General features: G+C 66.9%; 58 protein-coding genes, 2 tRNA genes and 2 pseudogenes (2 of these 62 cut by a window edge). 35 read left to right on the forward strand and 27 right to left on the reverse strand.

Annotated elements, in window-relative coordinates:
* The 3 genes from mutL to IL252_RS05980 form a co-directional block, all read left to right on the forward strand.
* A protein-coding gene (mutL, locus tag IL252_RS05970) for a DNA mismatch repair endonuclease MutL (protein ID WP_208627249.1) crosses the window boundary here: on the forward strand, positions 1 to 1165 show its 3' portion. Its footprint begins 983 nt before the window's first position; only the last 1165 of its 2148 coding nucleotides appear in the window; its start codon lies beyond the left edge, outside the window; it ends in the stop codon at positions 1163 to 1165.
* Between the two features lie 123 nt (positions 1166 to 1288).
* Positions 1289 to 2248 (forward strand): sugar kinase, encoded by a 960-nt coding sequence (locus IL252_RS05975; RefSeq protein ID WP_208627250.1) that lies wholly within the window; start codon positions 1289 to 1291, stop codon positions 2246 to 2248.
* A 105-nt stretch (positions 2249 to 2353) separates the two neighbouring features.
* The gene (locus IL252_RS05980; protein WP_208627251.1) at positions 2354 to 3103 is read left to right on the forward strand and encodes a hypothetical protein; all 750 of its coding nucleotides are present in this window, start codon (positions 2354 to 2356) and stop codon (positions 3101 to 3103) included.
* Positions 3104 to 3120: 17 nt separating this feature from the next.
* Here the strand turns inward: IL252_RS05980 and IL252_RS05985 are convergent, their stop codons facing one another.
* On the reverse strand, positions 3121 to 3660 hold the full coding sequence (locus tag IL252_RS05985) for a hypothetical protein (protein WP_208627252.1): 540 nt from the start codon (positions 3658 to 3660) through the stop codon (positions 3121 to 3123).
* A gap of 4 nt (positions 3661 to 3664) precedes the next feature.
* Complete coding sequence (locus IL252_RS05990; RefSeq protein ID WP_208627253.1) at positions 3665 to 8557, reverse strand: NEW3 domain-containing protein; 4893 nt, start codon at positions 8555 to 8557, stop codon at positions 3665 to 3667.
* Between the two features lie 183 nt (positions 8558 to 8740).
* Here IL252_RS05990 and IL252_RS05995 point away from each other — a divergent pair, with 183 nt between their 5' ends.
* From IL252_RS05995 to IL252_RS06015, 5 genes are all read left to right on the forward strand, one after another.
* Positions 8741 to 9976: an MBL fold metallo-hydrolase gene (locus tag IL252_RS05995; protein ID WP_208627254.1), complete on the forward strand. Its 1236-nt coding sequence runs from the start codon at positions 8741 to 8743 to the stop codon at positions 9974 to 9976.
* 81 nt (positions 9977 to 10057) lie between these two features.
* On the forward strand, positions 10058 to 10678 hold the full coding sequence (locus IL252_RS06000; RefSeq protein ID WP_208627255.1) for a hypothetical protein: 621 nt from the start codon (positions 10058 to 10060) through the stop codon (positions 10676 to 10678).
* Complete coding sequence (locus IL252_RS06005; protein ID WP_208627256.1) at positions 10675 to 11976, forward strand: hypothetical protein; 1302 nt, start codon at positions 10675 to 10677, stop codon at positions 11974 to 11976. The genes IL252_RS06000 and IL252_RS06005 overlap by 4 nt, the downstream gene beginning before the upstream one ends.
* Before the next feature lie 46 nt (positions 11977 to 12022).
* Positions 12023 to 12334 (forward strand): cupin domain-containing protein, encoded by a 312-nt coding sequence (locus IL252_RS06010; protein ID WP_208627257.1) that lies wholly within the window; start codon positions 12023 to 12025, stop codon positions 12332 to 12334.
* Between the two features lie 61 nt (positions 12335 to 12395).
* Entirely contained in the window at positions 12396 to 13838 is a 1443-nt protein-coding gene (locus IL252_RS06015) for an FAD-dependent oxidoreductase (protein WP_208627258.1), read from the forward strand.
* Here the strand turns inward: IL252_RS06015 and IL252_RS06020 are convergent.
* On the reverse strand, positions 13832 to 14350 hold the full coding sequence (locus tag IL252_RS06020; RefSeq protein WP_208627259.1) for a Rieske 2Fe-2S domain-containing protein: 519 nt from the start codon (positions 14348 to 14350) through the stop codon (positions 13832 to 13834). The genes IL252_RS06015 and IL252_RS06020 overlap by 7 nt on opposite strands.
* 88 nt (positions 14351 to 14438) lie before the next feature.
* On the opposite strand from IL252_RS06020, the gene IL252_RS06025 reads away from it, so the two are divergent.
* A complete protein-coding gene (locus IL252_RS06025) occupies positions 14439 to 14603 on the forward strand; it encodes a hypothetical protein (protein ID WP_170092654.1) in 165 nt (54 codons plus the stop codon).
* Positions 14604 to 14680: 77 nt separating this feature from the next.
* Here the strand turns inward: IL252_RS06025 and IL252_RS06030 are convergent, their stop codons facing one another.
* From IL252_RS06030 to IL252_RS06045, 4 genes are all read right to left on the reverse strand, one after another.
* A complete protein-coding gene (locus IL252_RS06030) occupies positions 14681 to 15058 on the reverse strand; it encodes a metal-dependent transcriptional regulator (protein WP_153554522.1) in 378 nt (125 codons plus the stop codon).
* Positions 15059 to 15063: 5 nt separating this feature from the next.
* Entirely contained in the window at positions 15064 to 15225 is a 162-nt protein-coding gene (locus IL252_RS06035) for a hypothetical protein (RefSeq protein ID WP_170092655.1), read from the reverse strand.
* 128 nt (positions 15226 to 15353) lie between these two features.
* Positions 15354 to 15902, reverse strand: a complete 549-nt coding sequence (gene dpsA / locus IL252_RS06040; protein WP_208627260.1) for a DNA starvation/stationary phase protection protein DpsA — start codon at positions 15900 to 15902, stop codon at positions 15354 to 15356.
* Positions 15903 to 15992: 90 nt separating this feature from the next.
* Positions 15993 to 16154 carry a ribbon-helix-helix protein, CopG family gene (locus IL252_RS06045; protein WP_170092657.1) on the reverse strand — a complete coding sequence of 54 codons (162 nt, stop codon included), beginning with the start codon at positions 16152 to 16154 and terminating at the stop codon, positions 15993 to 15995.
* 137 nt (positions 16155 to 16291) lie between these two features.
* Here IL252_RS06045 and IL252_RS06050 point away from each other — a divergent pair, with 137 nt between their 5' ends.
* Positions 16292 to 16699 (forward strand): hypothetical protein, encoded by a 408-nt coding sequence (locus IL252_RS06050; RefSeq protein WP_208627261.1) that lies wholly within the window; start codon positions 16292 to 16294, stop codon positions 16697 to 16699.
* A gap of 11 nt (positions 16700 to 16710) precedes the next feature.
* On the opposite strand, the gene IL252_RS06055 is transcribed toward IL252_RS06050, so the two are convergent.
* Entirely contained in the window at positions 16711 to 17439 is a 729-nt protein-coding gene (locus IL252_RS06055) for an NAD(P)/FAD-dependent oxidoreductase (protein WP_208627262.1), read from the reverse strand.
* 76 nt (positions 17440 to 17515) lie between these two features.
* Positions 17516 to 18733 (reverse strand): ABC transporter substrate-binding protein, encoded by a 1218-nt coding sequence (locus tag IL252_RS06060; protein WP_208627263.1) that lies wholly within the window; start codon positions 18731 to 18733, stop codon positions 17516 to 17518.
* A 101-nt stretch (positions 18734 to 18834) separates the two neighbouring features.
* Here IL252_RS06060 and IL252_RS06065 point away from each other — a divergent pair, with 101 nt between their 5' ends.
* From IL252_RS06065 to IL252_RS06075, 3 genes are all read left to right on the forward strand, one after another.
* The gene (locus tag IL252_RS06065; protein WP_153554527.1) at positions 18835 to 19944 is read left to right on the forward strand and encodes an iron ABC transporter permease; all 1110 of its coding nucleotides are present in this window, start codon (positions 18835 to 18837) and stop codon (positions 19942 to 19944) included.
* Positions 19944 to 20798 carry an ABC transporter ATP-binding protein gene (locus IL252_RS06070; protein WP_208627264.1) on the forward strand — a complete coding sequence of 285 codons (855 nt, stop codon included), beginning with the start codon at positions 19944 to 19946 and terminating at the stop codon, positions 20796 to 20798. The genes IL252_RS06065 and IL252_RS06070 overlap by 1 nt, the downstream gene beginning before the upstream one ends.
* A 129-nt stretch (positions 20799 to 20927) precedes the next feature.
* On the forward strand, positions 20928 to 22127 hold the full coding sequence (locus tag IL252_RS06075) for an ABC transporter substrate-binding protein (protein ID WP_208627265.1): 1200 nt from the start codon (positions 20928 to 20930) through the stop codon (positions 22125 to 22127).
* 16 nt (positions 22128 to 22143) lie between these two features.
* Here the strand turns inward: IL252_RS06075 and IL252_RS06080 are convergent, their stop codons facing one another.
* Positions 22144 to 23091 (reverse strand): oxidoreductase, encoded by a 948-nt coding sequence (locus IL252_RS06080; RefSeq protein ID WP_208627266.1) that lies wholly within the window; start codon positions 23089 to 23091, stop codon positions 22144 to 22146.
* A gap of 131 nt (positions 23092 to 23222) precedes the next feature.
* Between IL252_RS06080 and IL252_RS06085 the strand changes: the two genes are divergently transcribed.
* On the forward strand, positions 23223 to 23507 hold the full coding sequence (locus IL252_RS06085) for a translation initiation factor eIF-1A (RefSeq protein WP_153554531.1): 285 nt from the start codon (positions 23223 to 23225) through the stop codon (positions 23505 to 23507).
* Positions 23508 to 23982: 475 nt separating this feature from the next.
* On the opposite strand, the gene IL252_RS06090 is transcribed toward IL252_RS06085, so the two are convergent.
* Positions 23983 to 25920: an ABC transporter ATP-binding protein gene (locus IL252_RS06090; RefSeq protein WP_208627267.1), complete on the reverse strand. Its 1938-nt coding sequence runs from the start codon at positions 25918 to 25920 to the stop codon at positions 23983 to 23985.
* A gap of 114 nt (positions 25921 to 26034) precedes the next feature.
* Complete coding sequence (gene thiE / locus IL252_RS06095; protein ID WP_208627268.1) at positions 26035 to 26670, reverse strand: thiamine phosphate synthase; 636 nt, start codon at positions 26668 to 26670, stop codon at positions 26035 to 26037.
* 109 nt (positions 26671 to 26779) lie between these two features.
* Here thiE and IL252_RS06100 point away from each other — a divergent pair, with 109 nt between their 5' ends.
* From IL252_RS06100 to IL252_RS06110, 3 genes are all read left to right on the forward strand, one after another.
* Positions 26780 to 27721, forward strand: a complete 942-nt coding sequence (locus IL252_RS06100) for an AEC family transporter (RefSeq protein ID WP_170092667.1) — start codon at positions 26780 to 26782, stop codon at positions 27719 to 27721.
* 97 nt (positions 27722 to 27818) lie between these two features.
* Positions 27819 to 28199: a hypothetical protein gene (locus IL252_RS06105; protein ID WP_208627269.1), complete on the forward strand. Its 381-nt coding sequence runs from the start codon at positions 27819 to 27821 to the stop codon at positions 28197 to 28199.
* Positions 28200 to 28274: 75 nt separating this feature from the next.
* The gene (locus IL252_RS06110) at positions 28275 to 29417 is read left to right on the forward strand and encodes a site-2 protease family protein (protein WP_208627270.1); all 1143 of its coding nucleotides are present in this window, start codon (positions 28275 to 28277) and stop codon (positions 29415 to 29417) included.
* Positions 29418 to 29438: 21 nt separating this feature from the next.
* Here the strand turns inward: IL252_RS06110 and IL252_RS06115 are convergent, their stop codons facing one another.
* Positions 29439 to 30773: an aryl-sulfate sulfotransferase gene (locus IL252_RS06115; RefSeq protein ID WP_208627271.1), complete on the reverse strand. Its 1335-nt coding sequence runs from the start codon at positions 30771 to 30773 to the stop codon at positions 29439 to 29441.
* An 83-nt stretch (positions 30774 to 30856) separates the two neighbouring features.
* Here IL252_RS06115 and IL252_RS06120 point away from each other — a divergent pair, with 83 nt between their 5' ends.
* The 3 genes from IL252_RS06120 to IL252_RS06130 all read left to right on the forward strand — a co-directional run bounded on the left by IL252_RS06120 (position 30857) and on the right by IL252_RS06130 (position 33047).
* Complete coding sequence (locus IL252_RS06120; RefSeq protein WP_208627272.1) at positions 30857 to 31693, forward strand: ZIP family metal transporter; 837 nt, start codon at positions 30857 to 30859, stop codon at positions 31691 to 31693.
* Between the two features lie 98 nt (positions 31694 to 31791).
* Positions 31792 to 31965 carry a DUF5786 family protein gene (locus tag IL252_RS06125; protein ID WP_012807936.1) on the forward strand — a complete coding sequence of 58 codons (174 nt, stop codon included), beginning with the start codon at positions 31792 to 31794 and terminating at the stop codon, positions 31963 to 31965.
* 167 nt (positions 31966 to 32132) lie between these two features.
* The gene (locus IL252_RS06130) at positions 32133 to 33047 is read left to right on the forward strand and encodes a decarboxylating 6-phosphogluconate dehydrogenase (protein ID WP_208627273.1); all 915 of its coding nucleotides are present in this window, start codon (positions 32133 to 32135) and stop codon (positions 33045 to 33047) included.
* Positions 33048 to 33086: 39 nt separating this feature from the next.
* On the opposite strand, the gene IL252_RS06135 is transcribed toward IL252_RS06130, so the two are convergent.
* The 3 genes from IL252_RS06135 to IL252_RS06145 form a co-directional block, all read right to left on the reverse strand.
* The gene (locus IL252_RS06135) at positions 33087 to 33551 is read right to left on the reverse strand and encodes a type IV pilin N-terminal domain-containing protein (RefSeq protein ID WP_208627274.1); all 465 of its coding nucleotides are present in this window, start codon (positions 33549 to 33551) and stop codon (positions 33087 to 33089) included.
* Between the two features lie 200 nt (positions 33552 to 33751).
* On the reverse strand, positions 33752 to 33889 hold the full coding sequence (locus IL252_RS06140; RefSeq protein WP_208627275.1) for a hypothetical protein: 138 nt from the start codon (positions 33887 to 33889) through the stop codon (positions 33752 to 33754).
* 94 nt (positions 33890 to 33983) lie between these two features.
* On the reverse strand, positions 33984 to 34796 hold the full coding sequence (locus tag IL252_RS06145) for a hypothetical protein (protein ID WP_208627276.1): 813 nt from the start codon (positions 34794 to 34796) through the stop codon (positions 33984 to 33986).
* A 432-nt stretch (positions 34797 to 35228) separates the two neighbouring features.
* Here IL252_RS06145 and IL252_RS06150 point away from each other — a divergent pair, with 432 nt between their 5' ends.
* Entirely contained in the window at positions 35229 to 35810 is a 582-nt protein-coding gene (locus IL252_RS06150; protein ID WP_208627277.1) for a 2Fe-2S iron-sulfur cluster-binding protein, read from the forward strand.
* Positions 35811 to 35873: 63 nt separating this feature from the next.
* Positions 35874 to 35946, forward strand: a tRNA-Arg gene (locus IL252_RS06155).
* A gap of 208 nt (positions 35947 to 36154) precedes the next feature.
* Here IL252_RS06155 and IL252_RS06160 read toward each other — a convergent pair.
* Positions 36155 to 36670: a DUF302 domain-containing protein gene (locus IL252_RS06160; RefSeq protein WP_208627278.1), complete on the reverse strand. Its 516-nt coding sequence runs from the start codon at positions 36668 to 36670 to the stop codon at positions 36155 to 36157.
* A gap of 151 nt (positions 36671 to 36821) precedes the next feature.
* On the opposite strand from IL252_RS06160, the gene IL252_RS06165 reads away from it, so the two are divergent.
* The 5 genes from IL252_RS06165 (at position 36822) to IL252_RS17570 (ending at position 40600) form a co-directional block, all read left to right on the forward strand.
* The gene (locus tag IL252_RS06165) at positions 36822 to 38144 is read left to right on the forward strand and encodes a M28 family peptidase (RefSeq protein ID WP_208627383.1); all 1323 of its coding nucleotides are present in this window, start codon (positions 36822 to 36824) and stop codon (positions 38142 to 38144) included.
* 138 nt (positions 38145 to 38282) lie between these two features.
* Entirely contained in the window at positions 38283 to 38657 is a 375-nt protein-coding gene (locus IL252_RS06170) for a hypothetical protein (protein ID WP_208627279.1), read from the forward strand.
* Between the two features lie 356 nt (positions 38658 to 39013).
* Entirely contained in the window at positions 39014 to 39388 is a 375-nt protein-coding gene (locus IL252_RS06175) for a hypothetical protein (RefSeq protein WP_170092675.1), read from the forward strand.
* 354 nt (positions 39389 to 39742) lie between these two features.
* Positions 39743 to 40117, forward strand: a complete 375-nt coding sequence (locus IL252_RS06180; protein WP_208627280.1) for a hypothetical protein — start codon at positions 39743 to 39745, stop codon at positions 40115 to 40117.
* A 339-nt stretch (positions 40118 to 40456) separates the two neighbouring features.
* Positions 40457 to 40600, forward strand: a complete 144-nt coding sequence (locus IL252_RS17570) for a hypothetical protein (RefSeq protein WP_244256865.1) — start codon at positions 40457 to 40459, stop codon at positions 40598 to 40600.
* Positions 40601 to 41186: 586 nt separating this feature from the next.
* Here IL252_RS17570 and IL252_RS06190 read toward each other — a convergent pair.
* The 3 genes and pseudogenes from IL252_RS06190 to IL252_RS17825 form a co-directional block, all read right to left on the reverse strand.
* Entirely contained in the window at positions 41187 to 43136 is a 1950-nt protein-coding gene (locus IL252_RS06190) for an ABC transporter ATP-binding protein (protein WP_208627281.1), read from the reverse strand.
* Positions 43137 to 43203: 67 nt separating this feature from the next.
* Positions 43204 to 43527: pseudogene (locus IL252_RS17820) on the reverse strand (DUF192 domain-containing protein); the annotation flags it as partial.
* Positions 43528 to 43698: 171 nt separating this feature from the next.
* Positions 43699 to 44184 (reverse strand): annotated as a pseudogene (locus IL252_RS17825) (DUF192 domain-containing protein); the annotation flags it as partial.
* 86 nt (positions 44185 to 44270) lie between these two features.
* Here IL252_RS17825 and IL252_RS06200 point away from each other — a divergent pair.
* Positions 44271 to 44343, forward strand: a tRNA-Val gene (locus IL252_RS06200).
* A gap of 255 nt (positions 44344 to 44598) precedes the next feature.
* Here IL252_RS06200 and IL252_RS06205 read toward each other — a convergent pair.
* Positions 44599 to 44766: a hypothetical protein gene (locus tag IL252_RS06205; RefSeq protein WP_012807947.1), complete on the reverse strand. Its 168-nt coding sequence runs from the start codon at positions 44764 to 44766 to the stop codon at positions 44599 to 44601.
* Positions 44766 to 44951, reverse strand: coding sequence for a hypothetical protein (locus IL252_RS06210; RefSeq protein WP_153554548.1), 186 nt, complete (start codon positions 44949 to 44951; stop codon positions 44766 to 44768). The genes IL252_RS06205 and IL252_RS06210 overlap by 1 nt, the downstream gene beginning before the upstream one ends.
* Before the next feature lie 168 nt (positions 44952 to 45119).
* Between IL252_RS06210 and IL252_RS06215 the strand changes: the two genes are divergently transcribed.
* A complete protein-coding gene (locus tag IL252_RS06215) occupies positions 45120 to 46082 on the forward strand; it encodes a hypothetical protein (RefSeq protein WP_208627283.1) in 963 nt (320 codons plus the stop codon).
* 67 nt (positions 46083 to 46149) lie between these two features.
* Entirely contained in the window at positions 46150 to 46794 is a 645-nt protein-coding gene (locus IL252_RS06220) for an HVO_2922 family protein (RefSeq protein ID WP_208627284.1), read from the forward strand.
* A gap of 7 nt (positions 46795 to 46801) precedes the next feature.
* On the opposite strand, the gene IL252_RS06225 is transcribed toward IL252_RS06220, so the two are convergent.
* The 3 genes from IL252_RS06225 to IL252_RS06235 all read right to left on the reverse strand — a co-directional run bounded on the left by IL252_RS06225 (position 46802) and on the right by IL252_RS06235 (position 50025).
* The gene (locus tag IL252_RS06225) at positions 46802 to 48262 is read right to left on the reverse strand and encodes an aryl-sulfate sulfotransferase (protein ID WP_208627285.1); all 1461 of its coding nucleotides are present in this window, start codon (positions 48260 to 48262) and stop codon (positions 46802 to 46804) included.
* Between the two features lie 72 nt (positions 48263 to 48334).
* Positions 48335 to 49066: a sugar phosphate isomerase/epimerase gene (locus IL252_RS06230; RefSeq protein ID WP_208627286.1), complete on the reverse strand. Its 732-nt coding sequence runs from the start codon at positions 49064 to 49066 to the stop codon at positions 48335 to 48337.
* 68 nt (positions 49067 to 49134) lie between these two features.
* Positions 49135 to 50025, reverse strand: coding sequence for a winged helix-turn-helix domain-containing protein (locus IL252_RS06235; RefSeq protein WP_208627287.1), 891 nt, complete (start codon positions 50023 to 50025; stop codon positions 49135 to 49137).
* Between the two features lie 158 nt (positions 50026 to 50183).
* Here IL252_RS06235 and IL252_RS06240 point away from each other — a divergent pair, with 158 nt between their 5' ends.
* The 5 genes from IL252_RS06240 (at position 50184) to fer (ending at position 52730) form a co-directional block, all read left to right on the forward strand.
* Positions 50184 to 50663 (forward strand): RNA-binding protein, encoded by a 480-nt coding sequence (locus tag IL252_RS06240; RefSeq protein ID WP_153554554.1) that lies wholly within the window; start codon positions 50184 to 50186, stop codon positions 50661 to 50663.
* A gap of 263 nt (positions 50664 to 50926) precedes the next feature.
* Complete coding sequence (locus IL252_RS06245; protein ID WP_208627288.1) at positions 50927 to 51145, forward strand: hypothetical protein; 219 nt, start codon at positions 50927 to 50929, stop codon at positions 51143 to 51145.
* 171 nt (positions 51146 to 51316) lie between these two features.
* Positions 51317 to 51754, forward strand: coding sequence for a hypothetical protein (locus IL252_RS06250; protein WP_208627289.1), 438 nt, complete (start codon positions 51317 to 51319; stop codon positions 51752 to 51754).
* A 13-nt stretch (positions 51755 to 51767) separates the two neighbouring features.
* The gene (locus IL252_RS06255; RefSeq protein ID WP_153554557.1) at positions 51768 to 51977 is read left to right on the forward strand and encodes a helix-turn-helix transcriptional regulator; all 210 of its coding nucleotides are present in this window, start codon (positions 51768 to 51770) and stop codon (positions 51975 to 51977) included.
* A gap of 102 nt (positions 51978 to 52079) precedes the next feature.
* Positions 52080 to 52730: a ferredoxin Fer gene (gene fer, locus IL252_RS06260; protein ID WP_208627290.1), complete on the forward strand. Its 651-nt coding sequence runs from the start codon at positions 52080 to 52082 to the stop codon at positions 52728 to 52730.
* 230 nt (positions 52731 to 52960) lie between these two features.
* Here the strand turns inward: fer and IL252_RS06265 are convergent, their stop codons facing one another.
* Together IL252_RS06265 and IL252_RS06270 are read right to left on the reverse strand one after the other, a co-directional pair.
* Positions 52961 to 53629, reverse strand: coding sequence for a hypothetical protein (locus tag IL252_RS06265; RefSeq protein ID WP_153554559.1), 669 nt, complete (start codon positions 53627 to 53629; stop codon positions 52961 to 52963).
* 80 nt (positions 53630 to 53709) lie between these two features.
* Positions 53710 to 53771, reverse strand: the final stretch of a protein-coding gene (locus IL252_RS06270) for a hypothetical protein (RefSeq protein WP_170092686.1). Its footprint extends 88 nt past the window's final position; 62 of the gene's 150 nt are visible here — the last part of the coding sequence; its start codon lies off the right edge, out of view; it ends in the stop codon at positions 53710 to 53712.

Here is a 53771-nt window from a genome sequence, read left to right on the forward strand (position 1 = left end):
GGTCGAGCACGCGGTCCAGTCGGCGCTGCTCTCCGAGGGGCTCGTCCGCTCCAGCGCACCGCGGGGCCGCTCGGCCGCCGAGCAGACCGAGATCACGCCCGAATCCGGACGAGTGGACGACGAGACCGACGCCGCCGGGGCCGACGAGGAGGCCGGCGAGGAGCAGGCCGGCGACGACACGGCTGGCGAGACGAGCCGTCCAGACACCTCGGTTTCGGGTCGAACCGCCGACGGCGCGAGTGGCGCGTCCGCTGGCGAAAGTGGCGACCGCAGACAGCCCGACGCGACGAGGGCGACGGGCGTGACGGACGACGATGGGACGGGCGACAGCGCGGCGGACACCGCCTCGTCGCGGAGTCGGTCGAGCGCGTCCAGCGGACGGGATGAGCCATCGACGAGCGCGCAGTCGAGCCAGACGAGCGGACCGACTCGGACGAGCGACGCCGACCGCGGACGTGCCCGCTCCGGGCGCGACACGGACCCAGAGCGGAAGTTCCGCGGCGACGACCGGCAGGCCCGGCTGGGCGGCGAGGAACCGACCCAGTCGCTGGACTCGCTGCCGGCCCTGCGGATCCTCGGGCAGCTCCACGAGACCTACGTCGTCGCGGAGACAGACGACGGACTGGTCGTGATCGATCAGCACGCGGCCGACGAGCGGATCAACTACGAACGGCTGAAAGATGCCTTCGAGGGCGAGACGACGACGCAAGCGCTCGCCGAGCCGGTCGAACTCGAACTGACGGCGGGGGAGGCCGCAGTGTTCGAGGACCGCGTCGAGGCGCTCGCGCGGCTGGGTTTTCACGCCGACCGAACCGGAGATCGGACCGTCGAGGTGCGGACGGTCCCCGGCGTGATCGCCGACGCCGCCGGCCCCGAACTCGTCCAGGACGTGCTGGCGGCGTTCGTCGCGGGCGAGCACGAGGCCGCCGACACGGTGGAGGCGGCCGCCGACGAGCTGCTGGCGGATCTCGCCTGTTACCCCTCGATCACGGGCAACACCTCGCTGACCGAGGGGTCGATCCGGGAGTTGCTCGCCGCGCTCGACGACTGCGGGAACCCCTACGCCTGTCCGCACGGTCGACCGGTCGTCGTCGAGATCGACCGCGGCGAGCTCGAAGACCGGTTCGAGCGGGACTATCCGGGCCACAGCGGTCGTCGGACCTAACGGCTCCCGCCGAGGGGCGTCCCTCGCCGTGTCGCGGACCGCCGGAAGACGCCGCTGCGATCGATCGAAATCGCCGGCCGAAACGCCCACCGCAACTAAGCCCCCGGCCGCCGACTGGTGGGTATGAGCAGACTCGTCACGTTCGGAGAGACCGCGTTGCGACTGAGCCCGCCGGACCACGAGCGCCTGGAGACGGCGACAGACGTATCGCTACACGCGGACGGCACCGAGAGTTCGGCCGCCGTCGCGGCCACGCGACTCGGTGCGCCGGCCGTCTGGCTGTCGAAGCTTCCCGATACGGTGCTCGGTCGGCGCGTCGTCGCCGAACTGGAACAGCAGGGCGACGGGCTCCAGACGCAGGTGGTCTGGGACGAGGACGGCCGGCAGGGCCTGCAGTTCGTCGAACGCGGGAGCCCACCCAGAGACGACGTGAGCGTCCAGGACCGGGGCGACACCGCGCTGGCCACGGTGTCGACCGAGGACGTGCGGATGGCGATGGTCCAGAACGCCGACGTGTTCTTCGTCAGCGGCTCGACGCCCGCGCTCTCGCCGACGGCCCGACGGACCACGGAGGCGCTCTATCGGGCCTGCGAAGGGACCTGCGTGTTCGATCTGGACTACCAGTCCGGCCTCTGGTCGCTGGCGGACGCCCGCGAGGCGCTCCTCTCTCTGCAAGACGCCATCGACGTACTCGTCGCGGACGAAGAGGACGCACAGGCGGTGTTCGACCGCTCTGGCAAGGCCCGGCAGCTGGCCCACTCGCTCGCCGCCGAGGGCGACTTCGAGCAGGTCGTGATCACCCGCAGCGGGCGCGGTGCGGTCGCCTGGGACGACAACGTCGTCCACGAACAGGACGCCATCGATACCGACGTGATCGACGCCAGCGGCACGCACGCCGGCTTCCTCGGCGGCTACCTCCACCAGCTGTACGAGGACGCCCCGACGGAGCAGGCGCTGGCCTACGGGACCGCCGCCGCCGCGCTGACCCGGACCGTCCCCGGCCCGCTGCCGACGGTCTCGGCGAGCGAGGTCGAGGCCCTCGTCGAGACCGAACAGGAGCGCACCGGCGAGCGGAGTATCTGACCCGGCGAGCGAGCCGATAGAATCGACGCCGGTGAGCGTGGTCACGCACGGGCGAGCCCGGGCGACAGTCGCCATGTTTTAGCCGACATGTCCGTATGCACCCGTATGCGGATCGTCACGCTGCTGGTCGTGCTGTTGGTGCTGTCGGGGTGTAGTCAGCTGGGCGGACAGCCTCCGACGGCGACAGAGACGGAGACGCCCGACATCGATCGGTCCGACCAGACCCTCACGGCCACTGCTCCCCAGGACGGGGCGAGTTCGACCGCGAGTACCCCGGCGACGGCGACCGACGCGCCCGCGTCCTCCGGGCCGGGCGTCGAGGAGACGTCGACGGGGCCAGCCCCCACAGAGTCAACCGGGACCGCACGTCCGGCGGCGAACGTCGACACCGAGACGATACAGCTCACGCTCTCGGAACTCCCCGACGGGTTCTCCATCGCCGGTGACACCGTCCAGCACCGCGATCAGGCGACCGGTGAGACGTACACACAGATGGTAGATCGGGGCGTTCAGGTACTCCACGAGCGGGCCTTCTCCGCCGAAGACGGGAGCCAGCAGACGTACGTCTTCGCCTCGGTGGCGGTGTACGACACCGGGGCGGACGCGAGCGGCTGGCTCGACAGCCACCTCGGGCAGATCGAGAACAGCGGCGGCACGGTGAGCGAGCGAGACGTGGCCCAGTCGGCGACTGCCACGGCCGCACGGTTCCAGAACGACCAGGGGCTGCGGACCGTCGGTCTCTACCAGCGCCAGCAAAACGTCGTGTTCTACGTCGCAGTCTCGGGCGACGAGTACGACGACGAGACCGCCGAGGAGCTGTTCGTGGCGATGCTGGACGACTTCGGGAACACGTAGTATCCACCAGACGGAGCTCAGGCGCGCCGATCGTATCCGAGAAGGTCCGTCCGGCTGGCGGTGCATCGAAGGTACTCGCCGGATTCTACGTCGACGGCGACGTCGGCGAGATCGAGTAACACGGCGCCGATTCCCACGTCGACGACCGCGGATGGCTCGTCTTCGAACGGTGTCGGATCGAGTCCGACGCCCGGGCTGTCTCGGTCGGTGTCGTCGAACAGCCGTACCGATTCGAGAACGGTGGCGGTGTTCTCCAGGACATCGACGACCTGGCCCCAAAACAGGTGATCTTCCCATCCAGTCGGCTGCTCGCTGCTAGCCTCGATCGTTTGTCCGGCTGTCTCGACGGGCTCGACTGCAACCTCCATCGTCGCCCGCACCACCGGACGGACCTGTGTGTCGTCCATCCACGGGGCGGTCGCGATGCGCATGACGCCGTCTGCGCCCTGCTTGTACCCGTCGAACACGCCGAATTCGGTGCCGTCGGCCTCGAAGACGACGGTCCGATGACCGTTTTTTCGACCGACGTCCGAAATTCGCACAGTGGGCGGTTGCACGGCGCTATCCTCCGACCTGCTGTGGGTACGCCGACTGCACGAAGCCGTTCGAGCCGACGACCACTGTGAGCGGTTTCTCGCCCTCGGAGACCCTGTACACGAAGACGGCCTTCCCGTCCGAGGTGAGCATCGTTCGGTCCGGATTTTTGAGGGCCTGGTTGACGAGGGCTTCGACCTCTCCGGTGTCGTCGACGCCGTCGTATTTGCCGGTGATGTCGCTCTCGTGCTTGTCGATTATGTGCTGGTACCCCGTCCCGTCGTCCCCTGGGACGCCCTCTTCGAGCCAGACGATCTCGTCGTCCAGCCCCTCGACGCTTTGATCCGCTCTGACCGCCCACCGCGTTTCGCTGAGGTCGCCGTTACTCTCCGCAACGTCGAGGAGATCGTCACTGTCGAGATCGCGGTCCAGCAGCGGATCGTCGGCTTTCGTCTCCAGCAGCCCGAGCAGCCGCTGGTAGTCGGCCTGGTCCATGTCGCCGGCGTCGAGCAGTCGGTTCGTCCGCCGGATGGCGTCGCTGTCGAGTCGGCCGGCGTTGTACTGGCGTATCGTCCGGCTCGCGGTCGGCCCGTCGAGGCGGTTCAGCAGTTTCGCGCCCTGCTGACCGGTCGCGGTGAGGAAGCTCCCGAGCGCCCCGCTCTGGCGGAGGCTCTGGAGTTGCTCGCGGGTGTCCGGATCGAGGTCGTCCAGTGCGTCGGGCGCACCGCCGGTGTCACCGCGATCGTCGCCCCGGCGGCGGAACCGGTCGATCTTCTTCGACTTCGTCAGTCCCTTGGCCTTGCTCGCGACCTTGTTGAACTTCGAGGTCGTCGAGAGCGCCTTGGAGGTCGCGCCCGCGCTGCCACCGGAGGCGACGCTCGAGATCAGGAGGAAAGAGCCGTAGCCGCCGTACCAGCCGTTGGCGAACGTCTCGTTTTCCGGTGTGCCGGACTCGTAGGGGTTGTCCTGTTGTTGCTGGCCAACGACCTGCCCCGGGAGCGCCGCGATGAGTTCCTCGATCAGCCCCAGGTCGCGCACGATCTGCATCGCCAGCGAGAACAGCTGGCCGAGGTACTCGATCGGTTTGAGCAGTTGCTTGAACCCCTCGATGGTCTCCTCGCCGCCGGTGACGAATCCGGAGACGATCCCCTCGTTGAGAGCGCGGCTTGTCGACTCGGTGCCGCCCGTCGTCACCTTCGAGGCGGCACACTGTTCCTCCGAGTTGTACCAGGCACACGGCCCAGAGGTGTAGTAGCTGCCGTCATCGGTGACGTAGTGCTCCGAGGAGCCACCCTGGGGCAGCGTCATGTCGGACTCGGTGACGTCACCGTAGATCTCGTCGCGGACGGCGGCCGTCTGGTCGTCCGAGATCGCCTGCGAGACGACGCTGCTGACGTAGTTGTCGAGCCCGGTCGCCGATTCGTACCGAGAGTGCGGGACCTCGAGGTGGAGGTTCGTGTACCCCGTCTCGATCTGCTTGACGGTGTTCAGGACGACCGCGTCGTTCTTCTTGACGCGAATGTAGTAACTCCCCGGTGAGAGCCCCTCGTCGATCGTGAAGCGCCCGTTGGACTGGACGAACGCCGACTGTTCGCCGACGAACACCTGGACGTCGGTGAGGCGCTCCCCATCGGTGGTGACGCGTCCGCCGACCTGCGATCGGGAGGGGAGGTCGACCGTGGTTCGCGTCGTGGTGCCACGGCGCACTTCGACTTGCTGGAAGTTGTCGACACCGTACTCCTCGGCCTCGTAGCTGACGATCGTCGTCCAGCTATCGGCCGGCTCGTCCGCGTCGCCGAACGTCGTGGTCGGCGTCGTCAGCGGGAGCGTCGCCACGCCCGCTTCGTTCGTCGTGTGCGTCTTCGGCCCGTCGAGCCCGGTTCCGACCGCGACGCCGGGGACTGGCTCGCCGTCGCTGTCGGTGACGGTCACCTGGACCAGCGTCGGCGTCTCCGAGAGTTCGACCGCCCGCTCGTCGACCACCGTCCCGTCCTCGCTCCGGAGTTCGACCCCGACGTCGGGAGACCCATCTGCCGTCTGGGGGACCACCTCCCGAGAGACGCGCTCGGTCTCCCCGGCCGGAACGGTAATCGGTCGGACTTCGGCCGTCCGGGGTTCCGACCCCGTCAGATCGAGCGTAAAGGTCGCCGTCGACTCGCCGTCGTTCCGGACAGTCACGGCGACGGAAATTGGCTCCCCGGGCGTGTAGGTTGGCGGCGCGTCGACGTCAGTGATGGCTCCCGCCGAACCGGTCCGTATCTCGATCGAGCGATCGCCCCCGCGTTCGAGCCGCACCGAGCGGGTCCGCCTCACGTCGCCCGCGACGGCGGTGATGTCGATCTGCCCTGCCGGGAGATCCGTCGCGCGGAACCGGCCGTCCCGGTCGACCTCGAACGCTCGGCCGTCGATTTCGACGATCGCGTCGGTGACCGGGTCGCCGTCGGCATCGAGGACTCGCCCGGAGAGCGTCGCGTTCGCGGCGGTACCCAGCGTGCGGCTGCGTGTGACCGTGCGACCGTCCGCGGGCTCGGCCGTCACGGTCAGTTCCGGCTCAGGCTCGTCGGGGACCGTCACTCCGAGTTCGATGGTTTCCGTCCCCGACGCCGGAACCGCGACGGTCCGGGAGCTGCGCTGGTCGCCCAGCCCGACCTGGACCGTCGCGTCCGCGCCCCCCGCTATCGCAGCGGAGAGCGTCACCGTGACCGTCGCGCGTTCGCCGACGCCGGGTCGCTCCGGCGTCACGTCGACCGATTCGATCGTGACGACCTCCGAGGCGACCGTGATCTCGTCGCGTGCCCGGTCCGAATCGACCCGCTCGACGTCGCCGCTCTCGTCGACCGTCCCGAGCGTGAATGCAGCGTCGTACGCGCCCACGGTGGCGCTTTCGGGGACGCTTCCCTCGACCGCGATCGTCCGCCGCTCGCCCGGCTGGAGTCGGATCCCACGCCGATCCAATTCCCACTCGTCGGTTGTCAGGGTCTGGACACCCTCCACGGAGAAGCCGAGGGCGATCGTCGCGGCTCCGGTCCCGTCGTTCTCGACGGTCACGTCCGCCGGAACCGTGTCCCCGGCCCGGTAGGTCTCCCCGGGAACGTCGGCGTCGACGATGGCCACGTCGGGGCGGCCCGCGACGGAGAACGCCCCGTCGATCGTCGTCTGGGCGACGGCGTCGTCTTTGGTTGCCGAACGGTAGACCGCAGCGCCGGCGTCGTAGCTCCCCACGGTGGCGTCGTCCGACAGCGCCACGTCGAGCGTCAGCGTCCGCTCGTCACCGGCAGACAGTTCGACCGTCCGTCCCTCGCCGGTGCGCCAGTTTTCGCCGGGCGGTCGCAGACTCGCGTCGGCGTAGAACGTCCCCGTCGCCTCGCCGTCGTTCGCGACGGTCACCTCCACCGGAACGGTCTCGCCGGGTGAGAACTCCTCGCCCGCCACGCGCCGGTCGACGATGGCCACGTCGGCCGTCGGCGCCTCGACGACGAACGCGTCGCGCTCCTGTGCGCCGCCGAGGCCGTCGTCTTTGGCGCTCGAACGGAACACGCCGGCTCCGACGTCGTAGCTGCCGTCCCTCGCGGTGTCGGGCACCCGAACGTCGAGCGTGAGCGAGCGCCGCTCGCCCGGTTGGAGACGAACGCTCGTGCCCTCGCCCGTGACCCAGTTACCGTTGGGTCGCTGGAGGCTCGCGTCGGCGTAGAACTCGTGGGTCGTCTCACCCGTGTTCTCGACGGTCAGGTCCACCGGCACACTCTCACCGGGCGCGTGGGGACCGCCGTCTGCGTCGATCCTGCTGATGGCCGCGTCGGTCGACAGTTCCTCGACGGTGACGGTCCAGGAGACGAGCGAACTGTAGGCCCGCTCGCCGTCGAAGACCGCGCCCTCGACGGTGTAGGTTCCCGGTTCGTCGAACGTCCGCGAGAACTCGGCCGTATCCGACGAGCCGTCGATCCACTGCGTCTCGTCGGCCAGTTCGCCGTCGACGTACCACTCCGTCCCCGCCAGGTTCCCGTCCGGGTCGTCCGCGTCGACCGCGAACGTGACTGTCGCTCCCTGGTCGATCGTCACGTCTCGACTCGGTCCGTCCCGGCTCGCCGACGGGGCGCTGTTCGAGGCTTCGACCGTGACAGCGTCACGGTCCAGGCCGTACTCGTACTGATCGTCCTTGGCGCTGCTGTAGAAGACACCCGAACCGACGCTGTAGCTCCCTTCGCTGGCGTCGTCCGGCACCCGGGCGTCGAGGGTGAGAGACCGCTGTTCACCCGGTCGCAGGTCGACGGTTGTACCCTCTCCCGTGACCCAGGCGCCGTTGGGCCGCTGGAGGCTCGCGTCGACGTAGAACTCGTGGGTCGTATCGCCCGTGTTCTCGACGGTCACGTCCACCGGGACGGCGTCTCCCGGTTCGTACGTCCCGGAGGCGCTGGTTCCCGTGATAGCCGCGCTGGTCGTCGGCTCCGCGACGGAGAGGGCCTGTCGCCACCCCGAGGTGTCGAACATCTCCGCGTCGTTGCCCGTCCAGACGTCGACGGTGATCTCGTAGTCGCCCTCCTGTGCGTCGCTGGGAATCTCGGTGGCGTACTCGAGCTCGACGCGTTCTCCGATGGCGATGTCGTAGGCCTCGTCACCGCTGGGGTAGTGTTTGCTCCCGTCCGGTCGTCGGACGCCGAGGTAGCTGTTGATCGAACCGGTCTTCGATCCCTGGTTCTCGACGACCGCGTGGACCGTCACCGACTCGCCGGGTGCCACGTCGTCCTGCTCGGACCAGACGTCGACGATACAGTACTTGTGACCGTTGATCTCCCGACAGGAGTAGGTCGCGGAGCCGCTCGCGAGACTGACCGGTGCCGTCGCGGTCGCTAGCACCACCAGCACGGCCACGACGGCCGGAACGACCCTCGTCCGAACCCCGCCCGACATCCCGGATACCATATACTATCTGGTTATTAGCCAACCATTTAGTTCACACGGAGCCCGCCACTTTGACGGTCGGTAAACACCCCTCGAAGCCGGAAGGGCTCGAACCCACGACAGGAGTGTTACGTATCTTAGATAGGAGGGGCACTGGTGGGTCGACCGATGGGGTCAAACGGGCCGACACCGTAGCCGGCGACGATGGACGTCGAGTTCCTGGGCGGGGCGGGCGAGATCGGTCGCAGCGCCGTGTTGATCGACGACTCGCTACTGATCGACTACGGCATGGCCAGCGAGTCGCCCCCGCAGTACCCCGTCGGCGACGTGGACCCGGACGCCGTCGTCGTCTCACACGGCCACCTCGACCACGTCGGCGCGGTGCCGGCGCTGCTCTCGGGGACCGAACAGCCCCCCGTCCACTGGACGCCACCGACCCGAGAGCTCGCGCTGACGCTGGCCGAAGACACGCTCAAGCTACACGGCGGGAGCCCGCGGTGCCCCTTCACCGAGAACGACGTGCGCCGGATCGGCGAGGTCTCGGAAACCCACGGCTACCGCGAGCCGTTCGAGGCGGCCGGTTACGAGGTGACGTTCTACGACGCCGGCCACATCCCGGGGAGCGCGCACGTCCTCGTTTCCGACGGCGACACCCGCCTCCTCTACACGGGCGACTTCCACACGGACGAGCAGCGCCTCGTCTCGGCGACGACCGACCGCCCCGACGCCGACGCCGTGATCTGTGAGTCCACGTACTCGGACGTGAGCCACGAGGATCGGGGCGACGTGGAAGCGTCCTTCGTCGAGACGCTGCGCACGACCGTCTGGCAGGGCGGGACCGTCGTCGTCCCTGCCTTCGCCATCGGCCGCACACAGGAGATCATGCTCGTCTGTGCGGCCCACGACATCGACTGCTACGTCGACGGGATGGGCCAGCGTGTCATCGAGCAGTTGCGCCACCACACCGCGTTCCTCCGGGACGCCGACGCCTTCCGCGGCGCGGTCTCGAACGCCCGGTTCGTCGACGGCCGCGACGGCCAGCGCCGACGGATCGCCGACCAGAACGCCGTCGTCGTCACCACGAGCGGGATGCTCTCGGGCGGGCCGGCGATGACCTACGTCCCGGCGATCGCCGACCAGCCGGTCAACACGATCGCGATGACCGGCTACCAGGTCGAGGGGACGCCGGGCAGGGACCTCCTCGAAACCGGCAGCGCCGAGATCGACGGCCGCGTGATGCCCGTCAGCGCGCAGGTCGAGGCGTACGACTTCTCCGCCCACGCCGACCGCGAGGGGCTCCAGTCGTTCCTCGACGCGTACCGAGACAGCCGACTGCTGATCAACCACGGGGACCGCTGTGAGTCGTTCGCCCGAGAGCTGCGAGCCGAGGGCTACGACGCCAGTGCGCCGACGCTGGGCGAGACGGTGACGCTGTCCTGACAGCGCCGGTGAGGCGACGGCCAGCGCAGTCCGGAGTGGGCGTCCCCAAGACGTTTGTGAGGTGTGGTCGGAGGAGAGAACATGGTCGAGCCCTCCCGCCGCGAGTGTCTCGCGGCGATCGCAGGCGGTACTGTCGCGGCGCTGGCTGGCTGCCAGTGGAACGCGGAGACGAGCGACGAACAGCCCGGCGACGGCCGAGAGCGAGTGACGGAGTACGAGGTGGCGTCGGTTCGCAATCCGGACGGGAAAGCGCTGTTCACCGAAGGCGAGACGCTCCCGACGCCGAGAGAGACCGACGATCGGCCGCCGGTGTACAGGCACACCTATCTCACCAGCGGCGACGATCTCGACGACGTGACGTTCGCGAAGACGAGCGAGGCACGTACGCTGGCATCGTTCGCCGAGGCGACGGCACTGGACGGCGAGGAGTCGGTGTACCTCTTCACGACGGCGATTCGAGCGTGCTCCGAGGTCCGTCTCCAGTGGGTCGAAGTCGACGCCAGCGGGCCGTCGGCGCAGTTCTGCCGGGCGCTGCGACCCGCCGACGTGGAGTGTCGGGCCACGGCCTACGAGACGACGGGGTTCGCGATCAGGTTCCCGTTTGCCGGCGAGCGGTTCTCCGGTCACGGCGCGGGCACGAGCAGCAGTTGCGGCCGGCCACCGCGTCCGGAGCCGTTCGATCCCACGGAGGGATCGCCATGAGCCGGCTCAGTCGCCGGCGGTTCCTGACAGCGATCGGGGTCGGAACAAGCGCGCTGGCGGGCTGCTCGGCGCTCCCGTCGAACGGGGACGACGAACCGGAGATCGACGACGACGCGATCGCGCGGGCGATTCGAGAACGCGAAGCGCCGTGGGTGCCGGCCACGAATCCGCTGTCTGTCCCGAGCAGTGCGATCGAGCACCACCGGACCGCGGCGCGTGAGACGCTGGAGCGCGTGCCGCCGGAGCTGTCCGTGCCCAACGGCGCGATAACCGAGAAGCTGCGCGAGCAGCGAGCGCGAGTCGCGACGGAGCTGGATTCGTCGGCCGAGGGAGCGCCCCGAAGGCGCCTGGCGACGTGGCGCGACCGCCGTGGGGACGCCGTCAACGTCCGGCGAGCGTACGAAGCGGCGAGCGGCGACGCCGACCGCGGGGCGTATCGCGATCGGTACGACGAGGTCCGGGCCGAGCGTGCGGCCGTCGAAGCGAGTCTCGACTATCGAGCCCCGGACCCCGTCGCTGCGACGGTTGGGTTCGCGACCGTCGAGTCGCTGCTCGACACGGCACGCGAGCGGCTCGGCCCGCGCTCGCCGTTCCCCGACCAGCCCGAGGCCGCCGTCTTCGCCGTCGGTGACAGCTGGGAGGCCATCGAGACGGCCGGGATCGAGACCGCCGACGCGCGTCGGCTACGAGACGCCTTCGTCGACGCCACCGACGGCACCGCCTGGCGGTCCCACCTGGCGGCGGCGAGCCGGCGGCTCGACCACTCGTTTCGGGCGACCCGGGATCGGGTCGCGGAGTACGTCGACGCCGAGGCGTCGGTACTGGACGCCGACGCCGCCACAGAGCCGCCGACCCGGCATCTGTTTCGGCAGGCGTCCGACGCCGTCGACTGGCGCACGGAGCACGCGGCTCAGGCCCGCGATCGCCACGACTACGCGACCGCCGTGATCGAGTCGGGGCGCGGGCTGGTCGCAGCAGAGGCGCTGGACCAGGTCGTCACGGAGATCGAGAGCGGCGAGTACCGGACGGCGGTGACCGAGGAGACGGTCCAGTCGGCCCACGCGTCGGCCGTGAGTGCCGTCGAGGACGCCGTCGCCGCGACGCCGCGGCCGCTTGCCGTCGCACTGGCGACGCCCGCCATCGAGGTGCTCTCTGGCGTCCGGCGGCGGCTCGACCGGTCGCCGTCCAGAGTCGCGCCCGAGCGGCTGCAGCCGAGACTGGACAGCGTCGTCCGGTACGCTCGTGTCGTACCCGACGCGACGGCGTTCGTCGCGGGGCGACTCGCAGTCGAGGGGTGACCGACGGGACGAAACGAATTTCCGGCGGCCGGGTCGACGGGCGGACATGCGACAGGCCCACCTCGACTTCGAGCAGTACTTCTCGATCGCGATGGAGACCGAGGAGGCCCAGGCCGCCGAGATGACCGTCGAGCCGGGCCGAGCCGTCGGTGGCCCGGAGAACGTCCACGCCGACAGCGACCAGTGGTGCTACGTCGTCGCGGGCACGGGTGTCGCGACCGTCGACGGCGCGGACAATCGGATCGAGGCCGGCGACCTGCTCCTGATCGAGGCCGGCGAGGCCCACGCGATCGAAAACGGCGGCGACGAGCCGCTGCGGACGGTCAACGTCTACACGCCGCCCCGATCCGATCGGTGAGTCCACAGGAGTTGCTCGACCGCACCCCGTTGCTAAGGTGGTGGCCGTCGAACCCCGAACCATGCCAGATCCGTTCGTCGCGATCGGTGGCGACGCAGCCGGCCTGAGCGCCGCCAGCAAGTGCAAGCGCGAGCAGCCAGAGCGGGACGTGATCGTCTTCGAGAAGGGGTCGTGGGTGTCCTATTCGCACTGCGGGATGCCCTACTTCGTGAAAGGCGAGGTCGAACGGCTGGACGAGCTGCTGTCGCTGTCGCCCGCGGAGATCCGGGAGCGCGGGATCGACCTCCGACGAGGGCACGAGGTCGTGGCGATCGACAGCGACGAACGCGTCCTCACCGTCGAGACGAGCGCGGGCGACCGTCTCGAACAGCCCTACGGCGACCTCCTGATCGGGACCGGCGCGCGTGCGGTCACGACGCCGATCGAGGGGAGCGGTCGCGACGGCGTCCACACGATGCACGGGCTGGACTCGGCCGCGGCCGTCCGCGCGCACCTGCTCGATCCGGCGGTCGACGCCGTCGCCGACGTGGGCGGCGAGGAGTTCGTCGACCGGGAACTGGTCGAGCGCTACGCCGCATTCGAGCCCCCCGAGACCGTGGCGATCGTCGGCGGGGGCTACGTCGGCATCGAGATGGCGGAGGCGTTCAGCGCCCACGGGCTGGACGTTCACCTCTTCCAGCGTGGCGAGCACGTCCTCGCGCCCTTCGGGGAAGCGGTCGCCGAGGTCGTCGAGGCGGAACTCGCCGCCGAGGGCGTCACGCTCCACCTCGGCGAGGAGGTCCAGCGCCTCGACGGCGACGACGGCCGAGTCGAGCACCTCGTCTGTGCAGGCGGCGCGTCGCTGGCGGTCGATCTGGCGCTCGTTGGCATCGGGATCCGGCCCAACACGGATCTCCTCGCCGACACGCCGATCGAGACCGGCGTCGCCGACGCCGTCGCGGTCGACGACTACGGCCGGACGAACGTCGGCGGCGTCTACTCGGCGGGCGACTGTGCGACGATGCGCCACGCGGTCACCGGCGAGTCCGACTGGGTGCCGCTGGGCCTGACTGCGAACCGGGCCGGGCGAGCGATCGGCGCGACCGTCGCAGGCGACCCGACGCCGGTGGGCGACATCGCGGGGACCGCCGTCGTCAAGGCCTTCGAGCAGGAGTGTGGCCGGACCGGTCTCGTCGATCGCGAGGCGGCCAGCGACGCCGGCTTCGATCCGGTCAGCGAGACGATCACCGCCGGCTCGCGGTCGGGCTACTACCCCGGCAGAGCCGAGACGACGGTGACGCTGGTCGCCGACCGGGACAGCGGCCGTCTGCTGGGCGGGACCATCGTCGGCACCGACCGCGCGGCGATCCGGATCGACATCGTCGCGATGGCGCTGGAACAGGACGCGACCGTGGGAGAACTGGAGCGGTCCGATCTGGCCTACGCGCCGCCGTTCTCGCCCGTCTGGGACCCCGTCCTGACGGCCGCGAAGGTGCTCGGCTCGTCGGTCGAAGAGCGTTACTGACCGAGCACGCGGGCCGACTCGAACCGATCGTCGGTCAGGTAAACCGCGTCGTCGTCGACCGCGACGGCGACCGCGTCGAGCGCGTCGCCGGCACAGGGACCGTGCGTACACGTCCCCTCGCCGCCGGAGAACTGCGCACCGTGTTTGTGACAGACGAGATCGTCGCCGCGGACGATCGCGCCGGTCCCCGGATCGAGCGGGACCTCCGGTCGGTGGGGACAGGAGTTGCGCCAGGCGACGACCGCGTCGTCGATCCGGCGCAAGATGCAGTCGACGCCGTGGGACGGGCCGCGGGCCTCGAACCGAATGGTCGAGTCCGTCGGGACCGCGTCGAGATCGACGATCCGCCTGGGGTCGTCTCCGGCCACCGGGCCGTCGTCGTCGGACGCGCTCTCACCGAGGTCGAACCGGACGGTCGCGTCGCCGGCCGAGAGCGCGCACTCGCCGTCCGAGAACAGCGCCGTCTCGGTCTCGTCGTCGTGTTCGACCGTCACGCGGAACCGGTCACTCATCGCCCACACTCGATTCGGCGGGCCTAAAAGATTGCCGATCGGCGGGAGCGCCGTAACGATGTAGTGTCGTCGGGTCGAGTGACTACGTATGGACTCCGAAGACGTCGCCGTCGACGTGGAAGTCGAGGTAGAACTGGACACGGCCGAACTCGAAGCCGAGATCGAGGACGCGACCGAGTACGAGGCGACCCTCGAAGGCGACGGCATCGAGATCGAACTGGAGGCAGCAGTCGAGTTCACCGGCGAGGACTGATTGGCGAGGCGAGACCGTCGCTCGCACCGTCTGCGTCGGGCTGACAAACGGTAATTGCGGCAGCACTCGCCGCCGTGTCACTGGGCCGGGACGCTCTCGTCGCCGTCCAGCAGGAGGTCGTCGAGTCGGTCGGCGACGATGGGACTGACCGTGTCGACGACCTCGCGGGCCTCTCGTTCCGGAGCGTCCAGTTCGAGCACCTCCTCGAAGAACGCCGACAGCGTCCGGTAGGTGTCGTACAGCTCGGTCGCCCGCTCGCGCCCGCGATCGGTCAGCGTGACGCCCTCGTACGGTTCGTAGTCGACGAGTCCGTCGTCTGCGAGGCGCTGGAGCATCTCCGTGGTCGCCGACGGAGAGCGACCCATCGCCCGTGCCACGCTGCCCGGCTCGACCGGCGATCCGTCGGTCCGTTCTCGATCGTAGACGACGACCAGGTACTGAGCGACGCGCTCCATCGGGCTCAGCGGCGCACGTCGACGACGAGGTCCGTCGCGATCCACCCCTCCGTGTTGTCCGACTCGATGAAGGTGCGCGTCCCGGGGCAGGTCTCGCACACGTCGATCGACGGGCGATCTGTCGCCGGCTCGCCCGCGCTGTCGTCGGGCGCAGTCGTCGTTGCCATACCCGTATTTTAGGTACACCTAAAATTAAAGCTTCGGGTGATCGCGGCCGCCGAGAGGCGAGAATCCCGTCGCTGTTCGACGTTTGTTTAGCCGCGCCTAAAAGTGTGGGGTGTCGGTCGCCGAACGCTTACTGCATCGCGCTCTCGGTGACGAGCGTGTCGTCTTCGAGGTAGTGTTCGATGTGGTGGACCGCGTCCTCCAGCTCGACCAGCTGCTCGCGGAGCATCTGTGCGCTGGCGTGGTCGCCGAGGCCCTCGGTGAGCTCGATGTGGCTCCGGGCGGCCTCGATGATCTCGCCGTACACGTCCACGTCGTTGGCCAGCGAGGTGCGGATGTCGTACACGTCCTCGTCCTCGGGCTCGACGGTCGCCTCGGATTCGAGCGTCGCGGCGCTCGCGTGCGGGACACCGCCAAGCGCCTGGACGCGCTCTGCGAGTTCGTCGGCGGCCTCCTCGGCCTCTTCTGCGGCCTCGCCGAGGAACAGGTGGAGATCGCGGAACTCGGCACCCTCGACGTTCCAGTGGTGCTTTCGGAGCTGGTGGTACAGCACGTAGACGTTCGCGAGGTCGGCGTTGAGCGCGTCGACGATCTGCTCGACTTTCTCCTGTTCGAGTCGGAGTGCTTCGCTGGCTTCGACGGTACCGGCCTGCTTCAGGGTCGACTGTTTCTGACTCATACTCAGTGGTTCGTCCCCGACCCACTTCAAACTTTTCAAAATTTTTATATTTTTTCGCACCGCCTAAACCGGGCGACGCGTCCGGCGGCGTCACTCCCCGTCGCGCTCTTTGAGCCACTCGTCCAGGAGGTCGCGGATCGCCGCCTCGCGGTTGTCGCGGTGCTCGGCGAAGGCCTTCTCGTCGATCGCGTCGAGCAGCTCCTCGTCCAGTTCGAGCTCCACGGCTTCCAGATCCAGGTACGCCTCGTCCATCGGGTGGGAGCGACGAACCCCGCGGATAAATAGCCTCGTCAGACGACCGTCTGGCGTTCGTGTGACGCCCACCACGCGGCGAGATCGGGTCCTCGACGGGCGGAACGGTTTCGGCACCGGAGTACGTACGGTAACATATGTCACACAGTGTCGACCGCTCCGAGCTGACAGACACCGAACGGGCGGCCTTGCACCGGCTGCAGTTGGGTGTCGAACACGTCTACCGAGGGTACGGGTCGCTGTTGGCCTGTCACCACAGCATCGGCCACGGGATGGACCACTTCGAGGCCGCCCGCGAGTTGCTCGCTGAGGCGGGTCACGAGGCGTACGCCGAGGCGTTGCGAGAGGACATCCTCCCGGCGGGACTCGTCGACGACCGGTGGACCTACGAGCTCGTCGACGCGGCCCGGACGGGGTTCGTCGACGACGTAGCGACGCTCGAAGCGGCGATTCGGGCGGACCTCGCCGACGGCGAACGACACGTCAGCGAGCGACGGTTACAGCGCCGCTGGCGCAGGCGAGCCGAGGAGAGAGACCGAAAGTAGCGACGACGGCGTCACTCGGTGAGGGTCGGGTGCGTCTCCGGTGGCTCCGGGTGGGGGTCGGCGAGCGTCTCGCGCAGTCGCGCCCGAGCCCGTTCTTCCCGCCGATGGCGTTCGTCGGCGTCGATCTCCTCACACCCCGGCGGCAGGTCGCGACCGCGGTCGGTGAAGTAGCCTTCGGGGACGACCCAGTCGTGGTAGAACGGCGCGTCGTCGTCGGTCAGCAGCGTCACGGCCACCTCGGCCCCGTGGCCGGCACAGACGACGGCCTGGTGGGGTTTCTCGGCCAGCCGACCGGCCGCGTAGAGGCCCTCGACGCCGGTGCGTCCGTGCTCGTCCGTGTCGACGAAGGTCTTGCCCCGGTCGATCAGACCGACGCCGTCGATCTCGCTCAGGTAGCTCGTCTCGTTTTTCGTCGCCGCGATCACGTAGTCGCTCGTGTACCGCTCTCCGGCGTCGGTCTCGACGGTGAAGCCGTCCGACGAGTGGGTGACGGTCTCGACGGTCGCCAGCCGCCGCTGGGCTCCCGCCCGCTGGGCCTGTTCGCCCAGCAGATCGAGGAACTGGCGGGCGTCGATCCCGGCCGGGAAACCGGGGACGTTCTCCAAGTGGGCGTTGCGCCGGAGGATCGAGCCGCCAGCGTCGAGCACGAGCGTCTCGAAGTCGGCGCGGGCGGTGAAGACGCCGGCCGACAGGCCAGCGACGCCGCCGCCGGCGATCAGTACGTCGTAGCGTTCGGGCATGTGTCTGGGTCGTGTTCGGCGTGAGTATAGCAGCGTCGAATCGTTCGGTCGGCTGTGGAACGTCTCGGTCGATACGTCAGCGCGTGACGATCTCGGCGACTCGCTGGCGGTCGAAGAGCCGTTCGCCCTCGGGGATCTCCGGGTAGTGGTCGCCGTCGGTGTAGGCCGGCCACTCGCCGAAGATCTCGGGATAGAGCTGTTTGGCACCCATCTCCAGCTGGAAGAGATTCATGATCGGCCCCTGGTAGCGCATCCCCGCCGGGTAGACGCGATCGTTCTCGACCGCCGAGAGCTGGCTGCCGGAGGCGCTGTCTTCGAGTCGCGTGCGCGTGTCGGTGATGCTGTAGTCGGGCGTCATCCCCCAGAGGTGGAGGAACACGTCCGGATCGGCTTCCAGCATCGTCTCGTAGTCGACCGTCCCCCAGAGGCCGCCCCAGTCCTGATCGGCGAAAGCGTCGTTCGCACCGAGCGGGCGCGTGTCGGCCAGCCAGTAGCCGGGTTCGTTGAGGTGGTACGTCCAGAAGGTCTCGCCGTCACCCGAGAGGGTCGCACGCACCGCGGTCGGCCGGTCCTCGACGGGCGGGAGCTGCGACTGGATTCGCTCGACGAGATCGGCGTGGACGGCGGCCAGCGCCTCGTAGCGTTCGCGCTCTCGAAACACGTCGGCGACCGCGCCGAACAGCTCCCAGAGGTCGTAGTACTGGTAGTCGTCGTACCCTTCGGGCGGCTGGCCGTGGGTCCCGCTGTAGAAGTTCCCGAACCACGGACCCAGCTGGGTCGCGACCTCCTCGACGTCGTCTGTGTCCCAGTTGTCCTGTGTCGTGACCCACGCCGGATCGGTCAGGTGGACATCGGCGTCGTGGGTGTACAGCCGTTCTTTCGAGAAGCCGTCGGCGAGCGGGTCCGACAGCCGCTCCCAGTCGAGCGAGACGCCGTCGAGGTGGTGGTAGTAGTGGTTCATCGTCGTCCCGGACATCTCGGGGACGTAGACGCTCTGGACCGCGTCGCCGTGGCCCAGCGCGACGGCCATATCGAGGTACTGGGGGTAGACGGTAAACACCGTCTCGGGAACGGCGTCGAACGACACCGTACCGGCCGGCGACAGCGTCGCGGTGTGACCGGCGTCGGTCGTCGTCTCCGTCCGAGTCCGAGGCTGGGCCGTGTCGTCGGGGGTCGATCCGTCGCTGCCGTCTGGCTCCGTCGCGTCGCTGCCCGTACAGCCCGCCAGAGCCGTCCCGGCGGCGATCGAACTCGCGACGAACCGTCGGCGTGTCGAGGAGTGATCGTCTGCCATTGCTTTTCGGCTTGCCTAAAACGATAAATGCCTTGCGATTTTTAGGCCCGCCGAATAAACCGGAACTGATACAAGTGATGTTAGGGACACCTAAAATATACATGGCCGGGACCCACCCAACCGACACGCCCACCGAGGCGGGCCACCAGCGCAGTTGGCTCACCGGCCGTCTCGCGGCCTTCTGTCTCGCCAGCGCGGCGGTCACACTGTTCGCGGGACTGCTACAGGTGAGCTTCGGCTCGTACTCGATGACGATCGCGACGGCCTGGCGCTCCGTGTTCGACCCCTCGATCGTCTTCGACCCCGCCGTCTGGAACGCCCTCCTGCTGGGCGGAGCGTTGCCCGAGATGACAAACGAATCGCTGATCGTCTGGAACATTCGCCTCCCGCGAGTGCTCGTCGCCGTCGTCACCGGCGCGACGCTCGGCGTCTCGGGTGCCATCTTCCAGGCGGTGACCCGCAACGAACTCGCCAGCCCCTACATCCTAGGCGTCAGCTCCGGCGCGGGGCTGGCCGTCCTGCTGACGCTGGTCGTGTTCAGCGGCCTCGCGCCGTTCCTGCCGCTGATCGCGGCGGCCGGCGGGACCGTCGCGTTCGCGCTCGTCTACGCGATCGCCTGGAAGGGCGGGACCAGTCCGGTCCGGCTGGTGCTTGCCGGCGTCATCGTCGGCACCGTCTTCCAGTCGCTCCAGACCGGCCTGTTCTTCTTCGCGGACGACCTCGGGGTCGTCCAGTCGGCGATCGCCTGGACGACCGGCTCGCTGACCGGCACCGACTGGGAGCAGGTGCGGCTGTCGATCGTTCCGGCGACGTTCGCGATCGTGCTCGCGCTGGCCGGCGCGCGACAGCTCAACGTCCTCCTGCTCGGCGAACGCACCGCTCAGTCGCTCGGCATGCGAGTCGAGCGGGTGCGCTTCCTGCTGTCCGGCGTCGCGATTCTCGCGGCCAGTACGGCCATCGCCGTCGCCGGCATCGTCGGCTTCGTCGGGCTGATCGTCCCCCACATCGTGCGCAACGTCGTCGGGGGCGACTACCGCCGGCTGATGATCGGTTGCCTGTTCGCCGGACCCGCGCTGATGGTCGTCGCCGACGTGGGCGCACGCCTCGCACTGAGTCCAGTACAGGTCCCGGTCGGCGTGGTGACGGGACTGATCGGTGGCCCGTACTTCCTGTACCTGATGCGCAAACAGCAACAGATGGGTGAGATCTGATGGCGGAACTGGACGACCAGCCCGGGACGGTCCGGGAGTGGGCTACCGACGCCGACGGGGTGCCGATCGAGAGTGCGATCGTCGCCGAGGACCTCGACTTGCGCTATCCGACCAGCGAGGAAGCCGTCGTCGACTGTGCCCGCCTCGACGTGCCGGAAGGCGAGGTGACGGCACTGGTCGGCCCCAACGGGAGCGGGAAGTCGACGCTGCTGAAGGCGCTGGCCAACCACCTCGAACCCGAGGCCGGGACGGTCCGACTCCACGGCGAGGACATCCAGACGTTCCAGCAGTCCCAGCTGGCGCGGGAACTGGGCGTGCTCTCCCAAGAGAACGAGTCGCCCGATTCGATCACCGTCGAAGACCTGGCCTACCACGGTCGCTACCCTCACCGAGGCTTTTTCGACGCCGTCGGCCCGGAGGACCGCCAGGCCGTCGAGCAAGCCCTGGAGCAGGCGGGCGTCGAACACCTGCGAGACACCGAGCTGGGGCAGCTCTCGGGCGGCCAGAAACAGCTGGCCTGGATCGCGATGGTGCTGGCCCAGCAGACCGACGTGCTCTTGCTCGACGAGCCGACGACGTTCCTCGACCTGCACCACCAGTTTCGGGTGCTGGAGACGGTCCGACAGCTCAACGAGCGAGAGGACGTGACCGTCGCCGTCGTCCTCCACGACATCGCGCAGGCCGCCCGCTTCGCCGACAACCTCGTCGCGATGCGAGACGGCCAGCTGTACGACTGGGGGCCGCCCCGCGAGGTCGTCACCGAGCAGCTCCTCGCCGACGTGTTCGGCGTCGAGGCCCGCATCCAGCACGAACCGGAGCTGCAGATCCTCCCCCAGCGGGCTCTCTCGGAATGATTGTTTTCTGATAGTAGACCAGAAAAATTCCAGAAATCGGGTCTACACTGCTGAACGGTTCTATCTCCGGCAGCACGACACCAGTTAGGTTCGGAACCCTTTAGTATTTTTAGGTAAGCCTAAAATTTGATGACGGACGAATCACGCCGATCGCGGACGCGGCGAACCGTACTGAAAACCGGAGCGACACTGGGCGCGGCCGCGCTCGCTGGCTGTGCCGAAACGACCGGCGGTGGAGACACGAGCGATAGCACGTCGACCGAGACGAACACGCCAGTCGACACCACAGACGCGGGCTCCGAGGCGACCGACACGCCCACGGAGACGGCCGCCGACACGGGCTACTCGGTCTCCATGGAGCCGATCGGGACCGTCGAGTTCGACGCGGTCCCCGAGACCTGGGTCGCCAACAACGGCAGCTGGGCCGACATGGGGATCGCACTGGGCCAGCAGCCACCCGAAGGCGTCTGGCTGCCCGGCCGCTATCACACCCACTACTACGACGACATTCCCGGCGTCAGCGTCGACACCGACGAGATGACCGCGCTGTATCAGGACGGCGTCAGCAAAGAGCGGTTCTACGCGCTGGAGGGCGACGTACACGTCATCGACCCGAACTTCCTGCAGAACCGCTTCAAGGGCTGGGAGCAAAGCGACGTCGACGAGGTCGCCGAGACGGTCGCGCCCTTCTTCGGCAACAGCATCTTCTCCGGCGGGTACAGCTGGCACGAGGACTACCAGTACTACGACCTGTACGAGGCCTTCGAGAAGCTCGCGGCGGTGTTCCAGCAACGGGACCGCTTCGAGGCCTTCGACGCCCTGCACGAGGAGTTCCAGTCCTCGCTGGACGACATCGTTCCGCCGGAAGGCGAGCGTCCCGAAGTCGCGATCATGTGGGCCGGCAGCGACGAGCCCGAGAAGTTCTCTCCCTACCTCATCAGCCAGGGTACGAGCTTCAAGCAGTGGCGCGATCTCGGCGTCCGGGACGCGCTGGCCGAGACAGACGTACAGGACTTCCACGAGAGCCGTGGCCGAATCGACTTCGAGACGCTGTTGAAGATCGATCCCGAGAACATCATGTTCCGGGGGCAGGAAGGAAAGAGCCGCGAGGCCTTCGAGGACACCGTCGTCGCCCACATGGAGAACCACGAGGTCGCCAGCCAGCTCACCGCAGTCGAGAACGGTGACGTGTACCGCGGCGGCCCGCTGTACCAGGGGCCGATCACGAACCTCGTCCTCACCGAGCGAGCGGCCCGGCAGGTCTACGGCGTCGACGAACAGCTGTTCGACCGCCAGCGCGTCGCGGCTATCGTCAGCGGCGAGTTCTGAGACTATCGTCGCCCATTCAGGCAGTCGTCACCGCCACCTCGAAGTCGTACTCGACGCCGGTCAGGTCCTCGGAGACGTGCCAGAGTTTGCTCGCGGTCGCCGTGTTGTACGAACGGGCACTCGAATCCTGCACCGCGGGCGCACCGCGCATGTGCAGCAGTCCACCGGGGCCGACGTACTCGCCGCCGGAGACCTCGTCGTGGGTCGCCGCGTACAGCATCGGGAGCGCGCCCTGGGCCGCCGACTGAGCGACGAGGGCGTTGACGGCCTGCATCAGCGCCGCGCCGACGGCCCCCGCCCCCGCCTCGCCGGCCCGTCGCTGGAGGTCGCTGTCGGCGTAGCCGGGGTGACAGACCACGCTCGTCACGTCGATCCCCGCCTCGTCGGCCCGTCGGTCGAGCTCGTAGCCAAAGAGGACGTTCGCGAGCTTGCTCTGTGAGTAGGCCGACCACCGGCCGTACGATCGCTCGCCCTGGAGGTCCTCGAAGTCGATCTCGCCGTTCTGGTGGGCACCGCTGGACTGGGTGACGACGCGCGCGCCGTCGGTCGCGGCGAGCGTATCCAGCAGGTGACCGGTCAGCGCGAAGTGACCCAGGTGGTTGATCCCGAGTTGCCGTTCGAAGCCGTCGGCGGTCTCGCCGCGGGGCAGCGCCATCACGCCCGCGTTGTTACAGAGCACGTGTAGCTCGTCGTATGCAGACGTAAACGCTTCGGCGAAGTCGGCGACGGCGTCGAGGTCGGCGAGGTCACACGCCATCACGTCGAGGTCGGCGTTGGCGACGCTGCGGTCGATCTCGCGTGCCGCGCGCTCGCCGCGCTCGGTCGACCGACAGGCCATGACGACGGTCGCGCCCCGCCGGGCGAAGGCCTTCGTGGCCTCGTAGCCGATCCCGCTGTTCGCGCCCGTGACGACGACCGTTCGGTCGTCCAACGACGGCATGTCGCGTGCTGTCCAGTCAGTCATCACTCGCTCTAGCGGGTCGCCACACAGAAAGGTGGTACCAAACGGCGAGTGAAGAGCGACCGCACACAGTCCGTGTGACACGCTACCTCGTCTCGCCGAATAGTTATCCGTCTCGGGCTCGTCTTTATGTTGTGAGCGAGAATTCCGGGCGTCGAAACCTTCGAATGCCCAACGACGACGAGCTGTTCGCCGTAGTGACAGAGCACAACGGCGGCAATCACGTACGCGTGCAGTGCGAAGACGGCAAGGAGCGCATGGGGCGGATCCCCGGCCGAATGAAGTTCCGAACGTGGATCGAGACGGACGACGTGGTCCTCGTGGAACCGTGGGACTGGCAGGACGAGAAAGCCAACATCGAGTGGCGCTACACCAGCCAGGACGCCGACCAGCTGCGCGACGAAGGCCACATTCAGTAACGCTTCTCTCGCAGATTTACCGGACGCGCCCACGCCGAGGAGCGTGCGGACTGTCGAGTGAGTGTGTGATGCAAACTCACTGACCGGACGAACTCGGTTCGTCCTCACTCTCCGACAGCGGCCAGTGTAACCTGAAGAATAAGAAACCCGCGAATAGAGGGTAGCCAGCGGCACCGAACTCAACTGCCGACAAATGCCAGTGGACCAGCCACAGGGTTGCCCCAGACCCACCACCAACGATGATGCTGTCGGCGACGGGCCGGGCAGAGAAGGGGAGCCGTTTCATGGGAGAGATATCCGGAATGCCGTCCCGCAGAACGTCGTATCCAGCCAGTGTCACTGCCCAGAGTCCGCCGATCAAGAACGCACTCACAGATTCGATCACAGGGGCGGCTTACAGCGGTCGAACGTATATCTGTATATCCAGTCTGACAGTCAAAATCCGCGCCGACCGCGCGAGGCGTCGGCACCGAGACTACTCCGAGCCAGTCTGTGCGCCCCACAGCTCCGCGTAGCGCCCGCCCTGCTGGCGGAGCGTGTCGTGGTCGCCGCGTTCGACGACCGCGCCGTCTTCCAGCACCAGGATCGTGTCGGCACCGATCACCGTCGAGAGGCGGTGGGCGACGACGAAGGTGGTTCGGTCTTCGGTCAGCGCGTCGAGGCTCTCCTGGATGCGCTGTTCGGTGTCGGTGTCCACGTCGCTGGTGGCCTCGTCGAGGATGAGGATCTCGGGGTCCTGTAGAACGACGCGAGCGATGGCGATGCGCTGGCGCTGGCCGCCCGAGAGTTTCACGCCGCGTTCGCCCACGCGAGTGTCGTAGCCGTCGGGGAGGCGCTGGATGAACTCGTGGGCCTCGGCGGCTTTGGCGGCCTCGCGGACCGCCTCGTCGGGCTCGTCGAAGCGGCCGTAGCGGATGTTCTCGCCGATGGTGCCGTCGAAGAGGAACGCGTCCTGCGAGACGTAGCCGACGTGCTGGCGCAGGCTCGCGAGTTCGAGGTCCCTGATGTCCGTGCCGTCGACCGTGACGCGGCCCTCGTCCACGTCGTACAGCCGCAAGAGCAGCCGACAGAGCGTCGACTTGCCAGCGCCGGTCGAGCCGACGAAGGCGACAGTCTCACCGGGGTCGGCCTCGAAGGAGACGTGCTCGATCACGTAGTCCTCGTCTGCCTCGTCACCGTCGAGGGCCGCGAACCCGCCGTCGGTCTCGGTCTCGTCCTCGGGGACGGCGGGGCCGTGGTCGTCGGTCAACAACTCCGGATAGGAGAAGCACACGTCCTCGTAGGTGACCCGACCCTCGGGGTCGCCGAGACGCGTTGCGTCCTCGCGGTCGGTGATCCGCACCGGGATGTCGGCCAGGCCGAACACGCGGGCCGCAGAGACCTTCGCGTTCTGGATCTGGTCGACGATGTTTGACACTTCGGCCAGCGGCGCGACGAACCGCTGGGTCATGAACACGAAGGTGACGAAGACCCCGACGCTCAACTCGCCGGTGAGCGGCCCCGGCGCGTCGAAGATGATCCAGTAGCCGCCGACGAGGAAAGTCGCGGCGAAGGAGAAGCCAGCGAGCAGTTCCATCCCCGGTCGGTAGAAGTAGGAGAGCTTCAGCACCGACATCGTCGTCTCGAAGACGCCGTGGGAGGCGTCACGCACGCGGTCGACCTCGTAGTCCTCGCTGCCGGTCACCTTCGCGAGGATCACGCCAGTGATCCCGTTCTCGATGCGGGTGTTGAAGTCGGCCATCGCGGACTGGCGTGCCTCGTAGCGGGGTTCGATCACCCGCATGAACCAGACCGTGAAGCCGCCGATCAGCGGGATCGCCACGAGGGTCACCAGCGCGAGTTGCCAGTTGAGCGCGAAGAGGATCGCGGCGATGCCCAGCACCATCACGATCAGGCGCACGCCGTTCATCAGGGCGTTGTCGAGGAACAGTTCGAGGTTCTGGGAGTCGTTGCTCAGAATCGACATCACCTCGCCGGTCTGCTTGTCGTCGAAGAAGGCGGCGTCGAGTCGGAGCATCTTCTCGAAGCTATCGGAGCGGACGGAGTGCATCACGCCGTGGGCGAAGAAGTTCGCCGAGACGCCGTAGATCCAGGTGAAAAGGGCCGTCGCGAGGAAGGAGCCGGCGATCAGCGCCACCGAGAGCCAGAACTGCGCGACCTCTCCGGGGGGGATCCAGGCCTGTGGCAGGAACAACAGCGAGTACTCGCTGGTCTCCTCGCGGAACAGCGCGTCGATGGCGGTCCCGAGGACGACCGGCGGCAACAGCGAGGCCATCTGGGCCAGCAGGTTCGCGACCAGCCCGAGCACGAGCCAGCGCGTCCGCGACGTGCCGTAGTCTGCGAACAACCGCATCAGCGGCCGGTCGATCCGCGTCCGGTAGCGATCGAACGGCGTCTGATCGTCGGTAGACATGTTCGACTGACTATCCAGTCAGGGGGTAAAATGGCGTCGGAACGATGCCGTCGCCCCATTGTGACCGTCCGTCGCGAACCCCATCGCTGGCGAGTCGCGTCACGAAGTGAGGCGTCACTCCCGCGCGTCGTCGACGGTCTCGGCCAGCCGTCGGGTCGCCGCCGCGGGGTCGTCGGCGGCGGTGATCGCCGTGATGACCGCGACGCCGTCGGCACCCGCCACGACCACCGGAGCGGCGTTGTCGGGCGTGATGCCGCCGATGCCGACGACCGGGATCGAGACGGCGTCCGCGATGGCCGCGATCCGCTCGGGGCCGATGGCGTGCTCGTCGTCGTCGATGTCGCCCTTGCTCCCCGTCGCGTACACCGCGCCGACGCCCAGGTAGTCCGCACCGGCGGCCTCGGCGGCGACGGCGTCCTCGACGAACGAGACCGAGCGCCCGAGCACGGCGTCCTCGCCCAGCATCTCCCGAGCCACCGAGAGCGGGAGGTCGTCGTCGCCGAGGTGGACGCCGTCGGCGTCGATCGCCCGGGCCAGATCGATCCGGTCGTTGACGATCAGCGGGACGCCGGCCGCGCGAGTCTGTTCGCGAACTCGACGGCCGACCGCGAGGCGCTCGCGCGCAGCGAGGTCCTTCTCTCGGAGCTGGACGACATCGACGCCGCCGTCGATCGCCGCCGCGACGATCTCGGGGGTCGACCGCTCTGCGGAGTGGCTGGCCTGCGTGACGAGGTAGACGCCGTAGTCCATGTGGGTGGCGTCGCCCTCGGGAGAGTCACCACTTTCGTTTGTCCCCGAGAGGAGCGACGGCGGCGGCCGAAGATAAAGAGTCAAACGTGGCAATCGGCTGGGGCTCGATATGGACTCGCTGTGGGCACTCGGGGCCAGCGTCGACCTCGATTTGCTGGGGCGGTTCGCCTACATGCTGGCGCTGGTGGCCGCCGGCTTCGGCGCTCGCCGTCTCGGCGTGCTCACCGACGTTCGCAACGAGCGACTCGGACAAGTCGCCTTCTACGTCCTGTTGCCCGCGCTCGTCTTCACTTCGACCTACGACAAGCGACTGGGCGAGCTGCTCTCGGTCGCGCTCGTGGCTGGACTGGTCGTCGTCATCGGGACGCTGGTCGCCCTCTCGCTGGTGAGCAACCGCGGTGGCGACGACGACGTTCGCAGCGTGGCCGTGATCCAGTCGTACCACGGCAACTTCGGGTACTTCGGCGTGCCCGTCGTGGCGGCGACGCTGGGCTCGACCGCCGCGGCGACCGCGAGCATCATCCTCGGACTGGGGGCACTGATCCAGATCCCGCTGACGATCCTCGTCCTCGTCCGGATCAACGAGACCGAGGCCGACTTCCTGGGCGAACTCCGGAATCTCGTGACGAACCCGATCTTGCTGACACTCGGCGTCGGCCTCGCCTTCGCGACGCTGCGGCTGGACCTCCCGACGGCCGCGGGGACCGGGCTCGACTGGCTGTCGACGCTCGCGCTCCCGGTCGCGCTGCTCGCGGTCGGGGGCTCGCTCGACCCGCGAGGCCACGAGATTCCGCTGACCCGGACCGCAACGGTGGTCGGGCTGAAGGTGCTGGTGATGCCACTGGTCGCGTGGCTCGTGTTCTCCGGGTTCGGAGCCGACGCGCTGACGCGCAACGCCGCGCTCGTCATGTTCGGCTCACCCACCGCCGTCTCCACGTACGTCTACGCCACCGAGCTCGGCGGTGACTCCGCGTTTGCCTCCGTCAACGTCTTCGCGACGACGGTCGCCTCGATCGTCTCGCTGTTCTTCCTGTTGCTGGTGATCGCGTAGCTGCCGGCGGGAGCAAGGCGGAAGCACCGCGGACGGATCAGACACCGCGCACCCACCGGCCCGAAGGTATGTATGTCGTGGGCGAGGACCTTCGCACATGGTACTTTCCGGCCTCGTCGGATCGGTGGTAACGTTCCTCGTCAGCCTGCTGATCGGCGGGCTGGGCATCTACGTCGGTGCGAGAGTGATGACCGGCGACGGCGACTTCGAGCAGGCGGTGTGGACGGCGCTGTTTGCCGCACTCGGCGTGGGCGTCGTCTCGCTGCTGGTCGGCTGGATCCCGCTGCTGGGCGGGCTCCTGGCGACGGTGCTCGGCTTCTTCGTCTACCTGGGCATCATCAACTGGCGCTACCCCGGCGGGTGGATCGACGCGGCCGGCATCGCGCTGATCGCGTGGCTCGCGTCGGTCCTCGTGTTGACCCTCGTCAGCCCGTTGCTGCCGGGCGGCATCGGCGCGCTCGGCGTCGCGGGCGTCTGATCGCGCGACGAGCGGAGCGGCCAGACCCGTTGTCGCGACCCCGACACGTATCACTGCTGGGAAACAGCTAGTGGTATGCGCTCGTTCAAAGTCGCGCAGGTGTGGGGGATTCCGATCAAGATCCACATCTCGTTGCTCGTCGTGTTGCCGCTGTTCGCGTGGCTGCTGGGCAGCGGCCAGCAGATCGAACTGTACGCCGGCCTCATCGAGGGGCTGACGGGTGCGCCACTCGACACCGACGCGCTCACCGTCGACGGCGCGATCCCCTGGATCATCGGCTCGGCCGCCGCCGTCGGCCTGTTCGTCAGCGTCGCCTTGCACGAACTGGGCCACGCCTGGGCCGCGCTGCGCTACGACTTGGAAGTCGAATCGATCACGCTGTGGATCCTGGGCGGTCTCGCCAGCCTCAGTGCGATCCCCCGCGAGTGGAACAAGGAGTTCTGGATCGCCGTCGCGGGACCGGCCACCAGCATCCTCACCGGACTTGCCTGTTACGGCGCGCTGTTCGTGATCCCGGCCTCCCAGCCCGTGGTCGTCTTCGTGGTCGGCTGGCTCGCGGTGACCAACGTCGTGCTCGCGGTGTTCAACATGGTCCCGGCGTTCCCGATGGACGGCGGTCGGGTCCTGCGGGCACTGCTGGCCAGGAACCGAAGCTACGCCGGGGCCACCAGGACGGCCGCGACCGTCGGGAAGCTGTTCGCGATCCTCTTCGGAGCGGCGGGCCTGCTCGGCGGGTTCAATCCGATGCTCGTGTTGCTGGCGCTGTTCATCTACGGAGCCGCGAGCAGCGAGTCTCGAACCGTCGCACTGGGTGACCTGCTGGAGGGGCTGACTGTCACCGACATGGCGGCCGCGCCCGACGCCACCATCGAGGCCGACGCCACGGTCTCGGAGCTGGTGACTCGCATGTTCGCCGACCGCCGCACCGAGTTCGCGGTCGTCGAAGACGGGAACGTGGTCGGGATCATCAGCGGCGACGACTTCCGGGCGGTCGCGCCCGAGGAACGAGAGACGACGACCGTCGCCGACCTGATGGCGACGGACCTGCCGACCTTCGACGGCTCGATGCCGGCCTTCGACGCGCTCGTGGCACTCGATCAGGCACGGGCCAGCGAGGCGTTCGTCTCGACGCCGGACGGGACCCGCGTCGTCTCGCGGACGGACTTCGCGGCCGCGATGGAGATGCGGAAGGTGCTCGGCCGGGGCGAACCGCTGTAAGGCGTCGGACCCCTGACAGCGTCACGGCGCGCGCCAGCGGTCGATCCCGCCGCCGACGACCAGTACGAGCCCGACCAGCGAGAACCCGAGGTGGGCCTCGCCGAACCAGAAGGGCGTCGACGGGACGGCCGCGCGCAACACCGTCATCCCCAGCGAGAGGACGGGCACGTCGCCCCCCGGCGTTTCCGGCGTCGCCGTCGGGGTCTCGCCGCCCGTCTCTCCCACACTCTCTCCGGCGGAGTAGCGCTGCCCGCCGACGCGCTCGCCCTCGGGCAGCCGTTCGGCCTCGTAGGGGATGCGGGGCGTCTTCGTGCTCCAGACGACGGTGCCGTTCCGGTCGATCTCGAAGATGCGAGTGTTGAGCGTGTCCGTCACCAGCGTGTTCCCGTTGGCCAGTCGGTCGGCGTCTCGGGGCCAGTCAAGCTGGATGTCACCCGCTCGCTCCAGGGTCCAGGCGGGCTCCCACTCGCCGCTCTCGGTCCGGTGGAGTTCGACGACGCGGTCGTTGTCGCTGTCGGCGACCAGCACCGCCCCGTCGCCGAGCCACTGGGGGTTGTGCTGGTGGTTCAACACGTCCGGATCGCCACACCGCACGTCGCCCTCGGCGTCGGGAACGAGCTGTTCGCCCCGGACGAGACAGCTGTCGTCGCTGCCGCCGCGGTCGGCGTTGATCACCTCGACGGCACCAGCGCCGCGCTCGACGACGACGAGCTGGTTGGCGTTGCGCACCGAGACGAGGTAGTGGCTCTCGTTGATCACGTCCACGTCGTTGATGTGGAGCCAGTCGCGACGGGTCGGGTCCTCGGGGGCGGTGTACAGCTCGCTGGCTCGCCACTCCCAGGTCACCTCGCCGCCACGGACGGCCACGAGGCGCTCGGCGTCCATGTCGGTCATGAGGTACTCGCCCGAGGAGAGCCGTTCCACGTCGTGGACCTCGCTGTTGCCCTCGCTACGGACCGGGAAGGCGTGCTCCGAGACGACGCGCGGGCCGCCGTCGGCGTCGGGATCGACGATCCGAAAGCCGGTCTTCGTACAGGGCGTCTCGTAGGGGCCACAGCCGGCCTCGTAGCCGGAGTGCATGAACCCGGCCATCACCGACCCGTTCGGGAGCATGGTCACGTCGAAGTAGCTGTCGGCGCTGTCCTCGCGCCAGGCAGTCGCGTCGCTGTCGACCAGGTAGACGCTCCCGTAGTCGTGCCAGCCGGTGCCACCGCCCTGCGAGCCGACGAGGGTCTGTCGCCCGTCGCCGTCGGTCACGCTCCGGTCGGGCGCGGTCACGGCACCGACGGCGAGTGTGCCGACGATCACCAGCACGCCGAGGCCGACGAGCGCGACTCCGCGAGCCCTGCGGTCCATTGGGTCGGCCTGCGCCGAGAGCGAGCAAAAGCGTTCCGCCACGGATCCGACAACAGTTAGGCCCCACCGACAGTGGGTGGGGTATGCTACAGACGATACCGGAGCTGTTCGTCCGAGTCGTGGGGACCGATCCGGTGGTCCAGGGACTGGTCGGCGGGATCGTCATCGCCACGATGAATCTCCTGGGAGCGTCGCTCGTGCTCGTGTGGCGCGATCCGTCGGAGCGGGCCTTGGACGGCGCGCTTGGCTTTGCCGCGGGCGTCATGCTGGCGGCGGCGTTCACGAGCCTCATCATCCCCGGCATCGAGCAGTACTCCGGCGGGGACCCGCTCCCCACGCTGGCCGGCGTCGTCCTCGGTGCCCTCTTTCTCGATCAGGCAGACCGGTTCGTACCCCACGCTCACTACCTCCTGACCGGCAGCCGGCGGAGCGACGCCGCGGACCCCGGTGATCGACTGCCGGGCGTCGACGAGCGACTCGGCGCGGTCGTCCTGTTCGTGCTGGCGATCACGCTGCACAACATGCCAGAGGGACTGGCCGTCGGCGTGGGCTTTGGCTCGGGCAACGTCGAAGAGGCGATCCCGCTGATGATCGCGATCGGGATCCAGAACGTGCCGGAGGGGCTGGCCGTCTCCGTGGCTGCGATCAACGCCGGGCTGGATCGTCGCGCCTACGCCGTCTTCGCCGGGATCCGGTCGGGCGTGGTCGAGATCCCGCTGGCGGTGCTCGGAGCGGTCGCGGTCAGCGTCGTCGCACCGCTGCTGCCCTACGCGATGGGCTTTGCCGCGGGGGCGATGCTGTTCGTCATCAGCGACGAGATCGTCCCCGAGACGCACACGCGAGGGTACGAACGCGTCGCGACGCTGGGGACGATGGCCGGCGTCGTCGTGATGCTGTACCTCGACATCGCGCTGGGATAGTCGGACCGAGTGCCGACGGTGAGGGGCGCGAGCGTGACGCTCTACCGTACCGCGGGCAAGCCACGGTGCTTTTGTAGCTGACTGGTGTGGGTCTAGACATGGGATTTGGTAGCTACGACGAGTCCGAACAGAAGGATCAGGACAACGACATCGACGAGGACGAGGCCGTCAACGTCCACAACAACGACCACGACGGCGACGTCAGCTTCGAGTCCGACGCCGACCAGGACGAGCTGATCGGCCGCCTCGACGAGATGCGCGACGAGGAATAAACACGCCGTTCTCACGCTGTCGACCGTCAGTCTGGGCGACTGTCGCCATTCCGGGTGGCGACGAGCGTGACACGACGACAGCCGCCGGTCTCGGTGAGCCGTCTGCCGGCGAGTTCGAGGAATCGAAAACCACAATCCATACCACACAGCCCCCGAGAGCTACCGGTATGGAACTCGGCGTTATCGGACTCGGGCGGATGGGACGGATCGTCGTCGACAGGACACTCGCGGCCGGCCACGACGTGGTCGCGTTCGACATCTCCGAGGAGGCCGTCGCCGACGCCGCCGAGGCGGGTGCGACGCCGGCCGACTCGATCCCGGACGTGGTCGAGCAACTCGGCGCGGAGAAACGCATCTGGCTGATGATCCCGGCCGGCGACCCGATCGACGCCGCGCTGGACGAACTCGACGGACTGGTCGACGCCGACGACGTGATCGTCGACGGCGGCAACTCGAACTTCCACGACACGCTCCGGCGCGCCGAGCGCACCGACGCCGCCTACGTCGACTGTGGCACCTCCGGCGGCCCCGCGAGCGCCGAAGAGGGGTTCTCGCTGATGGTCGGCGGCCCGGAGTGGGCCTACGAGGCACTGGTGCCCGTCTTCGACGCGGTCGCGACCGGACCCGCGGGCCACGACCGCATGGGTCCGACCGGCAGCGGCCACTACGTGAAGATGGTCCACAACGGCGTCGAGTACGCCCTCATGCAGGCCTACGGCGAAGGGTTCGAGCTGCTCGCGGAGGGGCGCTTCGACCTCGATCTCGAATCGGTCGCACGCACGTGGAACAACGGCGCAGTCATCCGCTCGTGGCTGCTGGAGCTGTGTGAGGAGGCGTTCCGCGAGGAAGGTACCGACCTCGGAGACGTGGCCGACCGCGTCGAGGGCGGCTCGACGGGCACCTGGACCGTCCAGGAGGCCCTCGAACAGGAGGTGCCGACGCCGCTGATCTACCAGGCGCTGGCCGAGCGGTTCTCGTCGCGATCGACCGACGGCGACGACCCCGGTCGGTTCGCCCGACGGCTAGCCAACCGGCTCCGCTACGGGTTCGGTCGTCACGACGTGCCCCGCCGCGAGGAGTGAAGCCGGAGACAGTGCGGTCGTGTACCGAGAGGCGGTGGGCTACGAGGCCGTGACCGTTACCTCGTGAATCTCGTGGGCGGCGAGCGTCGAAGACGTGTCCGGCCCCTCGTAGACGACCTGAACGTCGTCGCCTGGCTGTACGTCTACGGTGATCGAGTCCCCGGCAATTACTCGTCCGTCGTCGCCGCTGACGGCACCACCACCGTCGGCCCAGAAGACACGTTGTCCGTCGACGATGATCGCGATCTCACTCGCCGGAATCGATTCCCCAGCGGCGTGCTGGATCTGCACCTGCCCGGCAGACTGGTCGTAGTCGAAGTCGAACGAGGCTGTCGGAGTCTCCGGTGCTGTCTCGGATCCCACCCCGAGGACGAACGAGGCCAGCACCGCCGCGAGGACGACCAACACCACGAGCAACACGGCCAAGAGGACGACGCCGACGGCCAGCCCGACCAGTATCTTCCCACCGGTTCCGAGTTCGTTCCAGGACTCGCGTACTCCCATACACTTCGTCTCTGAATATCCTATTTTAATTTTGCTCTCTTGCCACAGAGTTTCAGCCGGCTCTCGACAGTAGCTGACCGTCACGGGGGCGTGAGTCACGCAAAATTGTCGAGACTCTGCTCGGAGGAGTAGTGCTCCCTCTCTCGTGTGCTTGTGGTATCGGGGGCTAGGAGGCCCCCGTTCCGCGACCCCACTGAGCGCTATGCGTCTCCGTTGTCGAGGATCGTCGGCAGGAACGAGTATGCGATGACGAGGACGGTGACGATCAGCAGGGGGAAATCGAGGCCACTCTCACCTATTATTCCCATCGTCAGGATCGCGAGACCGATCCCAGCCATGGCAGTCCGGATTGCTCGAAGGTGAGCCTGTAGTGACGCGTCAGATTCCGTCATTGACGTTTCATTCGACCCCAACAGTTATGAACAATTCGACTCAGTACCCCGGTAGTTCGTTTCTGGGGTCGACCGAGTCTGCGATACTCCAGGCCTTCCTGGCCTCGGTGTTCAGTCCGACGGAAATTCCTCCCTTTCCACCACTGATGTCGCTAATCGCCCCCGAAGGACTGATAGACAGGGTGTGATTGTAGGATCCCCAGAGAGTCGACGGTACTTTGCCATCTCGCAGGCGGAACACGCCGCTAAGGGTCGCTGTAGCTGATGGGAGTGAGGTTTGTTGTCCGTCGACCTCGTAGTGGTCCTTAATGTTCACAGTACCGGCGAGAGCATCATCTCCGACGTCATCTGATGTAAACCGTGCGCTGTGATCCTTGCTTGCCCTGACGACGGGGTTTCCTACAGGCGCCCAATCGGAATTGTTGTATCCAACACCGATTGCGTCATCACACCAGAAGGCATGCCCCGCTGTTAGCTTTTGGTCACGGAGAGCCATGCCGACAGAAACCCTTACTTTGTCGTCACTCCCGTCGACATTGTGCTGACTGACGTACAGTTTTGAATCCGTGTTTTCTGGATCTCCGTATTTGTATTCAGGACTGACGCGGCCTGCATCGTCGGTCTCCTCTGCGAGCGTCTCTGGATCGGTCTGTACGCTGAAGTCGTTGTGCGACTTGACAGTTGGATCCTCGATACCGAGGTCTTCCAGGTTTGCCCGGGCACCGGCAGCACCGTCCTGGATTATGCCCCGGTGAAACGCCTTATTGACCTTCTGTTTGGAGAGTCCGTGTGTGCGTCGGGCGGCGCTAACAGTTCCGACGGTACTCAGAGCCGCGACCGATCCTGCTGCCATGCGAATGAAATTCCTTCTATCCTGCATTGCGTTTTCCCAGATGTGACACCTAATTATATATTTGTGTTTATATTTACTTACATTTTTAATATTTAATATTTGAAACTCAACTGATGATAGCGGAACTCACTGGAGTTGAACAGTTGGTCTCCGTCGGTCTACGGGAAGCCATCACTGGAGGGGCCCGAAGCGTTCGTCACGGATAGTGTACCGCGACGCGTGCGGGATAGGCGCGCCACACTGGCGACGCCGCTGCCACAGATGCACGCCATCGTCGCCCGCTGTACTGCTGGCTACGATCACGAACCCATCGACGTGCCACTACGGTGTGGTACGAATCCCGCAAACCCCGTGTTCGGCTGTCGCGGATACGGGAGCCTCGCCCTCAGCCAAAACAACAGCTAAATAAGCCCGTGCTCCAAAGCCTCGCGCATGGTAGAACCAGTGAGTGTCGCCGCTGGGGCCGTGCTCACCATCGTCGTCGTCGCGGTCCACTACAGCTCGGGCACGGGCTGGGAACCGAACGAGGATATCTCCCAGAACGTGATCGAGAAACGAGCGGCGACGGTGCCGGAGACGGAGTTCCCCGAGCCGTACAACCGCTCGATCGGCGGTGGCGGCAGCGCGGCGGCGATCCCGGCGGGCGAAGAGGGCGCAGAGCTCGAAGAGGGCCAAGAGGAGGCAGACGACGGATTCGACCCCGACGAGATCGCCGACGACGAGGTCGAGTACTACGAGGTCGAGTTCGCCAAGGAAGGCGAGACGATCGAGGTCGCGAACAACGAGACCATCCTCGATGCCGGCGAAGACGAAGGCTGGGACATGCCCTACGCCTGCCGACAGGGCCAGTGTGTCTCTTGTGCCGGTCAGATCACCGACGGTGCCGCTAGCGACTACATCCGCCACAGCCAAAACGAGTCGCTGTTCGACGACGACATGGAAGAGGGCTACTGCCTGACCTGCGTCGCCTACCCGACCGACGAGTTCACCATCGAGACCGGCGAGCAGCCCTGACCGAGCCGGAGCTGTTCTCCGCGACCGATCGATTCAAACCGATTCGAGACAACGGTTTTGCGAGGGCGGCTAGTTCAGTGGACAGAACGCCTGGTTCCGGACCAGATGGTCGGGGGTTCGAATCCCCCGCCGCCCGCTATTCTGTGAGGAGTGGACACGACGAACGAATAGCAGATCGAAGGGGGTTCGGACCCTGCCAGTCGCGCGCAACGAAGTGAGCACGTCTGGCTCCGGTTCGAATCCCCCGCCGCCCACTATTCTGTGAGGAGTGACACGTCGAACGAATAGCTGACCGAAGGCGGTTCGTCTTCCCGCGGCACAGCACCAGAGAGGGTTCCAGCGTGTCACTCGCCGCTGGCCAGGCCGGCCAGCGCCGAGCCGATCGTCTCCAGCGTCCCGGCCCGGTCGTAGATCCCGTGGCGTTGTGCGAGCCACGCCGGATCGTTGTAGGTGACGGTGACAGTTCCCTCGACCGCCGTGACCAGGAGCTTCTGTGGGAGATCGATCGCCACGCTCCGGGCAGACTGCATCAGCGGTGTCCCGAGCTGTGGGTTCCCGAACACCAGCAGCGTCGTCGGCGGGAGCTCCAGGCCGGCCGAGGCGGCGTTTGCGGCGTGATCGACGGTGGCGACGAGTGTCAGGTTCTCGTTGTCCTCGATCGCCGACGAGATGCGATCGACGGTCGCATCGAAGTCGTCGTCGCCGGTCACGGTGACGAGGCCGTCGGCGGCTCGGCGACCGCTCGGCCGCTCGTCTCTGTGGGTCGCGCGGCCGCGCTGTCCCGTCGCAGTGCCCGCGAGCGTGAGCCCCGTCCCGGCGAGCGCGAGACGGAGGAACTGTCGTCTGTCGTGGTCGGACATCACGTCTCCGAGTTCGAAGCCGACGAGTAAGTTATACGCCCAGTACGGGGCGAAACGGACGCTTTCCGGCACCGCGAGGTGAGAAAGCCGGTCTTTCCGCGCGACGGATCGGACCCCGTGATTCAAACCGATGCCGAACCCAGAGACGGACATGACCGAGTGGATCGGCGAGACGTTCACGAGCGACGCGGGCTGGACACACCTCACCGAACTGGTCGATACGGGCACCCGGATGGCCGGCAGCGAGGGGGAACGGGCGGCCGCCGAGGCGACGCGGGACGCCCTCGCGGCGTACGCCCGCGACGCCGGGCTGTCCGCGTTCGACATCCAGGGCTGGGAGCGCGAGACGAGTGCGATCACGGTCGGCGACGAGACCGTCGCCAGCGACGACCGAGCGGTGATCGCACTCCCGCGCTCGCCGGCCGGGACGGTGACCGGTCGCCTGGTCGACGCCGGCCACGGCCTGCCCGAGGAGTTCGACGAGGTAGACTGCGAGGACGCGGTGGTGATCGCGCGCTCGGACGTGCCCGACTGGTACGACCGCTACATCCACCGCCGAGAGAAGTACTACCACGCCGTCGAGGCGGGCGCGGCGGCGTTCGTCTACGTCAACCACGTCGAGGGGATGCTGCCGCCGACCGGCAGCGTCGGCACGCCCGAGGAGCCACTCGGCGAGATCCCCGCCGTCGGTGTCGCCAGCGAGACCGGTGCACGGCTGGCTCGCCGCCACGAGGGCGACGAGGTGACCGTGACCGTCGACTGTGAGACACGGCCCGCGACGAGCCAGAACGTCCACGCCGAACTCGGGCCCGACACCGACGAGGCGGTGCTCGTGACCAGCCACGTCGACGCCCACGACATCGCGGAGGGAGCGATGGACAACGGCGCGGGGACGGCGACGCTCGTCGAGGTCGCGAAGGCACTCGCCGCTCGCGAGGACGAACTGGACACGCGCGTGGAGTTCGTCGCCTTCGGTGCCGAGGAGGTCGGACTCGTGGGATCGAGCCACCTGGCCCACCGGCGGGAGTTCGAGACCGTCGCGGCGGTCCTGAACCTCGACGGCGTCGTCCGCGGCCGGACGCTCCAGTGTTTCACGCACGGCTTCGACGGCCTGAGCGAAGCCGCCGACGCCGTCGCCGATCGGCTGGAACACCCGATAACGACCACCCCGACGATGAGCCCCCACAGCGACCACTGGCCGTTCGTCCAGTGGGGCGTCCCCGGCATCCACGTCATGAGCGAGACCGACGGCGAGGGCCGTGGCTGGGGTCACACGCACGCGGACACACTGGACAAACTCGAACCACGGACGCTACGCGAGCAGGCAGTCCTCCTGACTGAACTGGCGGTCGAGCTGGCCGACGACGAACGGGCGGTCGACCCCAGACCGCCCGCAGCCATCGCCGAGGCGCTCGAAGAGCAGGACCTCGCGGAGGGGATGCGGATCGTCGGTGACTGGCCCTACGACGACTGACAGCGCCGGCTCCGCACCGATCGACTGCGGTGGGACGGCGACCGGGGAGGACACGTCACAGAGCGCCGTCGTCAACACTAAAGCCGGACGACCCCTCAACACACACTTATATCCGATATAGAAAATGATCGTAATATAATGAACGAGCACACGCAAAAGACGGTGGTATTCCTCATACTCGGTGGATCGGTGTCGTTTTTCCGGATCGTTCCCGCGGTCGAATCCGCTCCGAACGTCCCGGAGATCGCATGGGTCCCGGAGATGACTCTCGGTCTACTGTGGGCAGCGACAGGTGTTGTCGGTGCATTCGGTGAGCTGACCCGCTCGGGCGTTGAGCATCGTGATGGCACTAAGCTCCCGAGTTACGCCTGGGGGTGGGTCAGCCTGCTCGTCGCGATATTTACCGTCGCTCTCGCCTTTAGCTATCTCACGGACGATTTCCTGCGGTTCGGAGTTGAATTAGTGGCACCGATCGGTGTCGCGATGACGTACTTCACCCACCAATATCGTTGACGGCCGAGGGCTAGCGAACTCCCGCCTACCCCTCTGCTTCGGTCGGTGCAGCGTGCTCGCACAGAATGTCTCAGCAATCTCTTTCAGTCGTCGTCCCCGACCTCGGCGTCGACCTGCGAGCGGCGTTCGGTCGCGCGCCGGACGAACTCTTCAGGCAGTTCGTCGATCGACACCGGAAGATACAGTAGCTACTTTGTACACCCAAATCTAACCGGTATTTGTATACTCAATATATTTTAATCTCTAAAACATAATAGACGAATAATTTATGTCACTCGATAATAGAATTTGACCATGCAGACACCGGACGGCAACTCTTTACAATCACGTCTCTGGCCAGGAACACCTGTAATACGATGAACGACCGCACCAGCAAGGCGGTGGCGTTCCTCGGACTTTGTGGATCAATGTCTTTTTTACGGATTGCTCCCGCAATCGAATCTGCAGCGAATGCCCCGGCGATTGCGTGGGTGCCAGAGGTGACTGTTGGGCTGCTGTGGGCTGTCGCTGGCATCGTCGGCGCCCTGGGCGAACTGACTGGTTCGGGCGGTCGTGACAGCGATCAGTTACCGAGTTACGTCTGGGGGTGGGCCAGCCTGCTCGTCGCGATGTTCGTCGTCGCCCTCGCGTTCGGCTACCTGACGGGAGACTTCGTGCGGTTTGGGCCCGAGTTAGGTGGTCCGATCGTTGGCCTTGTGCTGAGGACGTACTTCGCTCTCCGGAGTAGCTGATCTCGGAAGGAGCGAACTGCCGGGCTGTCCCCCATCTCGCCCGGCTCGAAGTGTTCGCACGACAATTTGCTCCATAGTTCAGTTAATCGTCGTCTCCGACCTCGGCGTCGACCTGCGAGCGGCGTTCGGTCGCGCGCCGGACGAACTCTTCAGGCAGTTCGTCGATCGACACCGGAAGATACAGTAGCTACATTATACATCTAAATCTAACCACTATTTGTACATCCAATATATTCTATCTCTAAAATATAATAGACGAATAATTTATGTGATTCGATAATAGAATTCGACCATGCAGACACCGGACGGCAACTCTTTACGATCACGTCTCTGGCCAGGAACACCTGTAATACGATGAACGACCGCACCAGCAAGGCGGTGGCGTTCCTCGGACTTAGCGGATCAGTGTCGTTTGTACGGATCGTTCCCACGATCGAATCTACGGCGAACGCCGCGGCGATGGCGTGGGTGCCAGAGGTGACTGTCGGACTGCTGTGGGCAATGACGGGTATCGTCGGAGCCATGGGTGAACTAACTGGCCCGGACATCGACGGTCGAGACAGTGATCAGTTGCCGAGTTACGCCTGGGGGTGGGCTAGCCTGCTGGTCGCGATATTTATCGTCGCTCTTGGATTCGGCTATCTGACGGGCGATTTCCTGCGATTCGGAGGCGAATTAGTAACCCCGTTCGGTGCTGTGGCGACGTACTTCGTCCTCCAATCTCGTTGATCTCAGAGAGCGGGCGACCGGGCTTCCGCCACCTCGGTCGGTTCAGATCGGGGGCTACGAAGGGACGGCGAAGCCACTGCCGTGGCTGTACGGGCGCGAAATATTACGGCCGTCAGGTCGCTCTAATCGTCGTTCCCGGCCCCGGCGTCGATCTGCGCTGATAGACACAGTAGCCGCTTCATGCACTACAGTTCGATTGTTTGCAAGACCATTGTCTTTTAAATCTCTGTGACGAGAGAATACAGCACTCATGTCACTGGATGATGATACTTCGACCAAACAGGCATTGCTAGATCACCCTGTAGTAGTCCATTCAACACGAAGAACAGCTGTAATACGATGAACGACCGCACCAGTAAGGCGGTGGCGTTTCTCGCCGTTGGCGGATCAATGTCGTTTATGCAGGTCCTTCCCGTGATCGAATCTGTTGCGGACGCACCAGCGATCGCGTGGATACCAGAGTTGACCATTGGTCTGCTGTGAGGAGTGTCCGGCGTCGTCGCCGCTCTGACTGCACTGACCGGTGCAGGGATCGACCGTCGTGACGACGGTTCGTTACCGTGGTACGCCTGGGGTTTCGCCAGCCTGCTCGTCGCAACGTTGATCCTCGGCCTCGGGTTCGGCTATCTGACGAGGGATTGGGCGCGATTTAGGGCCGAGTTGGTTGCTCCGATCGTTGGCCTCGCCGTGATTGCGTACTTCGCTCTCCGACGTCGCTGATCGACGGGGGTGGCGAATTGCCGGGCATCCTCCTCCATCTCGGTAGGGCCAGATCAACCGCTGTGACGGCGAAGCCACCTCGGCAGCCGTTTTCGAGTAGGACATCTCTCTTGACCGAACTGCTACGAACATCTCGCCCGGCGAGATCCGTCAGCCCTCGCCGGCTTTGGCGTTGACGCCCGACAAGCGGGCGTCAGGTTCGCCGGCGAGATCCGTCAGTCGCCCTCCTCGGCTTCGATGTCGACGCCAGACAAGACTGGCGTCAGTGGCGCCGAGGAGATCAGTCGCCCTCGCCGGCTTTGGCTTCGACGCCAGACGAGACTGGCGTCGGGTGTGCCGGCAAGAGCTGTCAATCGTCGTCCCCGACCTCGGCGTCGACCTGCGAGCGGCGTTCGGTCGCGCGCCGGACGAACTCCTCGGGGAGTTCGTCGATCTCGCCGGCCTGGACGGCCCAGAGGTTGGCGTACAGGCCGTCCTCGCCCAGCAGGTCGTCGTGGGTGCCTCGTTCGACGACCTGGCCGTCTTCGAGCACGACGATCTGGTCGGCGTCTTTGACCGTCGAGAGGCGGTGGGCGATGGTGAAGGTGGTTCGGTCGGCGGTGAGTCGGTCCAGCGAGCGCTGGATCAGCATCTCCGTCTCCGTGTCCACGTCGCTGGTGGCCTCGTCGAGGACGAGAATCTCGGGGTCTTTGAGGATCGCGCGGGCGATGGCGACGCGCTGGCGCTGGCCGCCCGAGAGCTTCACGCCACGCTCGCCGACCATCGTCTCGTAGCCGTCGGGGAGATTCTGGATGTAGCCGTGGGCCTCGGCGGCCTTGGCCGCCTCGCGGATCTCCTCGTCGGTGGCGTCGAAGCTCCCGTAGGCGATGTTGTCGCGGACGGTGCCGTGAAAGAGGAACGTCTCCTGGCTGACGTAGCCGATGGCGTCCCGCAGGCTCGGGATGGTCACGTCGCGCACGTCCTGGCCGTCGATCCTGACCGCGCCGTCGTCCACGTCGTACATCCGCATCAGGAGTTTCATCACGGTCGACTTGCCCGCGCCAGTCGGCCCGACGAGTGCGAGCGTGTCGCCGCCGTCGACGGTGAAAGACACGTCGTCGAGGATCATCTCCTCGTCACTGGGATCGGTGCCCTCTCCGTACCCGAACGTGACGCCGTCGTACTCGACTTCCCCGTCGGTGACCGCCAGCCCCTCGGCGTCGTCGGTCTCCTCGATGAGACTGGGCGTATCCATCAGGCCGAAGATGCGCTCGGCGGAGGCGTAGGCCCGCTGGTACATGTTGATGATCTGCCCGAACTGGGCCATCGGCCAGATGAACCGCTGTGAGAGGAGGATGAAGACGACGAACTCACCTTCGGACAGCGTCCCGGTGAAGATCCACGGCCCTTCGCCGCCGTACACCCAGAGCCCGCCGACGAGGAAGGTGACGACGAAGCCCACGCCCGCGAGCACGCGCAGGCCTGGGAAGAACTTGATCCGGGTCTTGATCGCGCCCCAGTTGGCGTCGAAGTAGTCGCGTGAGGTGTCCTCGACGCGGTCGGACTCGTAGCTCTCGGTGCTGTAGGTCTTGATGACCTGGACACCGCCGAGGTTGTTCTCCAGCCGGGAGTTGAGCTGGCCGACTGAAGAGCGCACGTCGGCGTACTTGGGCTGGATCGCTTTGATGAACCGATAGGTGAAGAAGCCGATCGCCGGGACGATCACCAGCGTCAGGAGTGCGAGTTGCCAGTTGTAGTAAAAGAGGATCGCCGAGATCCCCAGGACCATCACCGACAGCCGGAACGCCGAGTTCATCCCGTCGTTGAGGAACCGTTCCAGGCGGTTCACGTCGTTGCTGAGGACCGACATCATCTCGCCGGTCTGCTTGTCGGCGAAGAAGTCCATGTTCAGGCGCTGCATCCGGTCGTAGGTGTCGGTCCGGACGGCGTGTTGGATGCGCTGAGCGAAGGCGTTCCACCCCCAGTTTCGGGTCCAGTGGAACCCGGCACCGAGGATGAACGCCCCGGCGATGATACTCGACGCGAGTATCACCTGGGACTCGGGATCGGTGGCGTACACGGAGAGGTCGACCGGCCCCAGCGCGAACGGTCGATTGTCCCGGAAGATCGCGTCGACGGCGATCCCGAGCAACACCGGGGGCAGCAGATCCAGCAGCCGCGCGACGATACTACTCAGTAGACCGACCGTGAACGCGCCGGCGTTGTCCCGGCCGTACTCGGCGAACAGCCGGCGCATCGGGTGATCGACGTTTTCTCGAACGTCCTCGAAGGCGTCGTCGTCCCCGGCGTCGACATCCATGCACGCTTGTGAATGGGTCGGTCACCTAAAGCCCGTCGTCTCCGTGAGAACAGCACACACGGAGCAGCTACGACGCGGTGACGTTCGGGAGTCGCAGTTGGTCGCCGACGGAGACGCCGGTCTCGTTGGTCCAGCCGCGGTTGACCTCCAGCACGTACTTCCCGGTACCGGGATACCGGCGCTCGTACTCGCCGTCGGGGACCGGCGCGTGGTGGATCCGGGTGACCGTGCCGTTGGGCGCGACGTAGACGATGTCCAGCGGGAACGACATCTCTCGCATCACGAAGGCGTGCTCGCCGGTTTCGGGAAAGACGAACAGCATGCCCTCGTCGGCAGCCAGAGAGTCGGTGTCGCTCAGCCCAGTGATGCGTTCGCTGTCGTTGTCCGCGATCGCCACGGAGACGGTCCCCAGCGGCGTACACGCCTCGTCCAGTGCCGTCACGGTCGCGTTCGTCGGCGACGGCGTCCCCGTCGGCCCCGCGTCACAGGCCGGGGTGGATGCGGTCTGTCGGTCTGGGCCGCTCTCGTCGCCGGTCCCCGCAGGATCGGTCGTCTCGCCGGGAATCTGTACCCGGTCGCCGACGCGGACGCCGGTCTCGTTGGTCCAGCCGCGATTGACTTCCAGGACGTACTTGCCCTCGCCGCTGTACTTCCGGAGGTCGCTCTCGCTGGCTCCGTCGGCGGGCGTGGGCGCGTGGTGAATCCGCGTGATCGTCCCGTTCTCGGCGGCGAAGACGATGTCCAGTGGGAACGACATCGCGCGCATCACGTAGCCGTGGCGCTCCTGTCGGTCGTGGACGAACACCATCCCCTCGTCGGCAGCCAGCGACTCGGCCCGACTGAGCCCGACGAGTCGCTGCTGCCACGTGTCGGCGATGCGGGCGTCGACCGCGCCGAGTTCCCTCCCGTCCTCGTCGACGACCGTCACCGTCGTCCGCTCGTAGCTCCCCGGATCGACGAACTGGAGCCAGACGCCCGACCAGACGACGAGCGCTCCGACGACGAGGAGGGCGATAACTCCCCCGACGACCGCTGTCGACCGCTCCATGCTCGACCCCTGGGGTGTGATCCGGGTAACGCTGTCGCCTCCAGAGAGAAAGGGTTATTTCCCCGCATCGTTTCTCTGCCGGTGTCGGGCCCGTGGTCTAGTGGTTATGACGCTTCCCTTACAAGGAAGAGGCCGGTGGTTCAAATCCGCCCGGGCCCATGCTGCTGCGACGAGTGGACACGAGGAGCGGAGCAATCACGCCGGGTGAGGATTTGAGCCTTGCGAGACGAGCAGCGTGAGTCTCGCTTCGGTTCAAATCCGCCCGGGCCCATTCTGCTGCGAACGACAGTGAGCAGCGAATGGCACGCGCGGATTTGCACCCTGGAAGACGAGCGAAGCGAGTCTTCCTCCGGTTCAAATCCGCCGGGAGCGCACGGCACAAAGCGCCGCGAACGCCCGGTCACGATCCGTCGCTCACATCGCACCGGCGACGCCGCTGCCGATCGCGGCCCCACACTCGCCGCAGGCGACGAGGTAGAACCGCTTGGAGGCGGTGAAAAAGCCCGTCGTCGAGTCCATGTCGACGAACTCCACGTCGTCTTGCTGGTCGAGCGTCGCCTCGCACTCGGGACAGTGGGCCATCAGACCGCACCTCCGTTCGACTTCGCACCGGCGACGCCGCTGCCGATCGTCAGGCCGCAGGCGGCGCAGTTGGCCGTGTAGAACCGTTTTGAGGCTTTGATGAAGCCAGTCGTCGCGTCGGTCTCGGCGAACTCGATGTCGTCGGCCGTTTCGAGGGTCGTCTGACATTCAGGGCAGTGTACCATGCGGCCGGCCCTGCGCCGGCCTGCGGTAAATACTTCGTGGTGATACTACCGGCTGTAAATCTGTGAACGATTTCGCCACCCCGGGGTGGCGAAGATCTTCACGAAGTTACAGCCGTCAGTATGAGTGTCACCCCGAGACGTTTGTCCCGCGAAGTCGTAGGGAGCCACATGCCCACCTGCTACGCCGCGCTGGACGACCGTCTGCTGGTGATCGAGGACGACGACTGGATGGCCCGGGAGCGACCCGTGGCGGACTCACTGGAGTGTGTCGCCGCCGCGCCGGAGCGTCCCGGGCGGGTCTTCGTCGGGACCGTCGACGCGGGCCTCCAGTACAGCACCGACGGCGGTGACAGTTGGACCACTGGACTGGACACCGACGACCGTGTGACCGCCGTGACGGTCAGTCCGCACGATCCCGACGTGATCTGGGCCGGGACCGAGCCCTCGCGGGTGTATCGATCGAACGACGGCGGCGACTCCTGGAGCGAGCGGCCCGGGTTGCAGGACCTCCCCTCGGCGTCGCGGTGGTCGTTCCCGCCGCGGCCGGACACCCACCACGTGCGCTGGATCGCCGTCGATCCGACCGATCCCGACCGTCTGTCCGTCGCAATCGAGGCGGGCGCGCTCGTCCGGACGGACGACGCGGGCGAGCACTGGGAGGATCATCCCGAAGGAGCGCGGCGAGACAACCACACGCTGGACACCCACCCCGACGCGCCCGAACGCGTTTACACGGCGGCCGGCGACGGCTACGCCGAGTCGCGAGACCGCGGCGACACGTGGTCGTTCCCCCAGTCGGGACTCGATCACCGCTACGTCTGGGGACTGGCAGTCGGCCCGGACCCAGACGATGTCGTGGTGTCAGCGGCAACCGGTGCCCGCGAGGCACACAGCACGGAGGGCGAGTCCTACGTCTATCGGCGGACCGAGGACGGCTGGGAGCGGGCGATGTCGGGACTGCCGGGCCCCGACGGGCTCGCGCGGGCGGTGCTGGCCGCCCACGACGGACGGTTCTACGCGCTGACGAACCACGGGCTGTTCGGGAGCGAGGACGGGACGGCGTGGTCGGCGCTGGATCTGGCCTGGCCCGACGAGTATCGCCAGCTTCCCCGCGGACTGGCGGTCGTCTGACCGCGAGCGCGGTCGACGGTGAGACGAGGGTCACCACTATGTGTTTGCCACTTGACGATCAGAATGTATGCCAGAAGAGACCATCCACGAGTCCAGCGAGACGCGCAGTCGAAACGGTATCGCGTCGTACTTCCGGCGGCTCGCCCGCAGGTTCGCCAGGGGCGAGCCCGCACCGGCCGACGAGGAACAGACGGTGACGGTGTCGGCACCGCCGGAGGCCGACCTGGAGACCGAAGTCGAGCGCGAAGGCGAGCGACTGAGCCTCGAAATCGAGGTCGGCTGGACCGAAGAAGCGGGGGCCGTCGACACCGACGCGGCCGCGAGCAAGGCGACGTTCGAGCTGTACGAGGACAGCGCCGAGGAGTGGCGCTGGCGGCTGGTCCACGACAACGGCAACGTCATCGCCGACGGGGGCGAGGGATACTCGTCGGCCCAGAAGGCAGAGCAGGGGTTAGAGAGCGTCCGCTCGAACGCACCGGGCGCGAACGTGATCGACCAGTCGAAAGACGACGAGAGCCGGGACGGCGGGAGCGACGCGACCTTCGAGCTGTTCGAGGACAGTGCCGGCCAGTGGCGCTGGCGGCTCGTCCACGACAACGGGAACATCATCGCCGACGGCGGTCAGGGATACGCCTCGAAGCAGAAGGCAAAGCAGGGACTCCACAGCGTCAAGCAAAACGTCCGGGGAGCACAGGTCGAGCGCGAAGAGTAGGACGGTGTCAGAACGGGAGTCGCCGCCGGAGCCCGCCGACGAGTCGCTTGCGCCGCAGGATGGCTTCACCGCCGGCCCAGCTCACTGCGAGTAGGCCCGCACCGACGAGGAACGCGGCGTCCCACGAGGAGAGCCAGACCGGGCGGAACCACGGCATGTAGTGGCCCCACAGCTGTGCGAGGGCGTTCGCGGGACCGGACAGCAGCGTCCCCGAGAACGTCGCCTGGAGTCGAGCCGGGAAGTCGAGGTTGTCGCCGGTCCCGGGACGCAGGCCCGCACTGCCGGAGAGTTCGTAGCTGCCGGTGGCGTTTTGCTGGCGGATCGTCGGGCCGTTGGACTCGTCGCCGGTCCCCAGTCGCTCGGCGTCGTACGGTCCCCAGGTGGCGTAGTACTCCCAGACGATCTCGCCGGTCGGCGTGACCTCGATCACGCGGTGGTTGAGGCTGTCGACGATCAGCGTGTTGCCGTTCGGGAGTCGGTCGGCGTCTCGTGGCCACTTGAGCGAGTTCGTTCCGACCTCCCAGGTCCGTTCCCACGAGCCGTTCAGGTGGGCGTACTCGACGACCCGGTCGTTGCCGCTGTCGGCGACAAGCATCGTCGGCGTCCCGTTCTCGCCGACGAAGTAGTCGGGGTTGTGCTGTTCGTTGAGCACCGAGTAGTCGTCGTCACGACCCAGTCGCTGGACGATCTCGCCGGACCGTCGGTCGACGACGATCGCCTGATCGAAGTTGCGCGGCGACAGGAGCAAGCGGTGCTCGCCGACCTGGTCCACGTCGTTGAGGTGGCTCCAGTCGGCGTTCATACCGCCGTCGGTGTCGTTGTCGAAGTGCTCGCGGAATCGCCAGCGCCAGGTGATCTCGTCGGTGGTCAGGTTGTAGACCACCACTTCGTCGTTGCTGACCTCGCTGGTCTCGTTCCAGGCCCGCATGTGGCCGATCACGAGTTCGTCCTCGCTGAGCATGTCGGCGTCGTGGGTGTCTTCGAAGGGGAAGCGCCGTTCCCAGACGCGCTCTCTGGTCTCGGGATTCAGCTCGTAGATCAGCGTCTCGCCGCTGCGGGGCGAGACGACGAGCAGGTTCCCATTGTCGAGGGGATCGACGTCGAAGAACCAGGCACCGGACCCCTGTCGGCTCTGATAGGTCCAGTCCGTGTTCGCGCGCTCGTCGGCCGCGATCAGTCGAGCGGGCTTCTTGTCGTTGACCGAGCCCTCGAAGGTGTACCCCTGGACGCTGACGATCGTCGTGTTGTCGGCCGGCTGGGTCACCGTCCCGCGCTGGAGGGAGGTGTCCTCGGCCGACGTGGAGGTCGCTACGTTGACCGCGACGACCGCGAGCAACACACAGATCGTCGCGAGCAGGGCGAACCGGAGCCAGTCGGCGGCGGTAGCGTTCGCACGCGCCCGTGCGACGCGATCGGTCAGTCCTGTCCCGATCCGTCGACAGGAGGCGAGCAGGCCGTCGGAGAACACGGGTGCGACTACTCCGACGGCACGTCTATACTTTTCGACTCCTCCGGCCCTCGCGGTCGTTGCGGGCGGCGATCAGGACAGGAAGCGCTCGGCCGCGTGGTCGAGTTCGCCGACGGGATCGTCCTGTGATCCGTTCTCGTAGATGCGCCACTCGATGCCGGCGCGTTCGGCGGCGTCGAAGACGGCGTCGTAGTCCACATCACCCGTGCCGAAGGCGGCGTGAGCCGGTTCCGCGGCGTCGACGTGCGTGTCCGTGCAGTGCAGCAGGTCGATCCGGTCGGCGTGGCTGTCGATCACCGCGGCCGCGTCGACACCGGCGTAGGTTGCCAGCCCGACGTCGAGTTCGAAGGCGACGCTGTCGGTCGCCTCGACGAGCACGTCGAAGGCCGTCCGACCGTCGAGATCGGCGAACTCGGCGTCGTGGTTGTGATACAGGAGCGGGTAGTCGTGGTCCGCGAGCCGGTCGGCGAGCCCGTCGAGGCGGCGGGCCGTCTCGCGGACGCGCTCGACGGTGCCGAACGACTCGCTGTCCAGGTAGGGAACCACGAGCCGTTCGGTCCGGAGCGAGCGGTACTGCTCGACCGTCGCCGCCAGATCGTCTTCGAGGGCGTCGACGGGGACGTGTGCGGCCGGCACCGCGAGGCCGGTCTCGTCGAGTGCCGTCCGGACGGCCTCGGAATCTGCCTCGGGGACGCGGTAGGCGTACTCGACGCCGTCGAAGCCGGCCCCGGCGACGCGATCGAGGAGTTCGGGGACGGAACAGTCCATGTCACGGAGCGTGTACAGCTGGATGGCACTGGCCATTGACAGAGAGGAGAGAGGGGATCGCCTTCAGCGTTGGTCTACGTGTCACGCGAGCGACGGACGGGGCGTCACTCGGCGGGCGTCGCCGGGTCGCGGCGCGTCTCGACGATTTCGAGGTCGCCGTCGACGACGACAGCGAGCCGGTCGCCGTCGCGAGTCACGTCGACGCGGAGCCGCCAGGGATCGTCGTCGACGACAGTGACCGGGTGGTCGTCGACACACCAGTCGAGTCGCCAGTAGGGCGTCTGCGCGAGGTCGACGCCGTGATCCTCGTAGAAGCTCACGACGGGCGACTGGTCGAGGAGTCCCAGCCCGACGGCCGAACAGAGTTCGTGAGCACACTGCCGGCAGCGGTGGGTCGCCCGCACCGAGACGCCCAGACAGCAGTCCTCGCCGCGTCCGATCGTCGTCGCCATCCGGCCGTTACACTCCGGACAGACGCCGTCCTTGGCGAGACAGTGGAGGTGGCGCACGCGCTGGTCGAACGCCGACAGGATCTCCGCGTCGGTCCGGTCGTGGAGTCCCCCCGGCGGAAATGGATACTCGCCGTGGCCGTGCCCACACGCCGGGCAGGTGATCGACAGCTGCTCGTCGACGTAGTTGGCCGACAGGGTCGCGCCACAGCGGACGCACGGATCGTCGATCTCGATCTCGCGCTCCGGATGCTGGGTGAACGAGCCGGCGAAGATGGCCTGGACGATCCGCTCGCCCGCGGTCCGAAGCTCGTACCCGTCGTCGGTCTTGCGGACGAACTGGTCGGTCAGCTTCCCGAGGTGGTAGTTGAACTGCGCGCTGTCGGTCATCCCGACTTCCGCACGGATCTCGGAGAAGGCGGCCGGCTCGTCGAGTCGCCACAGCGCTTCGAGGATCGAGAGGCGCGTCTCCTCGCCGACGATCGAGAAGGCGTCGGCCGGCGCGAGACAGTCCTCACAGTCCTGGAGGTCGTCTGCCCTGCTCATACCCGACGGACGGGGGCGACGAAGTAAACTGTTCGCCAAAGCGGTCTTTTGTAGCACAGCAGTCAGGATCCGGGACGGTGCCCCCAGTACAGCGCCGTCCGACGAGGACGCCGGCCGAGAACGGTCGATTTATCTCCGCTCCCCACGACGATGCGGGCATGAACGTCAAGTCGCGCCACCACCTCAGGGCCGACGAGATCGACGCCATCGAGGAGGCCGTGGTCGCGAACCTCGGCGTGGAACTAGACGCCGACACCTTCGAGAAAGTGGAGTTCGAGGACAGCGACTGGGACGTGGTGCTGGTCGACGGCGACCCGCTCGTGCTGTACGTCGACGGCGAGCCGTTCCTCACCGTCGAGGGACTCAACGCGTACCCGCCCGAAGACCACGTCGTCACCGTCGACAGCGGCGCGATCTCGTTCGTCTCTGACGGCGCAGACGTGATGCGACCCGGCATCACCGAGGCCGACGACGACATCGCCGCGGGCGATCTCGTCGCGATCAACGAGGAGTCACACGGGAAGTTCCTCGCCGTCGGGCGTGCGAAGGCGAGCGGCGACGAGATGGTCGGCGACAGCGGGAAGGTCGTCGAGTCGATCCACCACGTGGGCGACGACCTCTTCGAGTTCTCCGTCTGATCCGAGGGGACCGGACGAGCGAAGCGAGTCCGTCTTTTCACCCATGTTTTGCGAGGAGTGGTCGCGTCAGCGACCCGACGAGTCAAAAGATGGTTGTGCGACGACCTCTTCGAGTTCTCCGTCTGATCCGAGGGGACCGGACGAGCGAAGCGAGTCCGTCTTTTCACCCATGTTTTGCGGGAGGGCATCGGAGCGATGCCGTCAGTTCGGGGAGCCCCGCAGGCTCGGAGCAGCTATTTCCGTGTCGTGGTCGTGTCCAGTGTATGGAGACAGCGAGGCGACTGTACGACCGCGTCGACGCGTGGTTGCGAGACCGCTCTCGCGTGCCGTACGCGGCGATACTGGGGACGGCGACGGGGCTCGGTGTCCTCGTCGTCGGAATGGTGTTGGGCAGCGGATTGCTCGTCGTCCAGGCCGTCACGATGGCAGTCGTCGTGTTCGGGCTGGAGTGTGTGTTCGGAGTTCATCAGACCGACGAGTGACGGAGTCGGCCGTCATCACCCAGAGACAGTTGGGGCGGAGTGACGACCACCGCTGGTGCTTTCCCGGACAGTGACGACGTGAGCGGCGACCGAGAGCTGGGTCTGAGCGGTAGCTTTATCAGGATGTAAAGTATACTTTACTGTAAAGGGTGCTTTACACCCGCGATACCCATGAGCGAGGAACTCACCGCCAGACAGCGAGTCGAGAAGCGCGAGCAGTACAGCCAGTGGATCAACAGGTCGGTCGGTTTCGGCGTGCTGAGTTTCTTCGTCGCGACCGCGCTGTGGATGCTGACCGACAGGGCCGTGGTGCTCTTTGCGGGACTGGGACTGTACTGGCTGGGCTGTCTCGGGATGGCCGTCGGCTACTGGCAGTCGCCCGTGTCGGTCGGCGACGAACTCGAACAGCGGATGGAGCGCGAGGCGAGTCAGACGACGTTCCTGTTCGTCACCGTCGTGGCGATACTCGGTCTGCCGGCGGACGTCGTCCTCTCGACGACCGGCGTCTACACCGCTCCCGCCGCCGTCCGGGGTGCCCTCTGGGGATATCTCCTGTTGATCCTCGTGTTCGGAGCCGTCCACTGGTTCGTGAAGCGACAGTACGAGTGAGCCAGCGAGGAGCATGAAAAACGAGATCGACACCTACCGGGAACGAGCGGGGTTGAGCCAGGGCGAACTGGCAACAGCCGTCGGTGTCTCACGACAGACGATCAACGCGGTCGAGCGAGAGCGGTACGATCCGTCGCTGGCGCTGGCGTTCAAGCTCGCCGCCTACTTCGAGTGCCGCGTCGAGGCGCTGTTCGAGCCCGACCTGGAGCCGGTCGGAGAGTGAGCGAACCCACCCCCAGATTGAAGGGTAGGGGTCGACGGCCGAAGTCGACGCGAAAACAGTGTAGGGCGAAGGTTTATTCCCACCATACCACTAGCAGCGGGCGTGGCGTCCCCGTTCGAAGTTCTCGCCGTCGACCCGGACGCAAGCGACGAGGCAATCGAGCGCGCTTACAGGGAGCGGGTCAAAGAGACCCATCCCGACCACGGCGGCTCGCTGGAGGCCTTCCAGTCGGTGCGGGCCGCGTACGAGCAGATCCTGTCGGGCGAGGCCGACGGCACCGAACGACAGCGCGCCGACGACGCCGACAGCGACGACGACGGCGGCTCGATCCACCCGCGCGTGGAGTATCTCAACTACGAGGTACTGGACGATCACGGCTGGCACGCGGACGACGACGACCTCTTCGAGAAGGCAGCCGGGGCCGGGCTCGACGACACCGACTACGGGATCTTCCACGTCTACCCCCGCGAGTCGGTTCTGGAGGCCGCAGAGCGCAACGACTTCGCCTGGCCCTTCGCCTGCCGTGGCGGGGCGTGTGCCAACTGCGCGGTCGTCGTCCTGTCCGGAGAGCTGACGACCCGCGTCGATCACGTGCTGCCCGACGAGATGGTCGACCAGGGCTTTCAGCTGGCCTGCAACGGGATCCCGACGAGCGACGAGTTGCAACTGCTGTACAACGTCAAGCACATGGCCGAACTCGAAGAGCTGCTGTTGCCGCCACGGCCCTTCGAGCAGGCCCACTCCGACGACTGATACTGCCGGCTGTACGTCTGTCACGAATGTTGCGACCCCGTAGTCGCGAATATCGTGAAACAGTTACAGCCGGCAGTATGAGACCGACGCCCCTCGGTCTGTGAGAGAGTTGGGCAGTGAGCGCGCGTTCCAGAGCCCGCCGAGTGGTATCATACTACCGGCTGTAAATCTGTGAACGATTTCGCCACCCCGGGGTGGCGAAGATCTTCACGAAGTTACAGCCGGCAGTATCAGTCCAGTCGGTCGGCCAGTAGCTCGCTGACGACTGCGCCGGGCGACTCCCCGTCGAGCGCCGCGCGCCGACGCAGTTCGCGGTACACGGCCGGATCGAGCGCGAGTTCGAGTTCGCCCAGTCGGACCCCTTCGGCTTCGAGCGCGCTGGCGACCGACTGACCGTCGTTGACGTCGCTCGCGACCGAGCGGACCTGTCGGACGGTCAGGTCGTGATCGAGCGCGGCCCAGGCGAGCTGGAGGCGGGCCTCGCCACCGACCCGAGCGATGTGTTTGGCCGCGGTGGGAGCGATGTGTCCCATCGCGACGTGACGGCGGATCGAGCGCGGGAGGTCGTGGACGCGAGACCACTTGCGGATGAACGAGACGGTGGCGTCGCCCCCAGCGCGTTCGGCGGCGGCCTTGTACGATCCCTCACCCCGGACCAGCGCGGCACAGGCGGCCGCACCGCGCAGCATGTAGACGTTGTCGTCGGCACCAGCGGTGTTCTCCGAGAACGCCCGGACGGTCCGTGCAGCCAGGTCGAGGCTCTCGGGGTCGTCGGGGTCGAACTCCACGGCCTCCTCGGCGCGCTGGCCGGTCAGGGAGGGGTCACCGCGGATGACCGGCTTCCCGACCGGCGACTCGCGCTCGGCGTGGCTGGGGCCGTCGTGGCCATCGGCAGTCATCACTTTCCGTTGGGAACGGTCCGATAAAAGGGTCCGGTCCGACGTGTACCAGGACACGTCGAGACGCGTCTCACAGCGACTCAGTCGTCTGCGGCAGCGTCGTCCCGGTTCTCCGAGAGGTGCTCCCAGATCTCGGTACAAC

Source organism: Halomicrobium sp. IBSBa, assembly GCF_017612575.1.
In the GTDB taxonomy this organism is placed as follows: Archaea; Halobacteriota; Halobacteria; order Halobacteriales; family Haloarculaceae; genus Halomicrobium.

What these genes read in the sequence shown, in the direction of transcription:
- IL252_RS06015 (WP_208627258.1), top strand. Translation starts at nt 12,396, where the DNA reads ATGCCAGATCCGTTCGTCGCGATCGGTGGCGACGCAGCCGGCCTGAGC.
- IL252_RS06190 (WP_208627281.1), bottom strand. Translation starts at nt 43,136, where the DNA reads ATGGATGTCGACGCCGGGGACGACGACGCCTTCGAGGACGTTCGAGAA.
- IL252_RS05990 (WP_208627253.1), bottom strand. Translation starts at nt 8,557, where the DNA reads ATGGTATCCGGGATGTCGGGCGGGGTTCGGACGAGGGTCGTTCCGGCC.
- IL252_RS06140 (WP_208627275.1), bottom strand. Translation starts at nt 33,889, where the DNA reads ATGGCTGGGATCGGTCTCGCGATCCTGACGATGGGAATAATAGGTGAG.
- IL252_RS06205 (WP_012807947.1), bottom strand. Translation starts at nt 44,766, where the DNA reads ATGGCCCACTGTCCCGAGTGCGAGGCGACGCTCGACCAGCAAGACGAC.
- IL252_RS06080 (WP_208627266.1), bottom strand. Translation starts at nt 23,091, where the DNA reads ATGACTGACTGGACAGCACGCGACATGCCGTCGTTGGACGACCGAACG.
- IL252_RS06045 (WP_170092657.1), bottom strand. Translation starts at nt 16,154, where the DNA reads ATGGACGAGGCGTACCTGGATCTGGAAGCCGTGGAGCTCGAACTGGAC.
- IL252_RS06145 (WP_208627276.1), bottom strand. Translation starts at nt 34,796, where the DNA reads ATGGCAGCAGGATCGGTCGCGGCTCTGAGTACCGTCGGAACTGTTAGC.
- IL252_RS06070 (WP_208627264.1), top strand. Translation starts at nt 19,944, where the DNA reads ATGGCGGAACTGGACGACCAGCCCGGGACGGTCCGGGAGTGGGCTACC.
- IL252_RS06035 (WP_170092655.1), bottom strand. Translation starts at nt 15,225, where the DNA reads ATGGCAACGACGACTGCGCCCGACGACAGCGCGGGCGAGCCGGCGACA.
- IL252_RS05975 (WP_208627250.1), top strand. Translation starts at nt 1,289, where the DNA reads ATGAGCAGACTCGTCACGTTCGGAGAGACCGCGTTGCGACTGAGCCCG.
- IL252_RS06150 (WP_208627277.1), top strand. Translation starts at nt 35,229, where the DNA reads ATGGTAGAACCAGTGAGTGTCGCCGCTGGGGCCGTGCTCACCATCGTC.
- IL252_RS06120 (WP_208627272.1), top strand. Translation starts at nt 30,857, where the DNA reads ATGCTACAGACGATACCGGAGCTGTTCGTCCGAGTCGTGGGGACCGAT.
- IL252_RS06130 (WP_208627273.1), top strand. Translation starts at nt 32,133, where the DNA reads ATGGAACTCGGCGTTATCGGACTCGGGCGGATGGGACGGATCGTCGTC.
- IL252_RS06005 (WP_208627256.1), top strand. Translation starts at nt 10,675, where the DNA reads ATGAGCCGGCTCAGTCGCCGGCGGTTCCTGACAGCGATCGGGGTCGGA.
- IL252_RS06050 (WP_208627261.1), top strand. Translation starts at nt 16,292, where the DNA reads ATGTCACACAGTGTCGACCGCTCCGAGCTGACAGACACCGAACGGGCG.
- IL252_RS05995 (WP_208627254.1), top strand. Translation starts at nt 8,741, where the DNA reads ATGGACGTCGAGTTCCTGGGCGGGGCGGGCGAGATCGGTCGCAGCGCC.
- IL252_RS06115 (WP_208627271.1), bottom strand. Translation starts at nt 30,773, where the DNA reads ATGGACCGCAGGGCTCGCGGAGTCGCGCTCGTCGGCCTCGGCGTGCTG.
- IL252_RS06245 (WP_208627288.1), top strand. Translation starts at nt 50,927, where the DNA reads ATGGAGACAGCGAGGCGACTGTACGACCGCGTCGACGCGTGGTTGCGA.
- IL252_RS06090 (WP_208627267.1), bottom strand. Translation starts at nt 25,920, where the DNA reads ATGTCTACCGACGATCAGACGCCGTTCGATCGCTACCGGACGCGGATC.
- thiE (WP_208627268.1), bottom strand. Translation starts at nt 26,670, where the DNA reads ATGGACTACGGCGTCTACCTCGTCACGCAGGCCAGCCACTCCGCAGAG.
- dpsA (WP_208627260.1), bottom strand. Translation starts at nt 15,902, where the DNA reads ATGAGTCAGAAACAGTCGACCCTGAAGCAGGCCGGTACCGTCGAAGCC.
- IL252_RS06235 (WP_208627287.1), bottom strand. Translation starts at nt 50,025, where the DNA reads ATGAGCAGGGCAGACGACCTCCAGGACTGTGAGGACTGTCTCGCGCCG.
- IL252_RS06100 (WP_170092667.1), top strand. Translation starts at nt 26,780, where the DNA reads ATGGACTCGCTGTGGGCACTCGGGGCCAGCGTCGACCTCGATTTGCTG.
- IL252_RS06220 (WP_208627284.1), top strand. Translation starts at nt 46,150, where the DNA reads ATGCCAGAAGAGACCATCCACGAGTCCAGCGAGACGCGCAGTCGAAAC.
- IL252_RS05980 (WP_208627251.1), top strand. Translation starts at nt 2,354, where the DNA reads ATGCGGATCGTCACGCTGCTGGTCGTGCTGTTGGTGCTGTCGGGGTGT.
- IL252_RS06020 (WP_208627259.1), bottom strand. Translation starts at nt 14,350, where the DNA reads ATGAGTGACCGGTTCCGCGTGACGGTCGAACACGACGACGAGACCGAG.
- IL252_RS06240 (WP_153554554.1), top strand. Translation starts at nt 50,184, where the DNA reads ATGAACGTCAAGTCGCGCCACCACCTCAGGGCCGACGAGATCGACGCC.
- IL252_RS06265 (WP_153554559.1), bottom strand. Translation starts at nt 53,629, where the DNA reads ATGACTGCCGATGGCCACGACGGCCCCAGCCACGCCGAGCGCGAGTCG.
- IL252_RS06215 (WP_208627283.1), top strand. Translation starts at nt 45,120, where the DNA reads ATGCCCACCTGCTACGCCGCGCTGGACGACCGTCTGCTGGTGATCGAG.
- IL252_RS06055 (WP_208627262.1), bottom strand. Translation starts at nt 17,439, where the DNA reads ATGCCCGAACGCTACGACGTACTGATCGCCGGCGGCGGCGTCGCTGGC.
- IL252_RS06135 (WP_208627274.1), bottom strand. Translation starts at nt 33,551, where the DNA reads ATGGGAGTACGCGAGTCCTGGAACGAACTCGGAACCGGTGGGAAGATA.
- IL252_RS06030 (WP_153554522.1), bottom strand. Translation starts at nt 15,058, where the DNA reads ATGGAGCGCGTCGCTCAGTACCTGGTCGTCGTCTACGATCGAGAACGG.
- IL252_RS06210 (WP_153554548.1), bottom strand. Translation starts at nt 44,951, where the DNA reads ATGGTACACTGCCCTGAATGTCAGACGACCCTCGAAACGGCCGACGAC.
- IL252_RS17570 (WP_244256865.1), top strand. Translation starts at nt 40,457, where the DNA reads ATGAACGACCGCACCAGTAAGGCGGTGGCGTTTCTCGCCGTTGGCGGA.
- IL252_RS06065 (WP_153554527.1), top strand. Translation starts at nt 18,835, where the DNA reads ATGGCCGGGACCCACCCAACCGACACGCCCACCGAGGCGGGCCACCAG.
- IL252_RS06105 (WP_208627269.1), top strand. Translation starts at nt 27,819, where the DNA reads ATGGTACTTTCCGGCCTCGTCGGATCGGTGGTAACGTTCCTCGTCAGC.
- IL252_RS06125 (WP_012807936.1), top strand. Translation starts at nt 31,792, where the DNA reads ATGGGATTTGGTAGCTACGACGAGTCCGAACAGAAGGATCAGGACAAC.
- IL252_RS06170 (WP_208627279.1), top strand. Translation starts at nt 38,283, where the DNA reads ATGAACGAGCACACGCAAAAGACGGTGGTATTCCTCATACTCGGTGGA.
- IL252_RS06110 (WP_208627270.1), top strand. Translation starts at nt 28,275, where the DNA reads ATGCGCTCGTTCAAAGTCGCGCAGGTGTGGGGGATTCCGATCAAGATC.
- IL252_RS06230 (WP_208627286.1), bottom strand. Translation starts at nt 49,066, where the DNA reads ATGGCCAGTGCCATCCAGCTGTACACGCTCCGTGACATGGACTGTTCC.
- IL252_RS06160 (WP_208627278.1), bottom strand. Translation starts at nt 36,670, where the DNA reads ATGTCCGACCACGACAGACGACAGTTCCTCCGTCTCGCGCTCGCCGGG.
- IL252_RS06075 (WP_208627265.1), top strand. Translation starts at nt 20,928, where the DNA reads ATGACGGACGAATCACGCCGATCGCGGACGCGGCGAACCGTACTGAAA.
- IL252_RS06180 (WP_208627280.1), top strand. Translation starts at nt 39,743, where the DNA reads ATGAACGACCGCACCAGCAAGGCGGTGGCGTTCCTCGGACTTAGCGGA.
- IL252_RS06000 (WP_208627255.1), top strand. Translation starts at nt 10,058, where the DNA reads ATGGTCGAGCCCTCCCGCCGCGAGTGTCTCGCGGCGATCGCAGGCGGT.
- IL252_RS06025 (WP_170092654.1), top strand. Translation starts at nt 14,439, where the DNA reads ATGGACTCCGAAGACGTCGCCGTCGACGTGGAAGTCGAGGTAGAACTG.
- IL252_RS06175 (WP_170092675.1), top strand. Translation starts at nt 39,014, where the DNA reads ATGAACGACCGCACCAGCAAGGCGGTGGCGTTCCTCGGACTTTGTGGA.
- IL252_RS06060 (WP_208627263.1), bottom strand. Translation starts at nt 18,733, where the DNA reads ATGGCAGACGATCACTCCTCGACACGCCGACGGTTCGTCGCGAGTTCG.
- IL252_RS06010 (WP_208627257.1), top strand. Translation starts at nt 12,023, where the DNA reads ATGCGACAGGCCCACCTCGACTTCGAGCAGTACTTCTCGATCGCGATG.
- IL252_RS06250 (WP_208627289.1), top strand. Translation starts at nt 51,317, where the DNA reads ATGAGCGAGGAACTCACCGCCAGACAGCGAGTCGAGAAGCGCGAGCAG.
- IL252_RS06165 (WP_208627383.1), top strand. Translation starts at nt 36,822, where the DNA reads ATGACCGAGTGGATCGGCGAGACGTTCACGAGCGACGCGGGCTGGACA.
- IL252_RS06255 (WP_153554557.1), top strand. Translation starts at nt 51,768, where the DNA reads ATGAAAAACGAGATCGACACCTACCGGGAACGAGCGGGGTTGAGCCAG.